General features: G+C 72.4%; 52 protein-coding genes and 2 pseudogenes. 25 read left to right on the top strand and 29 right to left on the bottom strand.

Annotated elements, in window-relative coordinates:
• Window positions 1–771: 771 nt before the first annotated feature.
• The gene (locus VK640_11195; protein HTE73749.1) at window positions 772–1,101 is read right to left on the bottom strand and encodes an STAS domain-containing protein; all 330 of its coding nucleotides are present in this window, start codon (window positions 1,099–1,101) and stop codon (window positions 772–774) included.
• Between the two features lie 258 nt (window positions 1,102–1,359).
• A complete protein-coding gene (locus VK640_11190) occupies window positions 1,360–1,968 on the bottom strand; it encodes a hypothetical protein (GenBank protein ID HTE73748.1) in 609 nt (202 codons plus the stop codon).
• 821 nt (window positions 1,969–2,789) lie between these two features.
• On the opposite strand from VK640_11190, the gene VK640_11185 reads away from it, so the two are divergent.
• Window positions 2,790–3,248, top strand: coding sequence for an ATP-binding protein (locus VK640_11185; GenBank protein HTE73747.1), 459 nt, complete (start codon window positions 2,790–2,792; stop codon window positions 3,246–3,248).
• 42 nt (window positions 3,249–3,290) lie between these two features.
• Here the strand turns inward: VK640_11185 and VK640_11180 are convergent, their stop codons facing one another.
• Window positions 3,291–3,515, bottom strand: a complete 225-nt coding sequence (locus VK640_11180) for a hypothetical protein (protein HTE73746.1) — start codon at window positions 3,513–3,515, stop codon at window positions 3,291–3,293.
• A 69-nt stretch (window positions 3,516–3,584) separates the two neighbouring features.
• The gene (locus tag VK640_11175; GenBank protein ID HTE73745.1) at window positions 3,585–4,109 is read right to left on the bottom strand and encodes a DinB family protein; all 525 of its coding nucleotides are present in this window, start codon (window positions 4,107–4,109) and stop codon (window positions 3,585–3,587) included.
• An 81-nt stretch (window positions 4,110–4,190) separates the two neighbouring features.
• Between VK640_11175 and VK640_11170 the strand changes: the two genes are divergently transcribed.
• From VK640_11170 to VK640_11160, 3 genes are read left to right on the top strand one after another with little or no spacing between them, the layout of a single operon-like run.
• On the top strand, window positions 4,191–5,099 hold the full coding sequence (locus VK640_11170; GenBank protein HTE73744.1) for a pseudouridine-5'-phosphate glycosidase: 909 nt from the start codon (window positions 4,191–4,193) through the stop codon (window positions 5,097–5,099).
• A complete protein-coding gene (locus tag VK640_11165; protein HTE73743.1) occupies window positions 5,096–5,998 on the top strand; it encodes a sugar kinase in 903 nt (300 codons plus the stop codon). Before VK640_11170 ends, VK640_11165 begins: the two co-directional genes overlap by 4 nt.
• The gene (locus VK640_11160) at window positions 5,995–6,477 is read left to right on the top strand and encodes a YbaK/EbsC family protein (protein ID HTE73742.1); all 483 of its coding nucleotides are present in this window, start codon (window positions 5,995–5,997) and stop codon (window positions 6,475–6,477) included. Before VK640_11165 ends, VK640_11160 begins: the two co-directional genes overlap by 4 nt.
• Here VK640_11160 and VK640_11155 read toward each other — a convergent pair.
• Window positions 6,455–7,810, bottom strand: a complete 1,356-nt coding sequence (locus VK640_11155) for a lanthionine synthetase LanC family protein (GenBank protein ID HTE73741.1) — start codon at window positions 7,808–7,810, stop codon at window positions 6,455–6,457. The genes VK640_11160 and VK640_11155 overlap by 23 nt on opposite strands.
• Before the next feature lie 55 nt (window positions 7,811–7,865).
• On the opposite strand from VK640_11155, the gene VK640_11150 reads away from it, so the two are divergent.
• The gene (locus tag VK640_11150; protein ID HTE73740.1) at window positions 7,866–9,569 is read left to right on the top strand and encodes an AMP-binding protein; all 1,704 of its coding nucleotides are present in this window, start codon (window positions 7,866–7,868) and stop codon (window positions 9,567–9,569) included.
• A 403-nt stretch (window positions 9,570–9,972) separates the two neighbouring features.
• On the opposite strand, the gene VK640_11145 is transcribed toward VK640_11150, so the two are convergent.
• Window positions 9,973–10,293, bottom strand: a complete 321-nt coding sequence (locus VK640_11145) for a GYD domain-containing protein (GenBank protein HTE73739.1) — start codon at window positions 10,291–10,293, stop codon at window positions 9,973–9,975.
• Between the two features lie 120 nt (window positions 10,294–10,413).
• Between VK640_11145 and VK640_11140 the strand changes: the two genes are divergently transcribed.
• Window positions 10,414–10,692: a YciI-like protein gene (locus VK640_11140; protein HTE73738.1), complete on the top strand. Its 279-nt coding sequence runs from the start codon at window positions 10,414–10,416 to the stop codon at window positions 10,690–10,692.
• Window positions 10,693–10,696: 4 nt separating this feature from the next.
• On the opposite strand, the gene VK640_11135 is transcribed toward VK640_11140, so the two are convergent.
• A complete protein-coding gene (locus VK640_11135) occupies window positions 10,697–11,038 on the bottom strand; it encodes a hypothetical protein (GenBank protein HTE73737.1) in 342 nt (113 codons plus the stop codon).
• A 259-nt stretch (window positions 11,039–11,297) separates the two neighbouring features.
• On the opposite strand from VK640_11135, the gene VK640_11130 reads away from it, so the two are divergent.
• The gene (locus VK640_11130; GenBank protein HTE73736.1) at window positions 11,298–13,760 is read left to right on the top strand and encodes a DNA topoisomerase IV subunit A; all 2,463 of its coding nucleotides are present in this window, start codon (window positions 11,298–11,300) and stop codon (window positions 13,758–13,760) included.
• A gap of 69 nt (window positions 13,761–13,829) precedes the next feature.
• Here VK640_11130 and VK640_11125 read toward each other — a convergent pair whose 3' ends face one another.
• From VK640_11125 to VK640_11115, 3 genes are all read right to left on the bottom strand, one after another.
• On the bottom strand, window positions 13,830–14,072 hold the full coding sequence (locus VK640_11125; protein ID HTE73735.1) for a hypothetical protein: 243 nt from the start codon (window positions 14,070–14,072) through the stop codon (window positions 13,830–13,832).
• A 148-nt stretch (window positions 14,073–14,220) separates the two neighbouring features.
• Complete coding sequence (locus VK640_11120; GenBank protein ID HTE73734.1) at window positions 14,221–14,880, bottom strand: hypothetical protein; 660 nt, start codon at window positions 14,878–14,880, stop codon at window positions 14,221–14,223.
• A 39-nt stretch (window positions 14,881–14,919) separates the two neighbouring features.
• The gene (locus tag VK640_11115; GenBank protein HTE73733.1) at window positions 14,920–17,016 is read right to left on the bottom strand and encodes a DNA topoisomerase IV subunit B; all 2,097 of its coding nucleotides are present in this window, start codon (window positions 17,014–17,016) and stop codon (window positions 14,920–14,922) included.
• A gap of 354 nt (window positions 17,017–17,370) precedes the next feature.
• On the opposite strand from VK640_11115, the gene VK640_11110 reads away from it, so the two are divergent.
• The 6 genes from VK640_11110 to VK640_11085 all read left to right on the top strand — a co-directional run bounded on the left by VK640_11110 (window position 17,371) and on the right by VK640_11085 (window position 21,226).
• Window positions 17,371–17,601, top strand: coding sequence for a hypothetical protein (locus VK640_11110; GenBank protein ID HTE73732.1), 231 nt, complete (start codon window positions 17,371–17,373; stop codon window positions 17,599–17,601).
• 282 nt (window positions 17,602–17,883) lie between these two features.
• On the top strand, window positions 17,884–18,633 hold the full coding sequence (locus VK640_11105) for a histidine phosphatase family protein (GenBank protein ID HTE73731.1): 750 nt from the start codon (window positions 17,884–17,886) through the stop codon (window positions 18,631–18,633).
• Window positions 18,617–19,504: an NAD(P)H-hydrate dehydratase gene (locus VK640_11100; GenBank protein ID HTE73730.1), complete on the top strand. Its 888-nt coding sequence runs from the start codon at window positions 18,617–18,619 to the stop codon at window positions 19,502–19,504. Before VK640_11105 ends, VK640_11100 begins: the two co-directional genes overlap by 17 nt.
• Window positions 19,505–19,625: 121 nt before the next feature.
• Window positions 19,626–20,060 (top strand): DUF6766 family protein, encoded by a 435-nt coding sequence (locus tag VK640_11095; GenBank protein HTE73729.1) that lies wholly within the window; start codon window positions 19,626–19,628, stop codon window positions 20,058–20,060.
• Between the two features lie 27 nt (window positions 20,061–20,087).
• Complete coding sequence (locus VK640_11090; GenBank protein ID HTE73728.1) at window positions 20,088–20,801, top strand: GAF and ANTAR domain-containing protein; 714 nt, start codon at window positions 20,088–20,090, stop codon at window positions 20,799–20,801.
• Between the two features lie 41 nt (window positions 20,802–20,842).
• The gene (locus VK640_11085; GenBank protein ID HTE73727.1) at window positions 20,843–21,226 is read left to right on the top strand and encodes a CDGSH iron-sulfur domain-containing protein; all 384 of its coding nucleotides are present in this window, start codon (window positions 20,843–20,845) and stop codon (window positions 21,224–21,226) included.
• A 270-nt stretch (window positions 21,227–21,496) separates the two neighbouring features.
• On the opposite strand, the pseudogene VK640_11080 reads toward VK640_11085, so the two are convergent.
• Window positions 21,497–21,958 (bottom strand): annotated as a pseudogene (locus VK640_11080) (glycosyltransferase family 2 protein).
• Between the two features lie 116 nt (window positions 21,959–22,074).
• On the bottom strand, window positions 22,075–23,034 hold the full coding sequence (locus tag VK640_11075) for an iron-containing redox enzyme family protein (protein ID HTE73726.1): 960 nt from the start codon (window positions 23,032–23,034) through the stop codon (window positions 22,075–22,077).
• A 352-nt stretch (window positions 23,035–23,386) separates the two neighbouring features.
• Here VK640_11075 and VK640_11070 point away from each other — a divergent pair, with 352 nt between their 5' ends.
• The gene (locus VK640_11070) at window positions 23,387–23,578 is read left to right on the top strand and encodes a hypothetical protein (GenBank protein ID HTE73725.1); all 192 of its coding nucleotides are present in this window, start codon (window positions 23,387–23,389) and stop codon (window positions 23,576–23,578) included.
• An 11-nt stretch (window positions 23,579–23,589) separates the two neighbouring features.
• On the opposite strand, the gene VK640_11065 is transcribed toward VK640_11070, so the two are convergent.
• The 6 genes from VK640_11065 to VK640_11040 all read right to left on the bottom strand — a co-directional run bounded on the left by VK640_11065 (window position 23,590) and on the right by VK640_11040 (window position 30,089).
• On the bottom strand, window positions 23,590–26,004 hold the full coding sequence (locus VK640_11065) for a phosphoketolase family protein (GenBank protein ID HTE73724.1): 2,415 nt from the start codon (window positions 26,002–26,004) through the stop codon (window positions 23,590–23,592).
• Between the two features lie 130 nt (window positions 26,005–26,134).
• Complete coding sequence (locus VK640_11060) at window positions 26,135–27,145, bottom strand: zinc-dependent alcohol dehydrogenase (GenBank protein ID HTE73723.1); 1,011 nt, start codon at window positions 27,143–27,145, stop codon at window positions 26,135–26,137.
• A gap of 128 nt (window positions 27,146–27,273) precedes the next feature.
• Window positions 27,274–28,287: a lysylphosphatidylglycerol synthase transmembrane domain-containing protein gene (locus VK640_11055; protein HTE73722.1), complete on the bottom strand. Its 1,014-nt coding sequence runs from the start codon at window positions 28,285–28,287 to the stop codon at window positions 27,274–27,276.
• 4 nt (window positions 28,288–28,291) lie between these two features.
• A complete protein-coding gene (locus VK640_11050; GenBank protein HTE73721.1) occupies window positions 28,292–29,419 on the bottom strand; it encodes an AI-2E family transporter in 1,128 nt (375 codons plus the stop codon).
• Complete coding sequence (locus VK640_11045) at window positions 29,416–29,595, bottom strand: SHOCT domain-containing protein (protein ID HTE73720.1); 180 nt, start codon at window positions 29,593–29,595, stop codon at window positions 29,416–29,418. The genes VK640_11050 and VK640_11045 overlap by 4 nt, the downstream gene beginning before the upstream one ends.
• 8 nt (window positions 29,596–29,603) lie before the next feature.
• Window positions 29,604–30,089: a DUF1269 domain-containing protein gene (locus VK640_11040; protein HTE73719.1), complete on the bottom strand. Its 486-nt coding sequence runs from the start codon at window positions 30,087–30,089 to the stop codon at window positions 29,604–29,606.
• Window positions 30,090–30,302: 213 nt separating this feature from the next.
• On the opposite strand from VK640_11040, the gene VK640_11035 reads away from it, so the two are divergent.
• The gene (locus tag VK640_11035; protein HTE73718.1) at window positions 30,303–30,551 is read left to right on the top strand and encodes a hypothetical protein; all 249 of its coding nucleotides are present in this window, start codon (window positions 30,303–30,305) and stop codon (window positions 30,549–30,551) included.
• A 60-nt stretch (window positions 30,552–30,611) separates the two neighbouring features.
• Here VK640_11035 and VK640_11030 read toward each other — a convergent pair whose 3' ends face one another.
• Window positions 30,612–33,305, bottom strand: coding sequence for a LuxR C-terminal-related transcriptional regulator (locus tag VK640_11030; protein HTE73717.1), 2,694 nt, complete (start codon window positions 33,303–33,305; stop codon window positions 30,612–30,614).
• A gap of 294 nt (window positions 33,306–33,599) precedes the next feature.
• Between VK640_11030 and VK640_11025 the strand changes: the two are divergent.
• From VK640_11025 to VK640_11005, 5 genes and pseudogenes are all read left to right on the top strand, one after another.
• Window positions 33,600–34,141, top strand: a pseudogene (locus VK640_11025) (GAP family protein).
• An 82-nt stretch (window positions 34,142–34,223) separates the two neighbouring features.
• Window positions 34,224–34,622 (top strand): SHOCT domain-containing protein, encoded by a 399-nt coding sequence (locus VK640_11020; GenBank protein HTE73716.1) that lies wholly within the window; start codon window positions 34,224–34,226, stop codon window positions 34,620–34,622.
• 1 nt (window position 34,623) lies between these two features.
• Window positions 34,624–35,475 (top strand): MBL fold metallo-hydrolase, encoded by an 852-nt coding sequence (locus VK640_11015; GenBank protein ID HTE73715.1) that lies wholly within the window; start codon window positions 34,624–34,626, stop codon window positions 35,473–35,475.
• Complete coding sequence (locus VK640_11010) at window positions 35,472–37,601, top strand: phage holin family protein (protein ID HTE73714.1); 2,130 nt, start codon at window positions 35,472–35,474, stop codon at window positions 37,599–37,601. The genes VK640_11015 and VK640_11010 overlap by 4 nt, the downstream gene beginning before the upstream one ends.
• Before the next feature lie 35 nt (window positions 37,602–37,636).
• Window positions 37,637–38,053, top strand: coding sequence for a hypothetical protein (locus tag VK640_11005; GenBank protein HTE73713.1), 417 nt, complete (start codon window positions 37,637–37,639; stop codon window positions 38,051–38,053).
• 21 nt (window positions 38,054–38,074) lie between these two features.
• Here VK640_11005 and VK640_11000 read toward each other — a convergent pair whose 3' ends face one another.
• Window positions 38,075–39,046 carry a formylglycine-generating enzyme family protein gene (locus VK640_11000; protein ID HTE73712.1) on the bottom strand — a complete coding sequence of 324 codons (972 nt, stop codon included), beginning with the start codon at window positions 39,044–39,046 and terminating at the stop codon, window positions 38,075–38,077.
• A gap of 14 nt (window positions 39,047–39,060) precedes the next feature.
• Between VK640_11000 and VK640_10995 the strand changes: the two genes are divergently transcribed.
• Entirely contained in the window at window positions 39,061–40,191 is a 1,131-nt protein-coding gene (locus VK640_10995; protein HTE73711.1) for a YbhN family protein, read from the top strand.
• Window positions 40,188–40,748 (top strand): hypothetical protein, encoded by a 561-nt coding sequence (locus tag VK640_10990; protein HTE73710.1) that lies wholly within the window; start codon window positions 40,188–40,190, stop codon window positions 40,746–40,748. Before VK640_10995 ends, VK640_10990 begins: the two co-directional genes overlap by 4 nt.
• A 255-nt stretch (window positions 40,749–41,003) precedes the next feature.
• Here VK640_10990 and VK640_10985 read toward each other — a convergent pair whose 3' ends face one another.
• Window positions 41,004–41,456 (bottom strand): hypothetical protein, encoded by a 453-nt coding sequence (locus VK640_10985; GenBank protein HTE73709.1) that lies wholly within the window; start codon window positions 41,454–41,456, stop codon window positions 41,004–41,006.
• 197 nt (window positions 41,457–41,653) lie between these two features.
• On the opposite strand from VK640_10985, the gene VK640_10980 reads away from it, so the two are divergent.
• Together VK640_10980 and VK640_10975 are read left to right on the top strand one after the other, a co-directional pair.
• A complete protein-coding gene (locus tag VK640_10980; GenBank protein ID HTE73708.1) occupies window positions 41,654–42,097 on the top strand; it encodes a DUF6325 family protein in 444 nt (147 codons plus the stop codon).
• Window positions 42,098–42,120: 23 nt separating this feature from the next.
• Window positions 42,121–42,414, top strand: a complete 294-nt coding sequence (locus VK640_10975) for an SHOCT domain-containing protein (GenBank protein HTE73707.1) — start codon at window positions 42,121–42,123, stop codon at window positions 42,412–42,414.
• A 21-nt stretch (window positions 42,415–42,435) separates the two neighbouring features.
• Here the strand turns inward: VK640_10975 and VK640_10970 are convergent, their stop codons facing one another.
• The 4 genes from VK640_10970 to VK640_10955 all read right to left on the bottom strand — a co-directional run bounded on the left by VK640_10970 (window position 42,436) and on the right by VK640_10955 (window position 44,886).
• Complete coding sequence (locus VK640_10970; protein ID HTE73706.1) at window positions 42,436–42,813, bottom strand: glyoxalase superfamily protein; 378 nt, start codon at window positions 42,811–42,813, stop codon at window positions 42,436–42,438.
• Between the two features lie 67 nt (window positions 42,814–42,880).
• Window positions 42,881–43,417, bottom strand: coding sequence for a hypothetical protein (locus VK640_10965; protein HTE73705.1), 537 nt, complete (start codon window positions 43,415–43,417; stop codon window positions 42,881–42,883).
• A 47-nt stretch (window positions 43,418–43,464) separates the two neighbouring features.
• Window positions 43,465–44,436: a non-homologous end-joining DNA ligase gene (gene ligD, locus VK640_10960; protein HTE73704.1), complete on the bottom strand. Its 972-nt coding sequence runs from the start codon at window positions 44,434–44,436 to the stop codon at window positions 43,465–43,467.
• 45 nt (window positions 44,437–44,481) lie between these two features.
• Complete coding sequence (locus VK640_10955; protein HTE73703.1) at window positions 44,482–44,886, bottom strand: hypothetical protein; 405 nt, start codon at window positions 44,884–44,886, stop codon at window positions 44,482–44,484.
• Between the two features lie 215 nt (window positions 44,887–45,101).
• Between VK640_10955 and VK640_10950 the strand changes: the two genes are divergently transcribed.
• Window positions 45,102–46,706, top strand: coding sequence for an MFS transporter (locus VK640_10950; protein ID HTE73702.1), 1,605 nt, complete (start codon window positions 45,102–45,104; stop codon window positions 46,704–46,706).
• Here the strand turns inward: VK640_10950 and VK640_10945 are convergent.
• The 4 genes from VK640_10945 to VK640_10930 form a co-directional block, all read right to left on the bottom strand.
• The gene (locus VK640_10945) at window positions 46,675–47,724 is read right to left on the bottom strand and encodes a cytochrome d ubiquinol oxidase subunit II (GenBank protein HTE73701.1); all 1,050 of its coding nucleotides are present in this window, start codon (window positions 47,722–47,724) and stop codon (window positions 46,675–46,677) included. The two genes, VK640_10950 and VK640_10945, sit on opposite strands and share 32 nt — an antisense overlap.
• A complete protein-coding gene (locus VK640_10940) occupies window positions 47,721–49,163 on the bottom strand; it encodes a cytochrome ubiquinol oxidase subunit I (GenBank protein HTE73700.1) in 1,443 nt (480 codons plus the stop codon). The genes VK640_10945 and VK640_10940 overlap by 4 nt, the downstream gene beginning before the upstream one ends.
• The gene (locus tag VK640_10935; protein HTE73699.1) at window positions 49,160–50,533 is read right to left on the bottom strand and encodes an NAD(P)/FAD-dependent oxidoreductase; all 1,374 of its coding nucleotides are present in this window, start codon (window positions 50,531–50,533) and stop codon (window positions 49,160–49,162) included. Before VK640_10935 ends, VK640_10940 begins: the two co-directional genes overlap by 4 nt.
• The coding region (locus VK640_10930; protein HTE73698.1) for a GMC family oxidoreductase at window positions 50,530–51,993 on the bottom strand (1,464 nt) is incomplete at its 5' end. The genes VK640_10935 and VK640_10930, both read right to left, overlap by 4 nt.

Genomic DNA, 51,993 nt, shown 5'->3' with positions numbered 1-51,993 from the left:
GCCGGATCCCGGCCTCCACCGGGCAGCGGCTGGCCTGCGACGGGGAGCTGACCACCGTCCTGCTCGACGACCAGGGCGCGGTGCGCGGCCTGCGCACCGAGCGCCGCTACTTCACCGTCCCGCAGCGCCGGGCGATGATCGTCGCGACGGGGACCGCTGCCCCTGGCCGTGGTGCGACCGCCCCGCGACCTGGTCCGACGGCCATCACCTGGTGTGGGCCAGCCGCGGCGGCCCGACCACCGTCGCCAACGGCGCCCTGCCGTGCCCGGCCCACCACACGATGTGCCACGAAGGCGGCTGGACCCTGCACCGGCTCCCCGACGGCCGCTACAGCGCCACCCACCGCGACGGCCGCACCCTCGGACCCGAAGCCCACCCACCCGGCCGCAACCGCCACGGCAGACCATCCCCACGACGCCGACAGGACGAGTGACCCCACCACTCTCTGCCAGAGTGTTCTAACGGCGTGCTGGCGCGACTGGGCGACGCCTCAGCGGGAGGCGATGACTCTTGCGTCCGTGAGCCGTAGGCAGTGGCTACAGCTCACCGGGTCGGCCGGAGATGGCGTCAGCCGCCTGGTCAGGCCGCACACCGTTCGCTGGAGGCCGTCGGTCATCGGGCCGGCCACCTGGTGCACGGTGCGGCTACCGAGGATCCGGGCCGTTGTGAACGCCGAGGCCGTCACCGTCACCACGTCCCCGGGCTGCCTATCGCCGCCCTGTGCCCTTCCTGGGACGCCATCACCCAGCGGCCGCCCGTCGTGGTCCACGGTCACGCGCCCGCGACTGTCACGTTCGGCTCGACAGCGAAGGTCGACTCCAGGCCCATGAGATCAAGTAGTCGGTTCACCCGAGGAGAGCTTCGGGCCAGGACCAGATCGCTGCGTCGCAGGCGGGCGCGCCGCTTAGCCGCCAGCATGGCGTACACCCCAGCACTGTCCATGAAGGTCACGCCGGACAAGTCCAGATGCATGCTGGTCGGCGAGCCGTGGCCGAGATGGTCGGTCATGGCGTCGCGGAACTGCGGCGCGGTCGCCATGTCGATCTCCCCGTTGACGATCATGGTGATGCGCTCAGGCGTGACGAGGCTGATGATCTGCAAAGGTCTTGAAGCGAAGGCCATGCTGCCCCCAGCAAGTGGTCGACCCCAGGGCCGACGTCGCGGCTGACTACTCGCCGCATGGTCGGCGGCCGTGCTCTCGGCCGCTGACGTGACAGTCAATCGTCTGCTCTGCTCGGCAGATCCGCAAGTTGGTCGCTTCCCTCCTATGTCGATCACGGCGGCGGCTTGGCTGGCTCGGCGGCCGGGGACCCAAGCGCGCCCATCGGAAGGCGCCCCTCGCGGTCGGGAGCACGCCCGTCAGGCATCCGGAGCAGCCTGACCATGTGATGGGTCACTCCCAGTCGGTGACGACACGAGGTACGGCCGGGGATCCGCATCGGGCTTCTGCAGCAGGAGCAGCGCTAAGGCCTGGAACTGACCGGGCACCCGGCGGTGAAACTCGTCCAGACACAGCCCGCGAAGCGTCATGAGCCGCTGCAGCTCCATCGGCGACAGCGGCTGGTCCAGCGCCTGCGTCGCACGCCAGAAGTGGCACAGGACATCGGCCGACTGGGTTGACAGCCACTGCCGCAGTTCCGCCTGCGTCTCCGTCCAGCTTGCTCCGGCCAGATCCGGCAGCCCCGACAGTGTCTTGGGTGCCTGCCGTCGACCGTCGAGCAGGCGCGCCACGGGGAAGCCAGCCACCACCAGTCCGGCCAGTCCAACGGTCAGACCGCTGCCCAGGAGCAGGGCGGCGCCATGTCCCGCGAGCACCAGGCCGCCGACGTCGCGTCCCCGCCGGATCGCGGGCCACCAGCGGAACGGCCGGTCACCCCCCGCCAGGTGGCAGCAGTGGAGGGCAATGGCTGCCCCGCCAACCACCACAGCACCCAGTGCGAGCCTTGCGGTGATGGTGGCCAGTGCCACGGCTAGACCGGGGGCCGCCACCCACACCACCAGGCGGCGCCACCGGCTCATCCACGTTGTCCTTGTCACGGCATCACTCCGGAAGATGGGTCAGCACCAACCGATGTTCTCCAGCCGGACCGAGCCCGAGGTCTGTCCGTCATGACGGCGGCCAAACGTCTCCAGGGCTCGCATCGGTGACCCCTGCGCACGATGCTTTCCGTGTCCGGCGTCAGAGGGCGGCCTACTGGTGCCGGCGCCTATGTGGGCGTGTGACGTTTGCCGATGCTCAATCGGGTATCTAGCGGGTCAAGCGTCCAGACGGTCGGCGCAGTCCATATCCGGGCACTGTTCGCCATTCCTCGCATCGGTCGTGTCGACGACCGGGTCCTCAATCTCTCGGCAAGGTGACGCGTGTTCGGTTGGCTCATCCGCAGCTACCTGCTCAACCGCCTCCTTCGGGGTCTGACTGGAACAGGTCGGTCGGCTTACCGGCGCCCGGCCCACTCCGTCCCGCCACGTGCCTTCGCAGGGCGCGGCACAGCCTCACGGCTCGGTCGCGGTGGCTTGGCCGGGCCCATTCCGTACTATTCGACGACGACCCGCCGCGGTACACGGGTCTCGGTGGGCGGCTGCTGCCTTCCGATTCCCCTGGGCTTCCTGGTCGGCGTCTCAGCGGTCACGGTGAGGGTCCTGCACGGGCGCCATCGCGTGTGAACGACTGGTCCGCCGGGAGTCCGTTCCGGAGGTTGTGACCCGCCTTCCGCGTCGGCTGGCGACAGCGATCGCCTGGCTGGCGTAGGTCTCCGGTACCCGGGCACAACCAGCAGGTGATCTCGGACATGAGAGAGGCCCCGCGTGACGAACCCGGTGCGCAAGAGCACTACACGCTTCCTGACGACGTCAGCGCCGCGGGAATCGCCCGAGACAAGGCCCGGCGGTTCGCGCGCAGACTTCGCATGGACTCCGTGGTCGAGCCCCTGACGCTGATCGTTTCCGAGCTGGTCAGCAATGCCGTGCGCCACGGAAAGCCCCCTGTCCAGCTGCTGCTGCGACGTGTCGGCCGTGGGGTGCGGGTGGACGTCCACGACGAGGCGCCGGCGACTGGACCTGCGCACCACGTCGGCGGGCCGACTCGGCTGCCTGGCCCGGACGACGAAGGCGGCCGCGGCCGGTTCCTGGTCGACGCCCTCAGCGCCAGACACGGCGTGGACGAGGTCCCCGACGACGGCAAGGAGGTCTGGGCGGTCATCGAGACCCACCGGCCGGAGGACGACCCTTCGGGTGGACGTCCCGGGTAACCGCGTGCCGACGTGGGCAGCTGCGGAGCCGGCTCATGTCCGTCAGAGCACCGCGCCGCGCGGCGACACCTCCAGGGCGGCGACCCCTCGCCCGTACAGCACGACCAGCCGGTCCCCGTGCCTGGTGCGCAGCACGCCCGAGTCCGACATCAGCGTGGACACGACGTGCTCGGTCAGCTCCTCCTCGGCGGCGGTGCCGGCTTCCTCGTAGGTGACGTCCATGTGGTCGCCCCCGACCAGCCGGACCCGGATCACGAGTGTCGCCATGGACACACCTAACCAGTCGGACCGGTCGGCGACGAGCAGCCGAGCCGCGCCATCACACACACGAAATTGCTAGTCGCCGGTCGACCCGTCGACCAGCTCCCGGACGATGTCGATGTGTCCGTTGTGCCGCGCGTTCTCCTCGACCAGGTGGTGCACGATCCAGCGCAGCGTCAGCGGCTTGCCCTCCCGCATGGTGTGCACGCCGGTCTTGTCGAGGTCCAGACCGGCGATCAGCTCGTCGTGCTCGCGGGCCATCGCCCGGTAGTCCTCGACCACGTCGGCCAGCGGCCAGTCCAGCCGGAAGTGGAACTCGCGGTCCGGGTCGTTCTCGTCGTCCGTCCACGGCCCGACGTCGTCGACGCCGAGGAAGCGGCGCTGGATCCACGACCACTCCACCCACCGCAGGTGGCTGACGATCCCCGAGACCGTCATCAGGGGCGACGTCGCGACCGGCGCCCGGCGGGCGTCCTCGTCGGAGATGCCCTCGCACTTCATCCATGCCGTTCTGCGGGTGTAGTCGAGCATCGTGAGCAACGTGCTGCGGTCGGAGAGGTCACCGTCGGCCGGGTAGTCCGTGCGGGTGTCGTCGGGCATGCGCGTGATCCTTTCCGACCCCGCCGCGGGGTGTCGACCGCATTGGCCGGCGAGCTGGGTCCGGCCCGGTAGCGTTCCCGCGTGCTCACCGTCCTGCCTGAAGTGGCCGACGCGCTCGCGGCCGGCCGCCCCGTCGTCGCCCTCGAGTCGACCATCATCAGCCACGGTCTACCGCGACCGGACAACCTGCGGGTCGCGCGCGAGATCGAGCAGGCCGTACGCAGCGCAGGTGCTGTGCCCGCGACGATCGCCGTGGTGGCCGGGCACGCCCGGGTAGGGCTCGACGACGAGGCCCTCGAGGCGATCGCCACCAGCGACGACGTCGTCAAGGTCAGCACCCGCGACCTGGCCACCCTCGTCGCTCGCGGCGGCAGCGGTGCGACGACGGTCGCGGCGACCTCTCACGTCGCCGCCCGAGCCGGCATCCGGGTCTTCGCCACGGGCGGTTTGGGCGGAGTGCACCGCGACGCACGGAGCACCTGGGACGAGTCCGCCGACCTGCAGTCGCTCGCGACCACGCCGGTCGCCGTCGTCTGCGCCGGGGTGAAGTCGATCCTCGACGTGCCCGCCACGCTCGAGCGCCTCGAGACCCTCGGCGTGCCCGTGCTGGGATTCGGCACCGACTCCTTCCCCGGCTTCTACCTCACCGACTCCGGCCATCCGGTCGACTGGCGGGTCGACAGCCCCGAGGAGGTCGCCGCGGTGATCCGCGCCGCCGACGGCCTCGGCACGGCGGACCGGGGACTGGTCGTCGCCAACCCGGTGCGCGCCGCCGAGCAGGTGGACCCGGACCTGCACGACCGGCTGCTGCACTCGGGGCTGACCGCTGCCGAGCGGGCCGGCGTCACGGGCAAGGACGTCACCCCGTTTCTGCTCGACTGGTTCCACCGCGAGAGCGAGGGCGTCACCCTGACCTCCAACGTGCGCATCGTGCTCCGCAACGCCGACCTCGCGGCGCGAATCGCTGCAGCCCTGGGCCGGATGCCGTGACGGTCCCGGCCGGCACCGAGACGCTGGACGTCGTGGTCGTCGGCGACCTCATGGTCGACGTCCTCGCCGTCATGAGCGGCCCGCTCGCGCGCGGCAGTGACACCCCGTCCCGCATCACGACGGCAGGCGGCGGGTCCGCGGCCAACGTCGCGTCGTGGCTCGCCGAGCTCGGGGTCCGGACGTCGTACGTCGGCAAGGTCGGTGACGACGCGCTGGGACGCGAGTCGGTCGCCGGCCTCACCCTGCGCGGCGTGGACGCGTGGGTGAGCACCGCCGGCGGCCTGACCACCGGCACCTGCGTGGTGCTGGTCGAGCAGGGCGGCGAGCGGTCGATGCTGCCCGACACCGGCGCCAACGCCGCGCTGGTGGCCGATGACCTGCCGCAGCGGCTGTTCCGGCCCGGCGCGCACTTGCACCTGTCCGGCTACACCCTGCTGCACGAGGGGTCGCGGGACGCCGGGCTCACCGCGCTCGCCCTCGCGCAGGCGGCGGACATGACCGTGTCGGTCGACCCGTCCTCGGCCGCGCTGGTCGAGGCTGCGGGGGTCGCGCGGTTCCTCGAGTGGACACGCGGCGTGGACCTGATCCTCGCCAACCAGGAGGAAGCCGCTCTGCTGGCCGGCACCGACGACGTACGGTCGGCGGCGTCGACGCTCGGCGACACCTACCGTGAGGTCGTGGTCAAGCTCGGCCGTGACGGCGCCCAGTGGCAGCAGGGGTTCATCGCGGCCAGCGCCCCCGCCGAGCGGGTGGACATGGTCGACAGCACCGGCGCGGGCGACTCGTTCGCCGCCGGCTTCCTGGCGTCCTGGCTGCTCCACCCGGAGCCCGAGACCGCGCTGGCCGCCGGCAACCGGGTCGCGGCGAGCGCTGTGACCCGGGTCGGAGCCCGGCCGTGACCGGCGGGGCGGGTGCGCAGCGGGCGCTCGCGGCAGCGGAGGCGACCGGTCTGGAGCACCGGGTGGTGCGCCACGGGCCGGTGCGCAGCCTGGCCGAGGCCGCGGCCGCCAGAGGCATGCGGCCCGAACAGGTGGTGAAGTCGCTGGTGGTCCGGCGCGGCGACGACGACTACCTCTTCGTGCTGGTGCCAGGCGACCGCGCGATCTCCTGGCCCAAGCTGCGCGAGCTCCTCGAGGTCAGCCGGCTGTCCATGCCGGACGCGGCGACCGCGCTGGCGGCCACCGGCTACGAGCGCGGCACCATCACGCCCTTCGGCTCGACGACAGCCTGGCCGGTGGTCGCCGACGAGCGCCTGGTCGGCACCGAGATCTCGGTCGGCGGCGGTGCGTCCGGCGTCACGATCGTGGCGGCCGGCGCCGACGTAGTGCGGGTCCTGGACGCGACCGTGGCCGACGTCACCGATCCGGAGCCGGCCTGACGCCGGAGGCGCGCAGCCGCTCCGGCAGCGCCCACCAGCTGTCCGGCCGGTCGACGACGGGAGCATCCATGCCCTCCTCCATGACCCGCGCCAGCCGGAACAGGAAGGCGGCGATGCCCATCGCCCCCTGCATCCAGCCCGGTGACGGGTCCAGCAACGGCTCCTCGTTGCGGTGCTCCAGGAACCGCCACCGCGCACCGTCGTCGTCACGGACGACCCGCTCGAGCAGCGCGTCGCCCAGCCGCCCCGCGAAGTCGAGGTAAGCCCGCTCGGCGCCGCCGACCCGTTGCGCCGCGTCGAGGAACACGTCGCCCACGCCCGCGGTGCCGCAGCACCGCCCGTCGTTGTCCCAGAAGCCCGGTCTCAGCCGCTCCGGTATCCCCGACGTCATGATCGACCGGAGGCAGCGCTGCCACCACTCCTCCACCACGACACCGGCCACTCGTTCGACACCTGCCCGCTGGAGCGCCGGCCAGAGGTAGGAGGTCCCGGCCGGGCCGTGGCACCAGGTGAACGTGACGAGCTCGACGTCGGGGTTCGTGTGCGGGTCCATGGTCGGCAGCAGGAACCCGTCCTCGGCGAGGTCCGCGAGGGCGACCAGGTGCTCGGCGCCGCGCACCGCCGCGTCGCGGAGGTCCGTACGTCCGAGCTGCTCGGCGGCGATCGCCAAGGCAGCGGCGACACCGGCGGTGCCGTGCGAGTAGTTGGGCATCCGGGCCCGCTCGGACCGTGGGACACCCACCTGCATCGGCCAGTCGAGACCGGTCGACCGCTCGTCGGCAGCGTCCAGCATGGCCTGCCCGCCGGCAGCGACCACCGCCGACGCGTCCGCACCGCCGGCCCAACGGGCGGCCATCGTGATGCCCGCCGACCCCAGGACCAGGTCGGTGACGGGCACCGGCTCCCCGCCCGCGGTCAATGGCGCGGACCAGCCGGCCGGCGTCGCGCGAGCGGCCAGCAACGACAGCGGCGCGTCCACGTCTCCGGCGTCCCCGAGCAGCCGCAGAGCCGTCACATCGCCGGCCAGCCCGAAGTACAGCGACGGGTCGGTGTGCTGCGGTGCGTGGTCGAGCAGGCGGCGACGTACCGCCTCGGCGAGGTCCTCCTCCCCCGCGGTCAACGGCCGGGTCAGCCGGATCTCGGCGAACAGCAGGGCGAAGGCGCCCACCCCCTGGTAGAGGCTGTCCCGGTCGTCGGAGAGCTGCGGCTCCGGCGGCGAGCCGTCGGACGGCACCCGGTCCGGGAACCACGGCCCCTCGTCGCCGCAGACCTGGCCTAGCACCCACGACACCGCCGCCTCGGCGGTGTCGCGGTAGTCCGCGGCATGGGCCATGCCGAGCACCCTAGGACCGTTGACCTGCCTACATGGGAGGTGCAGGGTCGGGCGCATGACTGCCAGCCGAGCGACCGACACCTTCCGCGCCGCGCGCGACCTGCTGCAGACGCACCGCGCCGACCACGAGCGGGCGGTGTCGGAGTTCCGGTGGCCGCAGCTCGAGCACTTCAACTTCGGCTTCGACTGGTTCGACGTGGTCGCCGCCGAGCAGCCCGAGACCCTGGCGCTCTGGATCGTCAACCCGGACGGCACCGAGGACCTGCTGACCTACGCCGACCTCTCCGCCCGGTCGGCGCAGCTCGCGTCCTGGCTGCGGGCCCGGGGTGTCGACCGCGGCGACCGGCTGCTCCTCGTGCTCGGCAACGTCGCGCCTCTGTGGGAGGTGATGCTCGCCTGCATCAAGCTCGGTGTCGTCCTCATCCCCGCCACCACCCTGCTCGGTCCGCGGGACCTGGCCGACCGGGTCCAGCGCGGCGACGTCAAGCACGTCGTCACCGCGTCCGAGGACACCGGGAAGTTCGCCGACGTACCGGGCGACTGGACCCGGATCGCGCTCGAGGAGCCGGTGCCTGGCTGGCTGCGCTACGACGACTCCTACGAGCACCTCGACTCCTTCGAGCCCGAGGTCGAGACCCGGTCGGACGAGACACTGCTGCTGTACTTCACCAGCGGCACGACCGCCCGGCCCAAGCTGGTCGAGCACACCCACACGTCCTACCCGGTCGGGCACCTGACGACGGCGTACTGGATCGGCCTGCAGCCCGGTGACCTGCACCTCAACGTGTCGTCCCCGGGGTGGGCGAAGCACGCGTGGAGCAACGTGTTCGCCCCGTGGATCGCCGGCGCGACGGCGTTCGTCGTCAACCAGGCCCGATTCGACGCCGCCGACCTGCTCGACACGATGGCCCGCTGCGGCGTCACGACCTTCTGCGCGCCACCCACGGTCTGGCGGATGCTCGTGCAGGAGGACCTGGCCGCCCACCCGGTGCCGACGCTGCGCGAGGTGGTCGGCGCCGGCGAGCCGCTGAACCCCGAGGTGATCGAGCAGGTGCAGCGCGCCTGGGGCCACACCGTGCGCGACGGCTACGGGCAGACCGAGACGGCGGCACAGGTCGGGAACCCACCGGGCGCCAGGCTCAAGCCGGGGTCGATGGGGCGGCCGCTGCCCGGCTACGACATCGCCCTGCTCGACCCGGTCACCTCCGAGCCGGGCACCGAGGGCGAGATCTGCATCGACCTGTCAGCCCGTCCGACAGCACTGATGGTGGGCTACCACGACGACTCGACCCTCACCGACGAGGTGATGCGCGGCGGGTTCTACCACACCGGCGACGTCGCGAGCATCGACGACGACGGCTACATCACCTACGTGGGCCGGAGCGACGACGTCTTCAAGGCCAGCGACTACCGGATCTCGCCGTTCGAGCTGGAGAGCGTCCTGATCGAGCACCCTGCCGTCGCGGAGGCGGCGGTGGTGCCGGCCCCCGACCCGGTGCGGCTCGCCGTCCCCAAGGCGTACGTCGTCCTGGCCGTCGGTCACGCCGCAGACGCCGACACGGCCGAGTCGATCCTGCGGCACGCCCGCGAGAACCTGGCGCCGTACAAGCGGGTCCGCCGGCTGGAGTTCGCGCAGCTGCCCAAGACGATCAGCGGGAAGATCCGCCGCGTGGAGCTGCGACTGACCGAGCGGGAGCGCGGCGACGTGCGGCCCGACGGCGAGTACCGCGACGAGGACTTCCCCGGCCTCAAGGGCTGACCACACGCCGGGCCCTCTGGCGTTGACCCGCGGCACGCAGCCGCACCAGCTGCGTGCCGTGATCCGGCTCCTCGACGACATGCCGCCCGGTGTCCTCGGGCTCGAGGCGGCCAACGCCGAGCACGGCAAGGTCCGACGCGTGTACGTCCTCGGGCCGGCGTTCGACGACTACGAGGGCGAAGCGGTCTCGGAGGACCTCAAGCTCGGCGCCCGCCACCCGGCAGCCGTCGAGCGGATCGCGGTCGTGACCGACGCCCGGTGGGCGGGTCCGGCGATCAAGGTGTTCAGCGTCCTGTGGCCGGGCCAGGCACGCGCGTTCCCGCTGGCCGAGCTCGAGTCCGCGAAGCGCTGGGCCGCCGACGACGCTCGCTGCACCACCCCCGATGGGCGATCCGAGCAGTCCTCAGGAGCCGGGCGGCTGGTAGTCGACCGTCCGCCGCAGCGCCTCGTCGACCTGCTCCACCGTGAGCAGCTTCGTCGTGCGGGTGCGCACCGCGCCGCTGCCGTTGATCGCGATGGACACTGCGGCCGCAGCCTCGTCGTCGGGTGCGTCGACGATCACGAAGACATCGGTGTCGCCGAAGGCGAAGTGGAAGGAGTCGAGCCGGCCGCCCATGGCTTCGATCATGGTGGTGACGGCATCGACCCGGGACTTCGCGCCGGCGGCCCGGACCCCAGCCATCCCCTCGGCTGTGTAGTTCGCACTGATCAGGTACTTGGGCATGAGGCGCCTTCCGGTCGGGGACCCCGCACCTGCACGCTAGTCCCGTCACCTATCGTCCCGAACGCCACCAAAATGGGCCGGGAGCGCTCCGCCGCGGCGGCCTACGGCAGGGTGGGATGCATGTACCTGGTACTCGAGTACGACCTCGTCGGCGACTACCTGGAGCGGCGAGCGCAGTTCCGCGAGGAGCATCTCGGCCTCGCGCGGGCGGCGCACGAGCGGGGTGAGCTCGCCCTGGCCGGCGCGCTGACCGACCCCGCCGACCGGGCGCTGCTGGTCTGGGCGACCGAGGACCCGGCGGTGGTCGAGTCGTTCGCCGTGAGCGACCCCTACGTCCGCAACGGGCTGGTCCGCGAGTGGCGGGTCCGGTCGTGGAACGTCGTGGTCGGCGCCGGCTGAGCGGTCAGGCCTGTCGCTCGCGCTTCATCCGCGCCTCGCCGACGTGGCGCCGCCCGCCGGTGAGCGTGTCGCGCACCTCGGCCTCGACGTCGCGGAAGACCGACCAGTAGCCGTCGTCGTACTCCTCGACGACCTGGAAGGTCCACCGGTCCGGCAGCACGTCGCGCCCGACCAGGCGCTGCTGCACGAGGTCGGCGAGGTCGGACGCACCGGCCGCGCGCAGCGCCTCCATCGCGTCGTCGAGCTTCCCGTCGGCCTTCCCGGTGAGGCGGTGGAAACGGTAGAGCGCCCCTCGGGCCTCCTCGACGACCTCGAGAGCCTCCGAGAGAGCGGCAGCCGCCGTCACGACCGCGGCCGACAGGTCGGGCGCGGTGCGGCCCGGATCGGTTCCACCGGTTCCACCGGTTCCACCGGTTCCACTCCTGGGATCGCTCACCTGCCCCTAGTGCCCGGAGGGACGCCGCTGACACGTCCGGGCGTCCGGGCTCGGGGCCGGGCGGCGGGTCGGTCCCTGCCAACGTCCGGGGCGGCGGGCAGGATGTGGACGCAGCCCTTCCGGGCGTACGTCCGAACGCAACCGCCTCACCGCACCAGGAGCACCCTCCGTGGCCCGCAGGACCAAGACACCGCCACCTCCGGACGGCGACTACACCGAGAAGATCACCGACATCGACGTCTCGGACGAGATGCAGGGGTCCTTCCTCGAGTACGCCTACTCCGTGATCTACTCCCGCGCCCTGCCCGACGCGCGCGACGGTCTGAAGCCGGTGCACCGGCGCATCCTCTACCGGATGGCCGAGATGGGCCTGCGACCCGACCGCGGCCACGTGAAGTGCGCCCGTGTCGTGGGCGACGTGATGGCCACGCTGCACCCCCACGGCGACACCGCCATCTACGACACGCTGGTCCGGATGGCGCAGCCGTGGTCGCTCCGGCTGCCACTGGTCGACGGGCACGGCAACTTCGGCACCCTGGGCAACGACGACCCTCCCGCGGCCTACCGCTACACCGAGTGCCGCCTCACCCCGGCGGCGATGACGATGACCGCCGGCATCGACGAGCAGGTCGTCGACCTGCGGCCCAACTACGACGACCGCGAGCTCGAGCCGGAGGTCCTGCCGGCCGCGTTCCCCAACCTGCTCGTCAACGGCGCCTCCGGCATCGCGGTCGGGATGGCGACCAACATGCCGCCGCACAACCTGGTCGAGGTCGTCTCCGCCGCCCGCCACCTGCTCCAGCAGCCGGACGCCGACCTCGACGCGCTGATGCGGTTCGTCCCCGGGCCCGACCTCCCCACCGGTGGCAAGGTCGTGGGCCTCGACGGCATCCGCGACGCCTACGAGTCGGGCCGAGGCACCTTCCGCACCCGGGCGACCGCCCGGGTCGAGAGCGTCACGCCGCGGCGCAAGGGCATCGTCGTCACCGAGCTGCCCTGGGGCGTCGGACCGGAGAGGGTCAAGGAAAAGATCGCCGAGCTGGTCCGCAGCAAGAAGCTGCAGGGCATCACCGCCGTCGACGACTACACCGACCGCAACGTCGGTCTCCGGCTCGTCATCGAGGTGAAGAACGGCTTCAACGCAGAGGCGATCCTCGACCAGCTCTACCGGCTGACCCCGCTCGAGGAGACGTTCGGCATCAACAACGTGGCCCTGGTCGACGGCCAGCCACGGACGATGGGCCTCAAGGACCTGCTCGAGGTCTACGTCGAGCACCGTCTCGACGTCGTGCGCCGCCGCTCACTGCACCGGCGCGCCAAGGCAGAGGAGCGCCTGCACCTGGTCGACGGCCTGCTGGTCGCGATCCTCGACATCGACGAGGTCATCCAGGTCATCCGCACCAGTGACGACGCCGCGGGAGCCCGCCAGCGGCTGATGTCGGTCTTCGACCTCACCGAGACCCAGACCAACTACATCCTGGACATGCCGCTGCGCCGGCTGACCAGGTTCTCCCGCATCGAGCTCGAGGCGGAGCAGGAGACGCTGCGCAGAACGATCGCCGAGCTGACCCGGATCATCGAGTCCGACCAGCTGCTGCGCACGGTCGTGTCCGACGAGCTGGCCGAGATCGCCAAGAAGTACGGCACGCCGCGGCGCACCGTCCTGCTGGAGTCGGCGGGCGTGCCGGCGAGCACCGCGGTGCCGCTCGAGGTGACCGACGACCCGTGCTGGGTGCTGCTGTCCTCGACCGGGCTGCTGGCCCGCACCCTCACCGCCGACCCGCTCCCCACCGACGGTTCTCGTGCCAAGCACGACGTCGTCGTCTCCGTGGTGCGCGCGACCGCGCGGGGCGAGGTCGCCGCCGTGACGTCCGCAGGCCGCATGGTGCGGCTCGGGGTGCTCGACGTCCCTGCGGTCCCGGCGACGGCCAGCGCCCCTCACCTGTCCGGCGGTGCCCCGGTGTCCGAGTTCCTGTCCCTGGAGCGTGACGAGCGGGTGCTGGCCCTCTGCTCGCTGGCCACCGACGGACCCGGGCTCGCGCTGGGCACCGCGCAGGGCGTCGTCAAGCGGGTCGTGCCCGACCATCCGCAGAACAAAGACGCGTGGGAGGTCGTGGGCCTCAAGGACGGCGACCGGGTCGTCGGCGCGGTCGAGCTCGACACGGACGACGACGAGCTGGTGTTCATCACCTCGGACGCGCAGCTGCTGCACTTCCCGGCCTCGGTGGTCCGCCCGCAGGGCAGGTCGGCCGGGGGCATGGCCGGGGTCCGGCTCGCCGGCGGGGCGCGCGCGGTGTTCTTCGGCGCCGTGGCGCCGGGGCGGGACGCGGCGGTGGTGACCGTGTCGGGGTCGTCCGCGGCGCTGCCGGGCACCGACGCCGGGTCGGTCAAGGTCACCCCGTTCGCCGACTACCCCGGCAAGGGACGAGGGACCGGCGGGGTGCGGTGCCACCGGTTCCTGCGCGGCGAGGACGTGCTGACCGTCGCCTGGGCCGGTGCGGCCCCGGCCCGGGCAGCCGCGGCCACCGGTGTGGCCCTGGAGCTGCCGGGCGCGACCGGGCGACGCGACGGATCGGGCACGCCGGCGAGCCAGCCGATCGCCGCGGTGAGCGGACCGGCCACCGGCCGCTGACCCCGTCGGCGACCTCCCGGCCGGCTACCGCAGGCTCGGGCGGCGTGGTCCTCGCCGGCAACCGCGGGCTCAGGCGGCGTGGCCCTCGGACAGCCACGCGTCCATGGCGGCGAACCCGTCGTCGACGTACGACGCGAAGCTGCTGCCGCCGGGGGGCCAGCCGACAGCGGTCGGCGGGGGCTGGTCCTCGACCGGCAGGTCGGCGACGGGCGGCTCCGCACCCACGCCGGCCTCGACGCGCCGCCTGGAGCGTCGCACCCAGACCACCGCGGCGAAGTACGCCGCGGTGAGCAGGGCCAACGGGAACAGCACGTCTTCACCATCGGCCGGACCGCGCCGGACCTTCACCCTCGGATCGAACCTGACCGGAGTCTGGACGCCCCGGTGGACGACTCCCGCCCGATCCGTCCGAGCGGCCGCGTCGCGGCCGCGCGTCGCCTCGCGGGGCAGCAGGCGGTCGTCAGCGCGCCCAGGGGGCGTCCGGCAGGTGCTCGTCCAGGGGCATCCCTGGAGCGCACTCGGCCGACCAGTAGGCGTCGGGCATCTGCGGGTAGACCTCGAGCCAGTAGGCCCGTGCCAGCGCAGCTGCCTGCCCCGGCGTCGCCCCCAGCAGCCTCGCGGTGAGCGCGTCGCGCTGCACCGCGGCGCACTCAGCCTCTGACTCGACCGTCTGACCGGCCATGTGGCGGGCCTCGTGGCCGAGCACGTGCACGGCGACCACCTGCTCGCGCGACGGCGAGTCCTTGCCCGACCCGAGGTAGTCGCGCAGGGCCGAGCAGGGCCGCCGCTTGATCAGGGTGTGCGGCTGCGGACGGCCGGCCTCGTCGTAGGGCACCCAGCCGAGCTCGTGACCGAGGTCGGTCATCTCCTGGCCGCGACTCTGGCAGTCGACCGTGACCGGGGAGCCGGCCAGGGTGCTCGCCACGGCGCTGAGCCGGTGCTCGAGGCGGGCCGCCCGGACGACCGGCACGGTGGCCGTCACGGCGACCAGCCCGAGCAGGGCCACCGACCAGACCGGGAAGCCCCGGGGCCGCCCGATGGCGTCGGTGCGGCGCAGCAGCCAGCCGCCGGCCAGGAGCAGGGCTCCCGCGGCGGCGCCGATCGCGACCCAGGCCAGCACCTGCGAGGTATCGGCCGGCGCGGCCGGTGACCTGACGGGTCAGGCGTCGATGCTGTCGCGGTCGACCCGCGACGCGCTGGCGACGAGGAACTCGCGACGCGGCCCGACCTCGTTGCCCATCAGCAGGTCGAACACCTGCTCGGCCGCCTCGAGGTCGCCGATGGTGACCCGGCGGAGCATGCGGTGCCGCGGCTCCATCGTGGTCTCCGCCAGCTGGTCGGCGTCCATCTCGCCGAGTCCCTTGTAGCGCTGGATCGGCTCCTTGTAGCGCTTGCCCTTGCGCTGCAGGTCGGCCACCGTCTTGCGCATCTGCTGCTCGGAGTAGGTGTAGAGCACCTCGTTCTTCTTGCCGCCCCCCGAGACGACCTCGATCCGGTGCAGCGGCGGCACCGCCGCGAAGACCCGGCCCTCCTCCACCATCGGGCGCATGTAGCGGTAGAAGAGCGTCAGCAGCAGGCAGCGGATGTGCGCCCCGTCGACGTCGGCGTCTGCCATCAGCACCACGCGGCCGTACCTGGCCGACGCGCTGTCGAACGTACGTCCCGAGCCGGCACCGATCACCTGGATGATCGCGGCGCACTCGGTGTTCTTGAGCATGTCGGAGGCCGAGGCCTTCTGCACGTTGAGGATCTTGCCGCGGATCGGCAGCAGCGCCTGGAACTCGCTGCTGCGGGCCAGCTTGGCCGTCCCCAGCGCGGAGTCTCCCTCGACGATGAACAGCTCGCTGCGCTCGACGTCGTCGCTGCGGCAGTCGACCAGCTTGGCCGGCAGCGACGAGGTCTCCAGCGCGTTCTTGCGGCGCTGCAGCTCCTTGTGCGCGCGTGCGGCGACCCGGGTGCGGGCGGCCGCGGCCACCTTGTCGAGGATCGCCTTGGCCTGGGCCTTGCCGCCGCGCTTGGGGTTGGTGAGCGCGGCCTTGAGCTCCGTGCCGACGACCGACGCGACGATGCGCGTGGCCGCCGACGTGCCCAGGACCTCCTTCGTCTGGCCCTCGAACTGCGGCTCGGCGAGCCGCACGGTCACCACCGCCGTCATGCCCTCGAGCACGTCGTCCTTGACGACGTCGTCCTCCGCCGCCCGCAGGACCCGCTGGGCACGCAGCGCGTCGTTCAGCGTCCTGGTCAGGGCTCGTTCGAAGCCCTGGACGTGGGTGCCGCCCTTGGGGGTGGCGATGATGTTGACGAAGGAGCGGACCGTCGTGTCGTAGCCGGTGCCCCACCGCAGGGCGACGTCGACCGTGAGCTCGCGCTGCAGCTCCTGCGGGGTCATGTGCCCCTGCTCGTCGAGGACCGGCACGGTCTCCGAGAACTGCCCGAAACCCTGCAGCCGCAGCACGTCGCTGACGCCCTGGTCGGGGGCGAGGAACTCGCAGAACTCGCTGATGCCGCCGTCGTAGTGGAACGTCTGCTCCGTCGGCGCCGACCCGCGCGCGTCGCGGACCACGATGGTGAGGCCCGGCACGAGGAACGCTGTCTGCCGGGCCCGGTTGTGCAGCTCGTCGAGGGAGATCGCCGCGTCCTTGAGGAAGGTCTGGCTGTCCGCCCAGTAGCGGATGCGGGTGCCGGTGCGCTTCTTGGTGACCTTGCCCACGACGCGCAGGCCGGACTTCTCGACGAACGGGGAGTCCGGCGTGCCGTTGCCGAACGTGCCGGGCGTCCCGCGGCGGAAGCTCATCGCGTGGGTCTTGCCGTCGCGGTCGACCTCGACGTCGAGCCGCGCGGCCAGGGCGTTGACCACCGAGGCGCCGACGCCGTGCAGGCCGCCGGTCGCGGCGTAGGACCCGCCGCCGAACTTGCCGCCCGCGTGCAGCCGGGTCATGACGACCTCGACGCCGGTCAGCCCGGTGCGCGGCTCCACGTCGACCGGGATGCCGCGCCCGTCGTCGCGCACCTCCACCGAGCCGTCGGGGTGCAGCTCGACGTCGATCCGCGAGCAGTGGCCGCCGAGCGCCTCGTCGACCGCGTTGTCGATGATCTCCCAGAGGCAGTGCATGAGCCCGCGCGAGTCGGTGGACCCGATGTACATGCCGGGGCGCTTGCGGACCGCCTCCAGACCCTCCAGCACGAGCAGGTTGCGGGCCGAGTAGGCATCCGGCTCGAACTCGCCGTCGCTGCGGGCGTGGAGCGTCTGGGTCACGTGACGAGAGGCTACCGGCGTTGCTGGACACGGCCTCGGCACCGCGCCGGTCCCCCGCAGGTCGTCCGGCGCGGCGGCCGTCCCGCATGGCCCGGGTCAGCCCCGTCGATGGGCCGGACGGGTGGTCCGACACGCCGTGACCGCTCCGTGACGACCCGAAACGTTCGTCCGTGCGCTGAGATGGGCACCAGCAGGGTCTCCGGTTCGGGCACTCTTTCACCGACAGCGAAACCAAGCCGCCCGGTCGGGGGGAACGAATTCGCAGTGGTTGACTGTTGGAACGCATACGAACCGCCCACACCAGAAGCAGCACTGGAACAAGCACCACCGACAGATCGAGACAGAGAGGGTGTCGTGACCTCAGCACTCGCCTCGCACCCGGCGCTCACGGCGAACGACCGCTGTGACCGCTGTGGCGCCCAGGCCTACATCCGGGTGACCCTGGCCTCCGGCGGCGAGCTCCTGTTCTGCGCCCACCACGGGCGCGCGAACGAGAGCAAGCTGCGCGAGGTCTCGGTCGAGTACCAGGACGACACCGCGCTGCTCGCCGAGACACCGGCGACGGCCCCCGACACGGAGCGCTGAGCGCCAGCCCTCCCCCGACCTCCCGAGGACCCCGAGCCCATCCGGCCCGGGGTCCTCGGCGTTCCCGGGCTGACTCTGCGGACCTCCGGCCGTTGACGGCCGGCCCGGCGAGGTCTACCACGGAGGCATGAAGCATGTCCCCGAGCAGCACCAGTCGATCGCCCCCACGCCGTCCGTCTGGCTGGCCCTCGCGGCCGTGGCCTTCGTGATGGCCGTGGTCTGGGTGGTCGTCAGCCTGGCCTCCTGACGTTTGCCGCGACGCAGCCGGGTCACGAAGGTCCCATGCGTGGGACACCTCCGGCGCCGGCTGCGCTGTGGCTGGTGCGGCACGCGGAGAGCGAGGGCAACGTCGCGGACGCGTCGGCCAACCGGGACGGCGCCGAGCGCCTCGACCTGCCCGCCCGCGACCCCGACGTCCGGCTCTCCGCGACCGGCTGCGAGCAGGCCGACGCGCTCGGCCGCTCATGGCAGGACCTGGCCCGTGACCGGCGGCCGGACGTCGTCCTCAGCTCGCCGTACGAGCGGGCCTACCGGACCGCTCAGCGCGCCGTGGCAGCGGCGGGCTGGCACGACCTCGAGATCCGGCGCGACGAGCGGCTCCGGGAGCGCGACCTCGGCATGCTCGACGGCTTCACCAGGACCGGCATCGAGCGACGGTTCCCGGACGAGGCGGAGCGCCGGGCCTGGCTCGGCAAGTTCTACTACCGGCCTCCGGGCGGCGAGAGCTGGGCCGACGTGGCCGCGCGCGTGCGCGCGGTGCTCGAGACCGTCAACCTCCTGCACGCCGGTCGCCGGGTCGTCGTCGTGAGCCACCAGGCGGTGCTCATGCTGTTCCGGTACGTCGTCGAGGAGCTCGACGAGGAAGCCGTCCTGGCGCTGGACGCCTCCCAGCGGCTGGCCAACACCGGGGTCGTCCGCTACCGCTTCGACGGCGCGACGGCCGCGCTCGAGACGGCCGACGACACCGGCCACCTGCACGGTCTCGACGTGCCGGTCACCGAGGAGCCGGCAGCCGATGCCCTCCCCCGCTGAACCGATGCTCGTGACGCCGGCCCTGCTGCGCGAGTGGCCGCTGCCGTCGCCCGACGGCGGCAAGGAGGCACGGGGGCGCACCCTGGTCGTCGGCGGCTCGCGCGAGACCCCCGGCGCCGTGGTGCTGGCCGCGGAGGCCGCCCTGCGCAGCGGCGCCGGCAAGCTCCAGGTCGCCACCGCCGCCTCCGTAGCCACCGCCGTCGCCCTGGCGCTGCCGGAGGCACTGGTCATCGGCCTGCCGGAGACCCGGTCGGGGGCCTTGGCCGCGCACTCGGTCGAGGCGGCGCTCACCCTGGCCGAGGACGCGTCCAGCGTGCTGGTGGGACCGGGGCTCTCCGACACCGACGAGAGCGCCGGCCTGCTGCGAGCGATCCTCCCCGCGGTCCACGGCGCGCTGGCGGTCGACGCACTGGCGCTCGCCGCGCTGACCGCCGAGCCGGACTGCCTGAAGGCGCACCCGGCTCCCGTCGTCCTGAGCCCGAACACCGCCGAGGCGGCGCACGTGATGCACTGCGACGAGACCGAGGTCGAGGACGACCCGGCGAGGGCCGCCACCGCCATGGCGACGGAGACCGGCTGCGTCGTGTCGATGGGTGGCCCGGTGGGCTGGACCGCGGCACCCGACGGGCGCCTGTGGCGGGACGACAGCGGCGCCGCCGGGCTCGGCGTGTCCGGCTCGGGCGACGTCCGCGCCGGCGTGGTCGCCGGGCTGCTGGCGCGCGGGTCGGACGGCCCGCAGGCGGCCGTATGGGCCGCTCACCTGCACGGACGCGCCGGCGAGCGGCTGGCCTCGACGGTCGGTCGGATCGGCTTCCTCGCGCGGGACCTGCCCGGCCAGGTGCCGACGATCCTGGCCGAGATCGAGCAGTGAGCCCGGTTCCTGACCGCTGTTTTCCGCATGTCGACCCGGCATTCGGGTACCTGCACCACGAGCGCGGGTCCCCCGGGACGTGTGGGGAGCCGCGTCCAGCTCCCACAGGAGGAGGCACCTGATGGCCACCAAGAGCCAGACGTCGTCCCGGGCCGGCCGTGCTCATGGGGGAGACCTGCACAACAACGACCTGGGCAAGCCGCGCTTCTCGAAGGCCTACGGCTTCGGGATCGTCACCGCGGCGCTCTTCCTGCTGTCGTGGTCCGGGCAGTTCGTCTTCCAGCTGATGACCGAGCGCAACGAGGCACAGCAGCACGGCGAGCCCTTCGCGTGGGCCGACTTCTGGCCGCAGTTCCTGTCGTCGACGTTCGAGAACTGGCAGTCCGAGTTCCTGCAGCTCGTCTGGCAGGCGGTGGGTCTCGCCCTGCTCTTCCTGTGGGGCTCCTCGCAGTCCAAGGAGAGCGACGAGCGGCTCGAGGCCAAGGTCGACAGGCTGCTCGAGGAGCGCGGCATCGATCCCGACGAGGTGACCCGAGAGGTGAACGAGTCACTCTGACGTCGGACAGGCACAGGGAGGCTGCTCATGGACGATGCCCTCAGGGCTCTCGCCGGCGTCATCCTTCGCGACCGTGACCTGCCCGACATCCTGGCCGAGATCACCGGGATCGCCACCAAGGCCATCCCGGGCGCGGAAGCGACCTCGATCACGCTGGTCCGTGACGACCGCGGCTTCACCGCCGCCCACGACGGGCAGCTGGCCCTCGACGCCGACGAGCTCCAGTACGCCCGCGGTTACGGCCCCTGCCTGGACGCCGGCCGCACCGGGCTGCTGATGCACGTCCGCGACATGACCACGGAGGAGCGCTGGCCGGACTACGCCGCGGCCGTGGTCTCGAAGGGGGTCATCAGCTCGCTGTCCGTGCCGCTCCCGTTCCAGGGCGCCACGATCGGTGCCCTCAACGTCTACGCGAAGCACCGGGATGCGTTCGACGAGACGTCGGAGCAGATCGGGACCGAGGTGGCGTCGTTCGTCGCGGTCGCCGTCGCCAACGCGGAGTCGTACGCCACCACGGCCGACCTGGCCCACCAGATGCAGGAGGCGATGGCCTCGCGGTCCGTCATCGACATGGCCAAGGGCATCCTGATGGCCCAGAACCGTTGCACGCCGGACGAGGCGTTCACCATGCTCAGCCACGCGTCGCAGCGCAGCAACCGCAAGCTGCGTGACATCGCGGCGGCCATCGTCCAGACCCAGTCCGGCGGACCGGACCAGCGATCGAGGCCGGCACGCGGCTGACCAGGCGTTTGTCAGCGACCCCGCCGGGCAGCGGCCCCGACGTGACCAGCCAGCCCACCAGCGAGCCCGCCGGTCAGCACCGTGGCGACCCACCCGGTCGCGACGACCCGGCGGAGCTGACGCCGTACGCCGACGGCCCGCTCGTTCTGCGTGGCTCCTTCCGGATCACCGACGTCGACGGGCGCGAGATCCCCGCCGGTCGACGCACCGTGGCGCTGTGCCGCTGCGGCCGGTCGTCGCTCAAGCCCTTCTGCGACGGCTCGCACCGCGGCCGGTTCCGCGCCTCCGGCCACGACCAGCGCCCGCTCCAGGGCCGCCTGGCGCAGCCGGCGGACGCTGTGGGCGGCGACTCCGAGCCTGCGGTCGCCGTAGCGGACACCGCCCAGGAGCGCCGCCTGCCCGACGGCGAGCCAGGAGCACACTGACCGCTCGAGCACCCAGGCCGGTGCCAGCAGCGGGACCCGTGCCGGGAAGTGCGCCGCTCCGCCCGCCCGGCGACGCCCGGCCTCGGCCACGCCGACGGACGCGCCCAGGGCCGCCGCCACCAGCCGGCGTCCGGCCCGGCCGCCGAGCAGGGCGGTCGGCAGCATCGGGAGGAACATGGCCAGCCGCCAGGGCTGCGCGATGTCGTCATAGGCCTGGCGGACCCGCTGGCCCCAGAAGTGGTCGGCCGTCGGCGGACGACGTACGACGTAGACGCCGAGCGGACGGACGACGCGGCCACCGTGGGCGCGGACGGTGCGCATCAGCTCGAGGTTCTCGAACAGCACGTCCCCGTCGTAGCCTCCCATCTCCCGGAAGGTCGAGCGCCGGATCCCGAACGTCCCCGGGTAGTCGGCGACGACGGCCCGGTTGAGCAGCGAGCGGGCGGAGTCCCAGGCCGCGTGCCACGGAAGGGGCCGGAAGACGTTCTGCGGCCCGACCAGGTCCGCCTCGTCCAGCAGGGAGACCACCTGGCGCAAGGAGTCCTTGTCGTAGCGGACGTCGTCGTCGGCGAGCACCACGCGCTCCGATCGTGCCAGGCGCAGCCCGGTGTGGACGCCCGCGACCTTGCCGTTGCGGGCCGGCCACGGGTCGGGCCGGACATGGGTGACGACCGAGCTCAACCGCCTGTGGTGCCGCTCGAAGACCTCGCGCGGGGAGCCGTCGACGACCACGACCCGGGCGTGGTGCGACAGCCACCCCAGGTAGGCCGCGAGCTCGGTCTCGTCGTCGGGACGCGCCGTCAGCCACCTCAGCGGCAGCACGTAGTCCACGTCGGCCGGCAGGGCGGTCACGCCACCTCCCCGACCGGGTCGGCGGTCGTCCCGCGGCTCCAGGCCGAGAGGAGGGCGGCCCCGGCGAGGCGATCGACCATCAGGCAGCAGTCGGCGCCCCACAGCACGTCCCCGGCGAGCGCCGGCTCAGCCCGCGCGAAGGAGCCGCACAGGTCGACCGATGCCACCTGCTCGTGCACGGCGTCCGCCTCGACGTGCTCGTCGAAGTACGCCGTCGCGGTGACGTCGTGCCCCAGGCGGCGCAAGCCGTTGCCGTAGCGCCGGTTCGGCAGCGTCGACGTCATCTCGAGCGCGGCCAGGTGCCCGAGGGCTGCACCGCGCAGCCGGCGGTGCAGCCCGAAGAGCGTCATCACGTTGACCGAGGCGAACGTCTCGGCGGTCGCGTCGGCCCAGTAGGCGCCGTAGCTGTCGTCGAGACCCAGTGCTCGCATCGTGGCGGCGAAGAGGCTCGCATGCATTGCGGCCGGCCGGCCCCCGCCGTACTCGTCCGCCTGGATCTCGACGAGGGCCGCCTTGGCCCGGCCTCGCAGGCGGGGGATCACCCAGGTGTGCGGATCGGCCTCCTTGAGGTGGTAGACGGAGCGCTGCGCCAGGAACTCCCGGAAGTGCCGGTCCTCGGCGTCGCGGAGCAGGAACGCCGACAGGGAGGGTCCTGCATCGGCTTCGGCGTCCTGGTCGACCAGGCTGCGCAGCCGGGCCGGCACCTCGGCCGGCTCGACCCCTGCGATCCCTTCGTGGCCGACCGCTGCGCGCAGGCCCGCCTCCAGGGCCCGCTCGAGCAGTCCGGCCAGCGCCAGCGTCGTCGGGTCCCACTCGAGGTCGTCGGCCACGTCGTCGAAGCCGCCGTAGTGCAGCTCGTAGCAGCAGGCCAGCGCGAGCTGGAGGTCGCGGTCGTGCAACGGGTCGCCCGCCTGGTCGACGAGCCGGCGCAGCTGGGCGACCCCCCGGCTCGTCACGGTCGCGCCGTGACCCGCGCGGAGGTGGCTGACCACCAGCCGGCTCAGGGGGCCGCACGGTTCGGGTGTCTGCACGAGGCCACTCCGCTCACCCGGTGGGGCGTCCGCCCCGTTCCGCTCCCGGCCGGCGTGAGCGCGACCGGGCCGCCCAGTTGCTCGAGCGCGTCTGCCCGGCGCATGCCCGCAGGACCGGCTCTCAACCCTCGCCGTTTGCGGCGGCCCAGGCCGGGCACAGCGACACCATGATCTATCGGTGGCTGTGGCGGACGATCGGGCTCTTCATCGGGCGCCGCCTGTGGGTGGCCTGGCAGCGCCGGCGGGCGCGCCCCACGGCCTCCGCGAGGGCCGCCCGATGAGCGACGCCTCCGGCGACGACCACGAGCTCGGCGACGACGACGAGCTGGCGCTGCTCGGGGTCCTGGCCACCGGGCTCGAGTTCCGCCAGCAGCAGACCAACGGCCTGCACATCGGCGAGGCCGCCGGCCGTCAGGCCCACGAGGAGCTGCTGGAGCTCCAGCGTGGGGCCGGCGGCCCGGAGGACTGACGGAACGCCGGTCAGGCCGGCGTCGCCCAGTCCCCCAGCACCCAGTCCCGCACCTCCGGCATGTCCTCGAGGTGCTCCACCACGTAGGACTCGTGGCGGGCCAGCTGCTGCTCGCACCACTCCTTGAGCGCGCTCGCCCCGGGAGGAGTGCGCCGGGCGTTGTTGAGCGCGTCCATCACCAGGTGGTAGCGCGAGGCCCGGTTGCGGACGACCATGTCGAACGGCGTGGTGGTCGTGCCCTCCTCGATGAAGCCGCGGACCCGGAACCGGTCGGCGTCGGGCCGCCCGTGCACCAACTGGTGGATCGCGCCCGGGTAGCCGTGGAACGCGAAGACGACGTCGACGTGGTCGGTGAAGAGCTCGTTGAAGAGGGTCTCGTCCATGCCGTGCGGGTGGTCCTTGCGCCGCGGCAGCGCCATCAGGTCGACGACGTTGACCACGCGGGTCCGGAAGTGCGGCAGCCGCTCGCGCAGGATCGCCGCTGCCGCGACCGTCTCCATCGTCACGACGTCGCCGGCGCAGGCGAGCACGATGTCGGGGTCCGCGGACCCGTCGTCGGTGCCGGCCCACGACCACACCCCCGCGCCGCGCGCGCAGTGCTCGATCGCCTGGTCCATGGTCAGCCACTGCAGCTGCGGCTGCTTGTCGATGACGACCAGGTTGACATAGCTGCGTGAGCGGAAGCAGTGGTCGGCCACGGACATCAGGCAGTTCGCGTCCGGCGGCAGGTAGACCCGGCCGATGTTGCCCCGGGTGGTGATGACGTTCTGGATCAGGCCCGGCCCCTGGTGGCTGAACCCGTTGTGGTCGTTGCGCCACGCGGTCGACGTGAGCAGCACGTTGAGGCTCGGGACGTCGGCCCGCCACGGCAGGTTGTCCGCCTCCTGCAGCCACTTGCTGTGCTGGATCGTCTGCGACGCGCTCACCATCGCGAAGGCCTCGTAGGTGGCGAACCACCCGTGCCGGCCGGTCAGCGTGTAGCCCTCGAGCCAGCCGTGGCAGTTGTGCTCCGAGAGCACCTCCATGACGCGGCCGTCGCGCGACAGCGAGACGTCCGCGTCGGTGACCCGCTCGGCGAACCCGCGGTCGGTCGCCTCGAACACCGCACCGAGCCGGTTGCTGTTGGTCTCGTCGGGACAGAACAGCCGGAAGAGGGTGGGGTTGGCGCGGTAGACATCGCGCATCATCTCCCCGAGCTTGCGGGTCGACTCCGCCCGCACCGAGGCCGGCGACGGCACGTCGGTCGCGTAGTCGCGGAAGTCCGGCAGGTCGAGGTCCCGCGTGAGCAGGCCGCCGTTGGCGTGCGGCGTCGCACTCATCCGCAGGTCGCCGCCCGGGTTGGCCCGGCGCACCAGCTCGGTCGGCGACCCGTCGGCGTCGAAGAGCTCCTCGGGGCCGTACGACCGCAGCCACTCCTCCAGCAGCCGCAGGTGGTCGGCGTCGTCCTTCACGCCGGCCAGCGGCACCTGGTGCGCCCGCCAGGTGCCCTGCACCTGCACGCCGTCGACGACGTCCGGCCCGGTCCAGCCCTTGGGGGTGCGCAGCACGATCAGCGGCCACCGCGGCCGGGCCCCGTCCCAGTCGCCGCCCCGGGCGCTGGCTTGGATCGCCTTGATGGTGCCCCACGCGCCGGCGAGCGCCTCGGCGAACCGGTGGTGCATGCCCGGCAGGTCGTCCCCCTCGACCTCGATCACGTCGTAGCCGTGGCCCTCGAGGATGGACCGGACCTCGGCCGGGTCCTTGCGGCCGAGGACCGACGGCCCGGCGATCTTGGCCCCGTTGAGGTGGAGCACGGGCAGCACGGCGCCGTCGCGCTCCGGGTTGAGGAAGGACACGCCCTTCCACGACCCCTCGAGCGGACCGGTCTCGGCCTCGCCGTCGCCGACGACGGCCAGGGCGACCAGGTCGGGGTTGTCCATGACCGCGCCGAAGGCGTGCACGAGCACGTAGCCGAGCTCGCCCCCCTCGTGGATCGACCCCGGCGTGGTGACCGAGACGTGGCTCGGGATGCCGCCGGGGGCGGAGAACTGCCGGAACAGCCGGCGGATGCCGTCCTCGTCCTGGCTGACGGCCGGGTAGATCTCGCTGTAGGTGCCCTCGAGGTAGCCGGCGGCCACCAGGGCCGGCCCGCCGTGGCCCGGCCCGGCCAGGTAGATCATCTCCTGGCCGGTCTGCTGGATCAGCCGGGACGCGTGGGTGTAGACGAAGGACAGCCCGGGGCTGGTGCCCCAGTGACCGAGCAGGCGAGGCTTGACGTGGTCGGCCGACAGCGGCTCGCGCAGCAGCGGGTTGGCCATCAGGTAGATCTGCCCGACCGTCAGGTAGTTGTTCGCGCGCCACCAGGCGTCCATCGCGGCGACCTCCTCATCACCGGGATGTGCGAGCCGGTCCACCAGCTCGCTCGTCGGCGCGTCGGTGCGGGGCATGGTGCTGGTCACCGTGAGGTCCTTCCGGTCGGGAGTGGCGGCCCGGACTGCTTCGGACGTCCGGCAACGCTACGCCAGACGACCGCCCCGCAGAGGGGCACGGGGCGGTCGTCTCGGCGGCGGCCGGGAGCTACATGCGGATCACCAGCCGCGCCGGCGTCCTGCCGGACAGCACCTCGTCGAAGGACTCGTTGACGTCCTCGAGCCGGCGCTCCTCGGCGATGACCCGGGTCCGGCCCTGGGCGTGGAGGTCGAAGACCTCGGCCAGGTCCTGCCGGGTGCCGACGATCGAGCCGATGACACTGATGCCCTTGAGCACAGTGTCGAAGACGGGGAGCTTGAGCTCGCCCTCCTTCGGCAAGGAGACCAGCACGAGGCGACCGCCGCGGCGCAGGGATGCGAACGCCTTGTCGATCGAGTCCGGCTGCACGGCCAGCGCGATCGCCACGTCGGCGCCGCCGAGGGCCTGGATGGCCTCCGCCGGGTCCTCCTTGCTGGCGTCAACGGTGTACGTCGCCCCGAGCAGCTTCGCGAGATCGAGCTTCTCCTGGCTCACGTCGACCGCGACGACCGTCGCACCGGAGATGGCGGCGTACTGCACCGCGAGGTGGCCGAGGCCGCCGATGCCGACGACGCTGACCAGGTCACCGCTGCGCGCACCGGACACCTTGACCGCCTTGTACGTCGTCACGCCGGCGCAGGTGAGCGGCGCGGCGTCGAACGACGTCACGGCGTCGGGCACCGAGACGGCGAAGCGGGCGTCGGCCACCGCGTACTCGGCGTAGCCGCCGTCGATGCCGTAGCCGGTGTTCTTCTGCTCGAGGCAGAGGGTCTCCCAACCGGAGACGCAGTAGCGGCAGCGGCCGCAGGCGGTGCCCAGCCAGGGCAGCGCGACCCGGTCGCCGACGGCGTGCTCCTTGACCTGGTCACCGATCGCCGTGACGACGCCGACACCCTCGTGCCCGGGCACGAAGGGGGCGGTCGGCTTGACCGGCCAGTCGCCCTTGGCGGCATGGATGTCCGTGTGGCAGATCCCGGAAGCCTCGATCTTGACCTGCACCTGTCCGGGACCGGGGGCGGGAATCGCCCGCTCCTGGATCTCCATCGGCGCTCCGAGGGTGGGGACGACGGCGGCACGCATGGCTTGCTCCTTCGCGGCCGGGGCGGGGCCGCGGATCTCGCAGGCTGCCGGCTCCTGACCGGCTCAAGGGTCCCGCGGAGGCGCGCCCCCCGGCAGGGACGGAGGGCCCTGATCAGGCGGGACCTCCGTCAGGACGCGGCCACCGCGCGACGGAACCCGAAGCGCCGCACCCGCCACCAGGCCCAGGCGAGGGCGCCGAGCGGGATCGGGACCCAGAACGACGCGAGCCGGTAGAGCAGCGTGCCGACCACCGCCTGGTCGGTCGAGATGCCCGCCAGGACGAGCAGGGTGGTGAGACCCGCCTCGACGAAGCCGAGGCCACCGGGCGTGATGGGGATCATCGCCAGGGCCAGGGAGACGACGTAGGCCAGCAGCACCAGCGACGGCCGGGCGGTCGCGCCCACGGCGTGCAGGGCCGCGACGAGGGCGGCGTAGTCGATCATGCGGTTGCCGGCGGCGCTGGCCAGCGAACGCAGCCACCGGCCGGCGAAGGCGGCGGCGACCTTGTCGCGCTCCCCCACGAACGCGGCCGCCACGGTCGCCGGGTCGCTCTTCCGCCGGACCAGGTGCACCGCGCGGCCGATCACCCGGGCCACGGCGCGCACCAGGCCGTCCCAGTGCAGCAGGGCCAGGCCGAGGGCGACGATCGCCACGGAGAGCACGAGCGAGAGGACCAGCCCGAGCTGGAGCTGGCGGGCCGGCGGCGGTCCGAACAGGACGGCCGGGACGACGAGCAACGGCAGGGAGAGCAGCACCCCGGTGCTCAGCAGCCCGGTGGCGCTCAGGACGGCGCCCACCTGCCGGGGCGGGTAGCCGGACCGGATCAGCATGCCGCCCTGCACCACTCCGCCGGTGGCCGGTCCGCCGGGCACCACCTTGCCCGCAGCACCCCCGGCCAGCTGGGAGGCCGCGATGTCGAAGAGGTGGCCACCACCGAAGGCGATCCGCAGCAGCAGCCAGAGGCAGGCGAAGCTGGCGAGCTGCAGCACCGCCACGACGGCGAACCACCACGGTTTGACGTCGCCGAGGCTGGGCCATGCGTCCAGCACGCTCAGCACGCTGGGCGCGACGACGTACAGCCCGATGCCGGTGACGAGCAGCCCGACACCGCGGGTCGTCCACCGACGCACCGACCTGGCCACCGGGTCAGTCTGCCGTGCCGCGTTCAGGCTCCGGTTCGGCCGGCTCGGGAGCCGGTGGGTCGTCCTTCGGCGACGGCGTCGAGCCGATGAAGGCCCGGGCCCAGCCTGCTGACGGGTCCGCGTCGACGAGGACCGCCCTCGCGAGCAGCGTCATCGGCACCGCGAGCAGGGCGCCGAGCGAGCCGAGCACGAAGGTCCACAGGGTCAGCGACAGGAACGTCACGGTGGGACTGAGCCCGACCGCGTCGCCGACGTAGCGGGGCTGGATGAAGGTCTGGATCACCACGTTGAGGACGCAGTAGACCGCGACCACCGCGAGCATCGAGCTCCAGCCGCCGTCCAGGAGCGCGAGGATCGCAGGCGGCACCAGCCCGATGACGAAGCCGATGTTGGGGATGAAGTTCGTGACGAACGCGAGGAGTCCCCATAGCGCCGGCAGGGGCACCCCGAGCAGCCACAGCGCGCCGGTGTCGAGCACGGCGACGATGCCGCCGAAGATCGCCGACATGATCAAGTAGTGCTGGGTGGCGTGGACGAACCCGTGCATCGAGGTCGCGAGGCCCGGCTTGGACTCCCGCAGCAGCGCGTCGCGGAGGGGAACCCCCGAGACGTCAGCGACGGTGAAGAACAGCACGGTCACCAGGAACAGGAAGCTGCCCAGCACGTCGAGCAGGCTGCCGAGGATGCCGGCCAGCAGGTCGGCAACCTTGCCGAGGTCGAGGTTGCTCAGGGCTTTCTGCACCGAAGCCTCGTTGAGTCCCTGGGCGCTCAGCCAGTTCTGTGCGTCCGCGACGAGGGCGTCGGCCTGATCCGCATACTGCGGGACGGTGGCGGCCAGCTGGATAGCTGAGACCGCCAGGCTGAGCGTCAGTACCAGCACGATGGCGTACGCGGTCACCAGCATCACCAGCGTGGCCGCCCACGAAGGCCACCGGTGCCGGAGGGCCACTTGACGGACCGGCGCGCAGGCGATCGTGAGGACCAGCGCGAAGAAGATCGGGGCGACGAAGCCACTGGCAGCCCGCATGCCGCCAGCGATGATCACGGCCGCCGCCGCGCCGAGCAGCACGATGACGCCGCGGGGCAGAAGCCGATGACTGGTGTCGTCGGCCTCGGTCGGCGCCGCCGTCATCGCGCCGGCTGTGAGGCCGCCGCGGCGTCGTGCCAGGCGACCGCCATGGCGCGCGCCCGCTGGAACTCGGCCTCGGTGAGGAGCCCCGTGTCGCGCATCGATGCGAGGTCGCGCAGCATGTCGACCAGGTCATGATGCTGGTCGGTGCACGCGGCCCCGACTGGTTCGACGGTCACGGGGGCTCCTAGCCGGTGAAGACCTCGCGCAGCTTGGCCTCCTGCTCGGTACTCAGGTTGGTGCGCACCAGCTCGGCGTGCGAACCCTCGAACGCCCCCTTGACCTTGTCGGTGACGGTGTCGGAGGTCATCAGGAACAACGCCGACGTGCCGGGGGTCACCTCGTCGCGCACCGACTTGATGAAGTCGTCGTCGATGCCGACGTCCGACATCGCGCCGCCCAGCGCGCCCATGGCGGCGCCCATCGCCATGCCGAGCAGCGGCACGAAGAAGATCAGCCCGAACAGCAGTCCCCAGAAGCTGCCGCCCAGAGCGCCGGCACCGGCCAGGTTGTTGAGCTGCCTGGTCTTGGGCTTCTTCTCGCCCTCGGGCCAGGACACCGTCGCGGCGTCGTGGATGGCGATGAGCTCTTCCTTCTGCAGGCGCTCCAGGATGGACTCGGTGCGCTCTGCGCCATAGGCGTCGGGGAACTTCCACACGGTCAGAGTGGCCACGGATCCTCCTTGCACTGTGCTGCCACGCCGTCCGGAGGGACGGCGGCCTGTGGCGGACGGTAGGAGGCCGGACCGCTGCGCCGCCTCCCCCTCACCGGGTGAGTCGGGGCAGTGGGCGGTCGGGACCCCACGCATTCCCCCACGCCGGGTGAGGCGACGCGACCGGACAGGACGCACCGTTGTCGCAGGTGGCGCGGGGCGAAGGGCGGTGTGATGGCGCAGTACGTCGTGCGGGTCGGCGGGGCGCTCTCGGACGACCTCCTCACGGCCTTCCCTCTCCTCGCGGCCAGCGTGCAGCCCGTCACCACCGTCCTCCAGGGCGAGCTCCCGGATCAGGTGGCCCTCACCAGCGTCCTAGACCGGCTCGACGAGCTCGGGGTCGAGATCCTCGAGGTCACCAAGCTGCCGGCCCGGCCCCAGCCGGCGCAGCCCAGCGGTGCTGCCCGACCGGCGCGGCCGTGACCACGCACCGCGGGTATCGACGACCGGGTCACACGTCCCCCCGAGGGACGGCGGCGGGGCTTAGATGAGACCGATCTCGCGGGCTCGTCGCAACGCGTCCGCGCGACGCTCGACCCCGAGCTTGCGATAGACGGCGGACACGTGGGTCTTGACCGTGTTCTCGGTGACGTAGAGCACCCGCGCCACGTCCTGGTAGGAGCCGCCGAGCGCGAGCTCCCGCAGCACCTCCGCCTCGCGGCCGGTCAGGGCCTGCGCCGGCATCGCGATTCCGGAGGGCGGGCCAAGGGTTTTCTCCGGCGGCGCTGCCTCGGCGCGGATCTTCCCCGCCGACGGCGCGATGGTCGCGGCCCGGCTCGAGAGGTCGGGGTACGGCCGCCGGTACCGCTCCAGGCCGGCGACCACGTAGGCGGCGAAGGGGTGCGCGTCCCGCCCGCGGGACAGCCGGCGCAGCAGGTCGTCGTACCCGCCGCCGGGTGACGCCCCGGCCAGGAGCGGGTGCAGCAGCTTCTGCGGGGCGGCCCGGGTGAGAGCGTCGCGCAACGAGTCCCGGGCGGCACCCAGCCGGCCGGCGGCGAGCTGCAGCCGGGCGCGGTAGGCCGCGGCGAACGCCGCGCAGACCAGCTGCTCCCCCGACGCGGGCACCGCGAGCGCCTCCGCCAACCGGTCGAGCGCCTCCGCCGGTCGTCCGTCGAGGTCGGCGAGCACGCCCTCGAACGCCGAGGTGCTGACCTGCCAGCCGAGCCACCGCATCACCGGGAGCTGCGCCTCTGTGTCGCCGACGTCGCCGTCGACCAGGGCCCAGTGGGCCCGTACCACCGCGTAGATGCCGTCCAGGAACGCCGGGGCCGGCTCCGGGCGGGCGGGCGCCGAGCTGAGCAGGCGTCTGGCCCCAGCCACGTCACCGGTCTCCGCGAGCAGGCGGGCCTCGAGCACGTGGCAGAGGGCGTCGACCAGCGGCTCGAACGCCTGACCGTCGAGCCGCCGGACCTCGGCGAGCTCGGCGGCCGCGTCCGCGAGCCGCAGGTCGTAGAACGCCGCCCAGCCCAGGGCGACGTGCGGGTAACCGAGATAGCCGTCGGCCGCCCGGCCGGCAGCCCTCGACTCGCCGAGGCATTCACGTGCAGTGGCCGCGGCGGTCTGGAACTGGCCCTCCAGGAGCTGGAGGACGGCTCGGTCGGCCAGCGCGGCGGCCGCCAGCCGGTGGTTGTCCACGGCACGGGCGGTCACCAGTGCCTCGTCGGAGTGCCGAGTGGCGAGCTCGAGCTCCCCGGACCAGCTCTCCACGACTGCCAGCTCGTGCAGCAGCCAGGAGAGCCGTGCCGGGTCGAGCTCGCCGGACCCGGCCCCGGCCGGGGACGCGTAGGCGGCGACCTCGCGGGCACCCACCACCGCATCGTTTAGGTCGTGCCAGCCCAGCCGAGCCAGCCAGGCGTTCAGGATGGCGACGTCGGCCAGCAGGGCAGCCTCCGTCACGGTGGGCGGCCGCCGTCGGCCCCCGCGGCTGAGCAGCCCGTCCCGGGTCCGGCGTGCTGCGCGTGCGGCCAGGGCGGCCACCCGGACCGCCTGCTCTCGGTCGCCGGTGCAGCGCAGCAGCAGAGCCGTCACACCGAGCAGCGCCGGCAGCTCCTCCGTCATGCCGTCCGGCAGCGCGCGCAGCGCCTCGGCGACCAGGTCTTCGTGGCCGGTAGTCGTCAGGGTGAGGCCGCGCTCGACCAGCAGGGTCGCGAGCAGGTCGTGCTCCCCGGCCAGCATCGCGTGCCGGACGGCCTCGTCGAGCGGACCGTGCATAGCGTGGTGGTGGGCGGCACGCGCGTGCGCCGCGAGACCCAGGGCACGGTCCGGCCCGGCCAGCTGTCGCCGCAGCAGCTCGCGCAGCAGCGGGTGGTAGGACCACGCCTCCATCGGACCCGAGCCGTAGGCGGTGACCAGCATCCCCTCGGCGGCGAGCGCGGCGAGGTGCTCCGGCGCCTGGGGGTCACCGGACAGGAGGACGGCCGCCTCGGCGGTCACGACCGGCTCGTCGGTGGTGCACTGGAGCACGTGCCGGCAGGCCGCGGGCATGGTCGCGAAGACCTCGCCGAGCAGGTAGTCGAGGACCGGCTGCTCGGTGTGCGCCAGCGCGGTCCGGGCGGCTGCCCGGTCGGGTGCCGCGGCCAGGCTGCGGGCGCCGAGGACGAGCGCCGCCGCCCAGCCGTCCGCCCGGGCCTGGATCGCGTGGACGTCCTCGTCGGACGCGTCCGGCGCGTGAGCCATCACGAGCTGAGCCGCCTCGTCGTCGTCGAACTTCAGGACCTCGGACCGCAGCACGGTCAGGGCGTCCCCGAGCTCGAGCGCCACCGTCGGCAGCGGGGTGTCCCGCCGGGTCGCGAGCACCACCCGCAGGTGGCCGGGCGCGGCGGTGACGACCTCGTCCAGCACGGCCCAGCTCTCCGGCGCCAGGTGGTGCGCGTCGTCGATCACGAGTGGTCGCGGGTCGGGGGTGGCGGATCGCAGCAGCTCGAGCACGGCCTTCGGCACGTCGTCGACGACCCAGTCGGCGTCCGGGTCGGGCCTGCCGGCGGCGGCCAGCAGCGCCCGGGCCAGGACCTCGGGACGGTCACCCTTGCGGGCGACCAGCCAGCGGGCCGTCGGGAGCGTCGCCGCGGCCCACCGTGCAAGGCCGGAGGTCTTGCCCGCACCGGCCGGTGCCACCACGACCGTGAGCGGGCGCCGCGTCGCGCGGTCCAGCTCGGCCTCGAGCCGCTGCCGGGGCACGTGGACCCTCGGCTCCGCCGGCAGGACGCCGAACGCGTCCGCGGCTCCGCGCGGTGCCGCGACCCCGAGTCGCCTGCCCACAGTGCCCTCCCGTCCTGGAGGCACCCGTGGCGCCCGACCCACCGTCACTCGGGGTGAGTGTCCGGCGCAAGGGCTGGCAGGCGGTGTCCCACGGTTCTTTGCCCGTCTGCTACCCGAAAGAGTGACGGAACGGGTGGTTCCGGGCGCACGTCGTCACCCCGGAAGGGGGAGGCCGCCGGCTGATCGGGCCTTCTAGCGTCCAGCCATGGGCCCGTGGCCGGCGACCTCCTCCCCCGGGCCGTGGGCGTCGCCGTCTCCCCGGTGCCGGTCATCGCGGTCATCCTCATGCTGCTGGCCCCGGGCGGGTCCCTCCGTGACCAAGCTGGTGCTCGGCCTCCTGCTGCTGCTCCTGGCTGCCCGGCAGTGGCGGTCCCGCCTGCACCGGCGACGAGCCGGCCACCCTGCCGTCGTGGATGACCGCCATCGACCAGATGACGCCGGTCAAGGCGGCGGGGATGGGCGTGCTGCTCTCCGCCGTCAACCCCAAGAACCTGTTGTTGTGCGTCTCGGCAGGGGTGACGGTGGCCGCGGCGTCACTCGACACCGCGGAGCAGGTCGCCTCGGTGGCGGTCTTCACGGTGGCGGTCTCGACGGTCGTGGTGCCGGCCGTCGCGTACGCCGTGGCCGGCGCCCGGCTGCGGCACCCGCTCGACGAGCAGGGCTGGCTGCAGGCCAACATCGCGACGGTCATGGCTGTGCTGCTCCTCGTCCTCGGGGTGTCGGTGCTCGGCAAGGGTCTGGGCGGCCTGCTCTGATCACCCGCTCCGGGTGAGGGAAGAGCTCGCCGAAAGGGCCACGGTGGGCGTGAGGCCCGATACGGGTCCGAGGAGGCGTTCCATGTCGTGGTTCTGGCAGGGCCTGCTGCTGGCGATCTTCGTCGTCCCGTTCATCGTGCTGTTCGGCTACGCGGCCTGGGACGTCATCCGTCGCCACGACGCCAAGCTGGTCGTCCGCGCGCTGTGGCTGATCGCGTTCTGCGTGCTGCCGATCATCGGTCCGCTGATCTACCTGGTCATCCGGCCGCCCGGCACGACCGCCGACCAGCACCGGGTCGAGCACGGCGAGGCGGCCAGCATGACGACCGCCGCCGAGCTCGGCGCGCTGGCCGACCTGCACGACCGCGGCAAGCTGACCGACCGCGAGTTCGAGGTCGCGAAGTCGAAGCACGTCGGTGTCGACACCTCCGACGTGTCCTCGGGATCGGTCCGCGAGCAGCGCGGCAGCCAGATGCTCTGACGTGCCGGCCGAGGACCGCCGGGGGCCGCTCCCCCGGTCCGCGGTGTCGAAGGCCTGCACGGTGACCTGGTGGGGCCATGCCACCGTCGAGATCCAGGTGGACGGGGTCCGCCTGGTCACCGACCCGCTGCTGCGCGCCCGGGTCGGACCGCTGCACTCGCGCGGTCACCGCCCGCGGCGGACGACCTCGCCGGGGACCGAGCCGGCCCTGGCCGGCGTCGACGCCGTCCTGCTCTCCCACCTGCACCGTGACCACACCGACCTGCCGTCGCTGCGCCGCTTCCCCCGCAGCACTCGCGTCCTGGCGCCGGCCGGCGCCGGCCGTGTGGTGCGCCGGTCCGTGCGGGGCGCGGTCGAGGAGCTGCCGTCGGGAAGCACGACGGGGGTCGGCCAGGTGCGGGTCACCGCGACGCCCGCCGTGCACGACGGCCGCCGGGACCGCCGCGGTCCGTGGGCCGAAGCCGTCGGCTACCTCGTGGAGGGCTCGAGGACCGTCTACTTCGCCGGCGATACCGACCTCTTCGTCGGCATGGCCGACCTGCCGGGTGACGCCGGCATCGACGTGGCGCTGCTGCCGGTGTCGGGCTGGGGACTGACCCTCGGCGACGGGCACATGGGCGCGGTCGAGGCCGCCGAGGCCGTCGCGCTGCTGCGGCCGCGGCTGGCCGTCCCGGTCCACTGGGGGACCCTGCGGATCCCGGTCGCCTGGCGGGCCCGCCGCAGCCACCTGCTCGGGGTCGCCGACCGGTTCGCCGAGCTGGTGGCCGAGCGTTCGCCCGGCACGACGGTCGTCGTGCCCGTCCCCGGCCGGCCGATCGCCGAGCCGGCGCCGACCGCAGGTGAGGCGTCGTGAGCCGTCGGAAGGGCGGCCCGGGACCGGGACTGCGCCCGCTGTGGCGCCTGCTCGTCGTCTGGGTGGTCGCAGCGCTGACGCTGCTGCTCGTCAGCGCCCTGCTGCCCGGCTTCGACGTGGGTGGCCTGGGACCCGCTTTCGTGGCGTCCGCCCTGCTCGGCCTGCTCAACGCCCTGGTCTGGCCGGTGCTGGTCCGGCTGGCGCTCCCCCTCACGGTGCTGACGCTGGGCCTCGCGCCACTGGCGCTCAACGCCGGCATGGTGGCCTTCGTCGCCTGGGCGCTGGACGACGTCACGGTGGACGGGTTCTGGTGGGCGCTGGCCGTCGCTGTGGCCGTCACGGTCGTCTCGATGACGCTCACCGCAGCACTGGCCCTGGACGACGACGACGTGGTGCTCCGCCACCTGCTGCGGAGGAGCCGCACACCGGCAGCGACGGAGGGCGACAGGCAGGTGCCGGGCGTCCTCTTCGTGCAGATCGACGGGCTCGCCCACCCGGTGCTGCAACGCGCCGTCCGCGACGGCAACGCGCCGACGATCGCGCACTGGCTGGCGTCCGGGAGCCACCGGCTGACCGCGTGGACCACCGGCTGGTCGTCGCAGACCGGGGCCTCGCAGGCCGGGATCCTGATGGGCTCGCACTACGACATGCCGGCCTTCCGGTGGTTCGAGAAGGACACCGGGAAGACGTACGTGTCCAACCGGCCGCGGCACGCCGCCGAGCTCGAGCGGCGCCTGTCGACCGGTCACGGCCTGCTGCACGCCGACGGCGCGAGCCGCGGCAACATCTTCACCGGTGACGCCGAGGACTCGGTGCTGACCATGTCCAGCGCCGGGCGCAAGCGCGGGCGGATCGGCGCCGGCTACTACGCCTACTTCTCCCAGCCCTACACCGCGATGCGCACCCTGCTCGGCTTCCTGGCCGAGGCTGTGCGCGAGAGGCACCAGGGCCGGGTGCAGCGCCGCCGTGACGTGCTCCCCCGGGTGCACCGCGGTGGTGTCTACCCGCTGCTGCGGGCCTTCACGACGGTCCTCTCGAGGGACGTGATCGTCGCGACCCTGGTCGGAGACATGCGCGACGGGCGGTCGGTCGTCTACGCCGACTTCGTCGGCTACGACGAGGTGGCCCACCACTCCGGCGTCGAGCGCTACGACGCGCTGGAGGTGCTGCGCCGCCTCGACCACGAGCTGGGTCGGCTGGCGCGGGCCGCGGACGAGGTGTCACGGCCGTACCGGATCGTCGTGCTCTCCGACCACGGCCAGAGCCAGGGCGCGACCTTCCGGACCCGCTACGGACGCACGTTGTCCGACCTGGTCAGCGAGGCTTGCGGTCGCACGGTCGCCGACGCCGGCGAGCAGGACGCGGGCAGCGCCGGCGAGGAGTCGTGGGGCTACGCCGGCGGGGCGCTCACCGAGGTGGCCGCCGGACCGGGGCTGGGCGGCCGGGCCGCCGACCGGGCGACCCGGGGCCGCCGCCGCGAGGACGGGGACGTGGTGCTCGGCCCCGAGAGCGCGGCGCCCCTCGACGCCGACCACCCGGGCGAGCTGATGGTTCTGGCGTCGGGCAACCTCGGTCTGGTCTACCTGACCGGCGAGCCGGGCCGGGTCACCCGGGAGCGGATCGACGCGCTCCACCCGGAGCTGCTGCCGGCGCTGTGCGCGCATCCGGGCATCGGCTTCCTGCTCGTCGCGTCCGCGGACCGCGGCCCGCTCGTGCTGTCGCGCGACGGCGAGCTTCAGCTGGCCACCGGCGCGGTCCGCGGCCGTGACCCGCTGGCCGACTTCGGCCCGCACGCGCGGACCCAGGTCGCGCTCACCGACTCCTACCCGCACTGCGCCGACATCATGGTCAACTCGCTGTGGGACACCCAGACCGACGAGGTCGCGGCGTTCGAGGAGCTGGTGGGCTCGCACGGCGGCATGGGCGGCGCGCAGACCCGGCCGTTCCTCCTCTACCCCGCCGACCTGCCCGACCCCGGGGGCGAGGTCGTCGGGGCGGAGCAGGTGCACCAGCAGCTGCGCCGGTGGCTGGCCCACCTGGGGCACCACACGTACCGCGACGACGAACGGCCTGTGGAGATCTACTCACCCGAGCCGGGTGACGCCGCGCCGCACGGCCGCGCCTAACGTCGGTGCGCCGTCGCCCCCACGAGGAGGACCCGATGACCACTACACACTCGACCCGACCACCGGCCGGCGGATCGCCATGGGCGGCGGGGCTGAGCGTCTTCGCCGCGTCGATCCTCATGGTGGTCGGCCTGTTCCAGTTCTTCGAGGGCCTGGTCGCCGTGATCGACGGGGACGACTTCCTGGTCCGGACCTCCGACTACGTGTTCAAGTTCGACTCGAGCGTCTGGGGCTGGACCCACCTGATCCTCGGAATCGTGCTCTTCCTCGCCGGCCTGGGGATCTTTGCCGGCAACCTGTTCGCGCGCAGCGTCGGGATCCTGGCCGCCGGGCTGTCCGCCGTGGCGAACTTCCTGTGGATCCCCTATTACCCGGTCTGGGCGATCGTCGTCCTCACCCTGGACGTCTTCGTCATCTGGGCGCTGTCCACCAGCGACCTCGGCAAGGCCTGACCGGGGTCGGTCGCCCTGTCGTCAGCCGAGTCCTGCGCACCGGAAGCCGACGTTGCCGGTCGGCGTATCCGGGGTGCTCCCCATCCGGGCCGAAGTGCGGTAGCGCCAGCAGTAGGACGAGTGGCACAGGTACGACCCGCCGCGCAGCGCCCGCCGGTCACCGACCGGCGGACCTGCCGGGTCTATGAGCGGTTCCCCCTGCTCGCGGTGCCAGGTGGTGGACCAGCAGTCGGCCGTCCACTCCCACACGTTGCCGGTCATGTTGTGCAGCCCGTAGCCGTTGGGCGGGAAGGCGCCGACCGGAGCCGTCCCGGCGTAACCGTCCCGCTCGGCGTTGCGCTCCGGGAACGTGCCCTGGAAGACGTTCATCCGGTGCTCGCCGCCCGGTGTCAGCGAGCCTCCCCAGGGGAAGCGCTGCTGCTCGAGGCCGCCGCGCGCCGCGAACTCCCACTCCGCCTCGGTGGGCAGCCGGCGACCGGCCCAGGCGCAGTAGGCCTGCGCGTCGTCCCAGGAGACCTGGACGACGGGGTGGTCCGCGCGGTCCGCGACCTCGCTCTGCGGGCCCTCGGGGTGAGCCCAGTCGGCGCCTTCCACCTCGCGCCACCACGGCGCCTCGACGACTCCCCGGGTCGGCGGGAAGTCGTCGGGCAGAAAGCCCCCGAACACGAACGCCGTGCCCACCCGCTCGGCGTCCGTGACGTGCCCGGTCGCCGCGACGAACTCGGCGAACTGCGCGTTCGTGACCGTGTGACGGTCCAGCCGGAACGGGCTCAGCGAGACCTCGCGCACCGGTCCCTCGCCGTCCTCGGCGTAGGCGCCCGGGTCCTCGCTGCCCATGAGGAAGGTGCCGCCGGCGAGCTCCACCAGACCGTCATCGTCGTCGTCAGCGTCGCGGCGCACCGTGCCCGCACCGGTGACGGGCGAGTCAGTGGCTCGCGGGGCAGCCTCGCTCATGCGCCGCGGCGCGCAGCACAGCGGGTGTTCCTCGGGCACGTCAGGAGGATGCCATGAGTCGCAAGGCCGAGCCCGCAGACAGCTCACCCGTCTCCCCACTTCCCGCCGAGGCGCTGGGCGCGCCGCCCGGGCCGCGGTCGGTCTTCCTCAAGGTCCTCAGTGCCGCGGTCTCGGGCGGCCTGATCGTCGTCCTGTTCCTCGCCATCATCCCGAAGGTCGCGGACTTCGACGAGGTGTGGGAGTCGCTGGCCCAGCTGCGACCCCGTGCGATCGTGCTCATGCTGGTCCTCGCGCTGCTGATCCGGGTGCTGCTGGCGCTGGCCTACACGGTCATCACGCCCGGACTGCCGCTCGGGCGCTCCTTGATCGCGCGGGAGGCGTCGTCGGCGGTGTCCAACGTGATCCCCGGCCCGTCCGGCACCGCCTCGCAGTTCGTCATCCTGCGGTCCTGGGGGGTCTCGGTCGAGCGGTTCACCCGCGCCACCATCGGCGTCAGCGTCTCCACCGACGTCCTCGTGTTCGCCGGGCCGGGCCTCGCCTTCGTCGTCTGGACGCTGGCCGGGATGCCGGCCGCCGACGACGCCACCCACGCCTGGGCCTTCGGCATCGGTGCCCTCGTCTTGTCCGTCGTGGCGGTGGCGGTCGTCGGGGCGGTCGGGCGCAGCGAGCGGCTCGCGGCCGGGGTCGGCAGGATCGGCCAGGTGTGCGTGAACCCGCTGCGCCGGATGGTCGGCAAGGCGCCGGTCAGCACCTGGCCGGAAAGCTGCGTCGCCCTGCGGGCCGACACGGTGGACGTCCTGCGCAACCACGGTTGGGGACTGATGGGGTGCATCGTGGGCGGCTACCTCATCAACGGTGTGCTCCTGGTCACGTGCCTGTGGGCGTGCGGCATCACCGGCGCCGAGATGCCTCTGACGCTGGGCTTCCTGCTCTACACGGTCGGGCGGATCTTCACCATCGTGAACCTCACGCCGGGTGGCGTCGGCGTGGTGGAGATCGCCTACACGGCCGTATACGTCTCGGTCCTCGGCGAGTCCACGCACGACGCCGTCGTCGCCGGGGTGCTGGTCTACCGGGCCCTGACCTACCTGCTCCCGATCGTGACCGGTGCCATCTCCTACCTCGTCTGGCGGCTGATGCGCCGTCACGAGCTGCACGCCGGCGCGGAGCAGCCCGCCACGTGAAGCCAGCGGACCGGCCGCCCCCCGACGCTGCGCCGAAGCGCCGGCTCCCACGTCTGCTGCGCCCGCACCTGGTGCCGCACCACGGCCGCAGCGACGGCCACCTCGCGGCCCGTGGGGTCTACGGGGCCGTCGTGGTCCTCGCGCTGCTGCTGGCCATGCAGGACCACCCGCCTGGACCGTGGGTCTCCGCGATCACGGTCGCCGGGTCCGTCCTCACTGTCCTCGCGGCCGAGCTCTACGCCGAGCTGCTCGGCCTCGAGCTCGACCTGGGCCGGGCATCGACCCGGGACGAGCGGAGGGCCAAGCTGCACGAGCTCGGGCCGATCACCCTCTCGGCCGAGGCACCGGTCCTGGTCCTGGTCCTGGCCGGGATCGGCGTGCTTCAGATTGACCGCGCATTCAACATCGCCATCGGCATCACCATCGCGCTGATCACCGTCGACGGGTTCCTGGCCCGCCGGCTGGGCGGGCGGACCGTGCTGGAGTCGGTGCGCAGCGCTGCCCTCCTGGGCTCGCTCGGCCTGGCCCTCGCACTGCTCAAGCAGCTCGCACACTGAACCCGCAGCGGTGCCGCCGCAGGTCACCGCATTCGGCTGAGGACCACTCGGTGGACATGGGAGGCATCACCGAGATCACGACCTCGGCACCGGGCGCGTGACCGGGAACGGCTCGATGGGGTCGGTGCACCGGGAGCGCGACCAGATGTCGGGTCGCAGGGTCCTCGGGCCAGCGCTGGGGCCGGAGCTCCTCACCTTGCGCCCTGTTCCGGCCCCGCCGGCCGACGCGAGGGGTCGCCCGGATAGCCGGGCCCTCTAGCGGAGGGCCTTCATCTCGTCGCCGTGCACGGTGACGGCCCAGATCACCAGGACGTCGAGGCCGATCATCAGCGAGGACCATAGAGGGTAGGCGGCGAGGAAGCCGACATTCACGATCGCGCTGAGGAACGCCAGGAACACGGCGGCGACCCGAGCCCACATCTGACCGGCCATCAGAGCCGCACCGGCCAGCGCAACGACGATCCCGAGGATCAGGTGCACCCATCCCCAGGTCGTGAAGTCGACGTTGACCGTCAGACCCTTGGAGCCGACCAGGTAGTACTCGTCCTTGAAGAGGGCGACCAGGCCCTGGAAGGCGTGGAACGTCCCGAGGATGATCATCATCATCCCGGCGAAGACGATCCAGCCCGTCCACCCGGTCGGGGGATTGTCGTAGCCCGCCAGCCGGTCCTGCTCGCTCGACGAGGGGGTGGAGGCGTACTGACTCATGTCGGGCTCCTTCTGCCGTCGTGCGCCTGAGTCTCCATGCTGGGGTGCGACGAGGCGCCTCGGCATCATCCGTTCCGAGTGATCGAAGGCGCCTCATCCCTCGCGGGTGATGCAGAGGGTGAGGGCGGCCGCCAGAGTGGGTGCGACTGCTGAGTCGGCCACCCGGTCGACCTGGACGTAGGGATGGTGGTGCTGTCATGACTGAGGTCATCGCGGAGATCGGCCCGGTCGACTACCTGGTGGTCGAGTTCCCCGGCAACAAGATGACCGGGGACGGGCTCCCGCTCCTGGTGGATCTCCATGACCGCGGCATCATCCGGATCCTGGACCTGGTGTTCGTCCGCAAGGACCTCGACGGCAGCATCTCCGGCTTGGCGATCGCCGATCTCGACGCCGACGGTGAGCTGGACGTCGCGATCTTCGAAGGCGTCCGCTCCGGGCTCATCGGCGAGGACGACGTCGACGAGGCTTCCCATGCCCTCGAGCCCGGAAACTCGGCCGGCATCCTGCTGTACGCGAACACCTGGGCGGCCCCGTTCGCCGCCGCCCTGCTGCGCGGAGGGGCCCAGGTGGTCGCCAGTGGCCGGATCCCGGCGGAAGACCTGGTAGCCGCACTCGACTCGGCCGACCAGTCCGCGTGACCTACTGACGAAGGAGAACAGCCATGCCAGGACTGATCAGGGGCGTCGCCCGGACGGCCGCCATCGCCGGGACCGCGACCGCGGTGTCGAACCGGGTCTCGCGGCGGCAGGCGGGGCGGTGGCAGGCCCAGGAGCAGGAGCAGCAGCAGCAGCAGTACGAACAGCAGCAGCAGTACGCCGCGCCTGCCCCGCCGCCGGCCGCCCCGAGCATGGACGACAAGATCGCTCAGCTCAAGGAGCTCGGCGTGCTCAAGGAGCAGGGTGTCCTGACGGAGATCGAGTTCGAGGTGCAGAAGAACAAGATCCTCAACGGCTGAGGCTCTCGGGCCCGGCGGGAGTCACCCGCCGGGCCGCACGATCTGCTGGTAGGACCAGCTGTTGCCGTCGGGGTCGGCGAAGTAGACGAAGCGGCCCCAGGCCTGCTCGTCCACGTCGCTGGCGTCGACACCCTGGTCCACCAGCTCTGCGCGGGCGGCGTCGGCGTCGGCCACGACACACTGCAGCCCCTTCTGGGTGCCCGGCGCCATGTCGAGGCCCAGCCCGGTGCCGAACGCGATCGAGCACGCCGACCCCGGCGGCGTCAGCTGCACGAAGCGCAGTTCGTCGCTCACCCTCTGGTCGAAGTCGGCGTGGAACCCGACCTTGTCGACGTAGAACGCCTTGGCGCGGTCGACATCGGTGACGGGCACGAACACGAGCTCCAGCTTGATCTCCATGGCGGCCACGCTATGCCCGGCCGCCGACAGTCCCGGAGCTTGCCGCGGGTCGGCCCGGGACGAGTGCTCAGACGACCCTGGACCGAGCCCTGCGACCGCTCTCGCGCAGCGCCTCTGCCTCGATCACGCACGTTGTGTGCAGCAGCGCCAGGTCATCGGCGTCGTGCCCGGCGGCGTCCACCAGACCGTCGACCAGCTCTGCGGCCGCAGTCCGGACGAGTCCCGCCCGCTCGCGCGGGCCGACCACGGCGGGCCCGGCCCGGGCGGAGTCGGGGTGCGCCTCGATGACCCGCAGCTCCCCGTCGACCGACCGGGCGGCGAGCTCGAGCCGCGCCAGCAGCGACCGGGCGTCGCCGGTCGGGGCGCCGACCGAGGTCGCTGCCGTCAGCGCCCGGCGGGCGCCCGCGACGGCCCGGTCCATGTCGCGTCGCAGCCGTGCGGCCTCGGCGGCGGGGCCGGTGCCGTACGCACGCAGCGAGCTGCCGGCCCGGTCCGAGAGGCGTGCTCCGGCACGACGAGCGGCGCGCACGGCCTGACGGATCACGATCAGGATCGCGCACCAGGCGAAGAGGCAGGTGGCGAGCACCACGACAAGGGTGGTCATGACCCGACCCTACGGCCGCGCCGCGGTCCCGGCGAGGGGTTGCCGGATCACCCCTGCGGCTCTTGTGGCACCTCGCGGACGTCTCGCTCGTCGCGGTCGGCCCAGTCCAGCAGATGCTCGAGGTCGAAGACCGCGCCGTCGATGCCGGCATGCAGGTCCCCCTTCTCCGCGAACCGCGCCGGCACCGTCGCGATGGTGAGGTCGTCGGGGAGGACGTCGTCGATCTCGCTCCACTCCACCGGCGCGGACACCGTCGCGAGCGCGTTACCGCGGACGCTGTAGGCGCACGCGATGGTGTGGTCGCGGGCGTTCTGGTTGTAGTCGATGAAGAGGTCCCCCGGGTCCCGGTCGCGCCGCCACCATGCCGTCGTCACCAGGTCGGGTGCCCGCCGCTCCACCTCGCGCGCGAACGCCAGCGCCGCCCGGCGGACGTCATGGAAGCCCCATCGCGGCTCGATCCGGACATAGATGTGCATCCCCTTGCCGCCGCTGGTCTTCGGCCAGCCGGTCGCGCCCAGCTCGTCGAGCACCTCGTGGGCGACGTGGGCGACCCGGCGCACTCCCGCGAAGTCGCACTTCGGCATCGGGTCCAGGTCGATGCGCCACTCGTCGGGCTTCTCCGTGTCTGCCCGACGGCTGTTCCAGGGGTGGAACTCCACCGTCGACATCTGGACCGCCCAGATGACACTGGCCAGCTCGGTCACGCACAGCTCGTCGGCCGTCCGGTTGAACCGCGGGAAGAAGACCCGCACCGTCTCGACCCACGGCGGGGCTCCGGCCGGGAGCCGCTTCTGGTGGACCTTGTCTCCCTCGACCCCGGTGGGGAACCGGTGCAGCATGCAGGGCCGCTCTCGCAGGGCGTTGACGATGCCGTCGCCGACGGCAAGGTAGTAGCGGACCAGGTCGAGCTTGGTCGCGCCCGACGCCGGGAAGTAGACCCGGTCGGGGTTGGTGATCCGCACGTCGCGGTCGCCGACCTCCACCTCGACCGCCGGCGACCTCGCTGCGCCCGCTGGCATGGGACCAACCTAGGGTCAGCGCCGCGCCGGTCCCGGAGCGGACTCCTACTCGCGACCACCGTGCGCCGCGAGGGCGTAGAACGTCAGCACGAACATCGCGACGTACGTCAGCGACCAGATCGGGTAGTAGGGCATCCAGGTCATCGCCGAGAGGGCACCGATGGTCGCGGCCACGAACCCGACCCACCGGGCGAGCTGCGAGCGGTAGAGGAGCAGCCAGCTCGACACGATGAGCAGCACGCCGACGATCAGCCACACCCAGGCGTACGTCGTCAGCTTGTCTCCGAGCAGCCCGTCGCTCAGCTCGTCCGGGAGGGCGCCGTTGTAGCGGAAGGCCCAGATCGAGTCGAGCAGGCGCATGAGGCCGGCCAGCCCCAGGACGGTGCCTGCGAAGAACAGCCAGCCGGAGACCGGCTCGTCGTCGTACCTGCTCAAGCCTGTGGAAGTCATCATGGGGTCCTGGGCGGCTGGATCCGTCGACACGGTCCCTCCTCGGGTCAGGGGTTTGGTCTGGCGCCTCGATCATGCGCCGCGCCGTGCGTCCGCGGACTCGTCCGGTTCGGGTGAGGTCGTGCCTGCGCGCGCCCGGCAGGGTACGAGTCGCAGCCGAGCCGAGGAGGTCGCGGATGGCGGGCCCCGCCACGGGTGCGCACGGGCAGGGAGCGATGGGCGCTCCCGAGGCCTCGACCGCCCCGGCCCGCGCCGGGCTGGTCCTGCTCTCGCTGATCCTGGTGGCGGCGGTGGCCAACCTCAACCTGGCCGTGGCCAACGTGGCGCTGCCGGAGATCGGTCAGGCCTTCGACTCCTCCCAGACGACGCTGAACCTGGTGGCGGTCGGCTATTCCCTCGGCCTGGCGGCCTCGGTGCTCTACCTCGGGGCGGTCGGCGACCGCTACGGGCGCAAGGTCCTCCTGCTGGCCGGCGTGGCCCTCTCGGTCCCCGCGTGCCTGCTGGCCGCCTACGCGCCGAACGACACAGTCCTGGTCGCGGCCCGGGTGCTCGGCGGGCTCTCCGCGGGCATGGCCTACCCGACCACCCTCGCGCTGATCACGGCCCTGTGGGCCGGCCCGGGCCGCACCAGGTCGATCGCCCTGTGGTCGGCGCTGGGAGGCGGCATCTCCGCGCTCGGCCCGGTGGTCGCCGGCGGGATGCTCGAGCACTTCTGGTGGGGGTCGGTCTTCCTGATCACCCTCCCGCTGGCAGTCGTGGCGCTCCTCCTGGCCCTGGCGTTCGTGCCGGCTCACGTGAACGAGGCGACCGACCCCGTGGACAACCTCGGCGGCATCCTGTCGGTCGTGCTCGTCGCCTGCCTGATCTTGTCCATCAACTTCGCACCGGTGCCGGGCAAGACGACGCTCGTGCTCGGCCTGGCCGTGGTCGCGCTCGCGGCAGGCGCGGCCTTCTTCGTTCGGCAGCGCCGGGCGCGCAGCCCGCTGTACGACCTGCACGTCGCCGGCCGGCGGACGTTCTGGGTCGCCGCCTGCGCCGGGATCATCGTGTTCGGCTCCCTGATGGGCGCCATGTTCGTGGGGCAGCAGTTCCTCCAGAACGTGCTGGGCTACTCGACGCTCGACGCCGGCCTGGCGATCCTCCCCGCGGTTGCCGGCATGGTCGTGGTCGCCCCCCGCTCGGCCAAGCTGGTCGAGGCTCGGGGTGCCCGGTTCACCCTTCTCACCGGCTACGTCTTCTGCGTCCTCGGCTTCACCACGATGCTGCTGCTGTGGGAGGACGGCAGCGACTACTGGCAGGTCGGCCTCGGCTACCTGTTCATCGGGATCGGTGTCGGGTTCGCCGGGACACCGGCGTCACACTCGCTGACCGGTTCGGTGCCGGTCACCCGGGCGGGGATGGCCTCGGGAACCGCCGATCTGCAACGTGACCTGGGCGGCGCGATCATGCAGTCGATCTTCGGGGCGCTGCTGACCGCCGGCTACGCGTCGGCCGTCTCGGCGGCCATCGCCGCGTCGCCGGAGAAGGACCAGATCACCGACGGCGTGCACTCCGAGCTGACCAAGTCCTTCGCCAGCGCAGAAGCCACTGCTGGGCAGTACCCGCAGTACTCGGCGCAGATCACCTCGGCGGCGCGGGAGTCCTTCCTTCAGGGCGACGACTGGGCGTACACCGCCGGACTGGTCGCGATCCTCCTCGGCGCGGTCCTGGTGTTCTTGTGCTTCCCGAAGAAGGACGAGGAGGAGGCGCTGCTGGCGAGCTACCGGGCGGAGGACAGCGCGGCGGTCGTCAGCGGCCCGGTGCCCCAGTCGCCTCGATGAGGTCCTCGTCATGGTCGGCCGCCAGCCGGTCGGTCAGGTCCAGCCGGTAGAGCAGCGCGAGCGCCGGTCCGATCAGCGCCACGGCGACGATCGTCACGAAGATCAGCCACCGCATGGTGTTGGGGTCGCCGGCGGCCTCGTCGACCGTCAGCGTCGTGGGCAGGGCGTACGGCCGCTGGGCCATGCCCCACGCGAGCACGAGTGACGCGAGCGCGCCGACGGCCGTCAGCCGGGTCCCCCGGAGCCGGCCGGTGCGGAGCAGCGCCGCCGTCGCGAGCACGAAGAGCCCGGCGGCGATCGCGAACCCGAGTCCTAGACCTGAGGTGAGACCGTCGTAGAGGGGCTTCGCGTCCTCGTGCACGACGAGGAGGCCACCCGCCATGACGAGCAGGAGCAGGCTCCCGGAGACGACAGCACGCGTCCGGAAGTACGCCTCCAGGTCGGGCGCCTCGAACCGGCGGGCGTCCGAGACCAGGAAGGCGGCCGCGATGAACGCAGCGGCCAGCAGGCCGAGGATGCCGAACAGCACCGAGGTCGGGTTGAGCCAGGAGGTCACCGGGTCCCCCTTGCTGTTGCCCGGAGGGATCCGCCCGGACGCGATGCCCCCGAGGGTGGCGGCCAGGAAGAATGGCGTGAGCACAGACGCGAGGCCGAAGACGATGCCGAGATGTCGACGCCGGGCGACCCGATGGGTCGGCTTGCGGATCGCGAACGCGGCGCCCCGCGCCACGATGCCGAGTGCGACCAGGGTGAGCGCGACCCAGGCGGTCGACATGACGGCCTCGAAGACCGGGGGAAAGCCCGTCCAGGTGACGACGAGGATGAAGACCAGCCAGACGTTGTTCGCCTCCCACACCGGAGCCATCGCGTAGTCGACCAGCGAGCGTGGGCGCGCGCCGCGGTCCCTGTCCCCTGCGAGCAGGTCCCACATCCCGGCCCCGAAGTCAGCGCCGCCACCGCAGGTGTACGCCGCCAGCAGGAGCAGGAGCACCAGGGCGACGAGATCGGTCGAGCTCATCGCGCCACCTCGTCCCGTTCGACGGGGACCGCCTGCTGGGGGATGTCCGGCGGGAGCCCGGCCCTAGCCGTCTCGGCGTCGGCGTGGCGCCAGCGCAGCTTCATCTTGAGCAGGACGCTGAGGAAGGCCCAGACGACCAGGCTGTAGATCACCACGACGACGGCGAAGGACGTCCAGATCGGTCCGGCGCCGATGTCGGTCACCGCCTCGGCCACCTTCATCTCGTTGTAGACGACCCACGGCTGCCGGCCGACCTCCGCGGTGATCCAGCCGGCCTCGAGACCGAGCACCGACACGACGCCCGCCACCGCCGCACAGCGGTAGAACCAGCGCGACCGTGGCATGTCTCGTCGGCGCACCCAGGCGAGGCCGAACCAGAACGCGAGCCCGAGCAGCACCGTCCCGACCCCGACCATCGTGTCGAAGGCGAAGTGCGTGATGTTCGCTTCACGGATGCTGGGCCGGTCCGCGGCCGGTGCCTCGGTCAGTCCCTTGACCACCGTGTCCCGGCTGAAGCCCGCGAGGAAGGAGTCCAGCCCGGGGATCCGGATCCCTCCGTCGATGGACCCGTCCGGCTGGAGCCGGCCGAAGAGGTACTCAGGCTGGTCCGGTCCGGTCTCCCACACGATCTCCATCGCCGCGAACTTGACCGGCTGCTCCTGGAAGACCTGGCGTGCGAGGGCGTCCCCGATCATGAACTGGAGAGGGGTCACGATGGCCGCCACGGTGAACGGCACAAGGAAGCCCAGCCGGTGGTAGCGGTCGCGGCGCCCGCGGAGCCAGCCGACGGCGTACACGCTGGCCACGAGGTAGCCGGCCACCATGTAGGCCGCCGCGATCATGTGCAGGTACTGCGGCGCCAGGATCGGCGTGAAGAGCACCTGGGTGATGTCGACGTTGGTGGGGTTGCCGGCCGAGTCCAGCTCGAAGCCCTGCGGGGTGTTCATCCACGCGTTGACGGACAGGATCGAGAACGCGCCGACCAGGGCCACGATCGGAATCGGCAGGCCGACGAGGAAGTGGGCGCGCGGACTCATCCGCTTCCAGCCGTAGATGTAGATCGCGACCAGGATGGCCTCGAGGAAGAAGGCCCAGCCCTCGATGCCGAAGGCGATGCCGAACACGTCTCCCCACTTGCCCATCAGGCCGGGCCAGAGCAGTCCGAACTCCAGGCTCAGCACGGTGCCGGTGACCGCCCCGACGGCGAACTGGATCGCCATCACCGTGGACCAGCGCCGGGCCAGTTGGATGGCGACCGGGTCCTTGCGACGCAGGCCGAGGTAGTTCATCACCAGCGTGATCAACGGCAGGGCCACGCCGAACGGGACGAGGATCACGTGCACCATCAGCGTGAACGCCATCTGCTCCCGTGCCGGCAGCAGCTGGGAGGGCCCGTCGGCGAGCACCGCGCCGTCGGCCAGCACCGACCCGAGCATCATGGCCGGACTCCTTCCGGACGTTGGTCGCGATCCGGCTGCGGCTGGTAGACGTCCTCGCCGGGGACGGTCTGCATCATCGTGAACGCCCGCTCGCGGCGGGACTCCCGGCTGAACGCGATGGCCCACGTGAGCACGGCGGAGATCCGGTTCCGGAAGCTGGTGAGGAACGCGAGGTGGATGCCGAGCCAGGCCAGCCAGCCGATGAACCCGCTGGCGTGGAAGCGCTTGACCGAGACGACGGCCCGCCCTCGGGAGATGTACGCGGCCGAGCCGAGGTCGTGGTAGCGGAACGGCTTCTGGACGCCGTGGCGCTGCTCGAGCTGGTGCTTGATCCGGTGGGCCGCGTAGAAGCCCGTCTGCATGGCCACCTCGGCGACGCCCGGCAGGTGCTCGAGGCTCATCAGGTCGCCTACGACGGAGATCTCCGGGTGCCCGGGGATCGTGAGGTCCGGCTCCACGGCGATCCGGCCGGCCCGGTCCTGCTGCGCGCCGGTCTGCCTGGCGAGCTGCTCCGCCAGCGGCGGCGCCGCGACCCCCGCGGTCCAGAGCACGGTCCCGGCCTCGTGCCGGACGACGGTGCCGTCCGCACCCTTGGCGTCGAGGCCGCGGGCGTCGATGGAGGTGACGATCGAGCTCATGTGCAGCTCGACGCCCATGTCCGTCAGCGACTTCACCGCACGGGCCGACAGCTTCGGGCCGAACGGCGCCAGCGGCATCGTGCCGCCGTCGAAGAGCAGCACCCTGGCCTCGGCCGGGTCGATGTGACGGAACTGGTCCCGCAGCGTGAGCGTGGCCACCTCGTGGATCTGACCGGCCAGCTCGACCCCGGTCGGCCCGGCCCCGACCAGCGCGAACGTCAGCCAACGGCGACGCTCCGCGGGGTCGGTGGCCGTCTGCGCCATCTCGAAGGCACCGAAGACGCGCCGGCGGACGGTGAGGGCGTCGGCCAGCGTCTTCATCCCCGGAGCGAACCGCTGGTACTCGTCGTGGCCGAAGTAGGACTGCTGCACGCCGGCGGCGACGATCAGGTCGTCGTACGGGATCTCCAACGGCGTGCCTGCTGGGCGCAGCGCCAGCACCCGCCGCTCCTCCACGTCGAAGTCGACGACCTCACCGAGCACGCATTCGACGTTCTGGTAGCGGCGCAGGACGCCGCGCAGAGGCACCGCGATCTGGCCTTCGGACAGGACGCCGGTGGCGCACTGGTAGAGCAGCGGCTGGAACAGGTGGTGCGTGGCACGGTCCACGACGGTGACCTCGACCGGGCTGTGCCGGAAGGCACGCGCCGCGAAGAGCCCGGCGAACCCACCGCCGACGATCACCACCCGGCGGGGGGCCACGTGGTCGTCGAGCTGGTGCTTCGAGCTCATCGCAGCCTCTCGAGCAGGTGGTCACCAACCCGGAGGGCGTTGGCGATCGCGGTCAGCGACGGGTTCACCGCTCCGATGCTCGGGAAGAAGCTGGTGTCCACGACGTAGAGGTTGTCCAGGTCGTGCGCCTTGCAGTTGACGTCGAGCGCGCTGGCCGCAGGGTCGGTCCCGAAGCGGACGGTGCCTGCCTGGTGCGCCGTGGCGCCGATGGGCATGCTCTTGTGCAGGTAGAGGCTGTGGTCGAGCAGGTGGTGCTTGCGCATGCCGAGCTCCTCGAGCATGCCGTCGAGCTTGTGCCGCAGCCGCTTGACCCCTTCGACGTTGTTCCCCTCGTCGAGGCTGAGGTGGATTGCCCCGTCGCGGTCGAGAGTGACCCTGTTGTCGGCCGCGGGCAGGTCCTCACCGCACAGCCAGAAGTCGACGGCGTGGTGCGCCAGGACCTCGAACGGGAGGTCCGGCGACAGGCGGCCGGCCCACCGCGGGGCCTGCGCGTGGATCTGCTCGTCGTCCGACTTCCCCAGCATCTGGATCCCGCCGAGCGGGTAGTCCCAGTCGTCCGCTCCCAGGTACCAGTCGTTGAGGGCCAGCGTCTTCTGGAACGTGGTGGGGTTGGGCTCCAGCGAGACCGCCATCAAGGCGAGGTTGTTGTGCCGCATGTAGTGCCGGCCGACGACGCCGGAGCTGTTGCCGAGCCCCTCCGGGTGACGGTCGTTGGCAGACCTGAGCAGCAGCGCCGCTGAGTTGACCGCACCGCACGCGACCGCGACGACGTCGGCGCTGAACGTCGTCACGGACCCGTCGTCGAGCTCGGTGACCACCCCGGTGACCGTGCGCCCCGACGCGTCGGTCTCCAGCCGTCGCACGTTGGCGCCGGTCACCAGCGTGACGTTGTCCTGACCGAGCACCGGGTCGACGCAGATCACCTGCGAGTCGGCCTTGCCGTTCACCAGGCACGGGAAGCCGTCGACCCGGTTGCAGCGGATGCACACGCTGGCCCGCGACGGTACGCCCGGCTCCTCCTCCTCGAGGTGCACCCCGATCGGCAGGTGGAAGGGGTGCAGCCCCTGCTTCTCCAGGTCGTCGCTGAGCTGCTGGATCCGCGGCTCGTGGGAGACCGGCGGGTAGGCGTACTGGGCGCTCGTCGGGCCCTCGGTGGGGTCCTCGCCGTGGCGGCCGTGGACGACGTACAGGTGCTCCGCCTGGGTGTAGTAGGGCTCCAGGTCGTCGTACGAGATCGGCCAGGCAGGCGACATGCCGCCGTGGTGGCGCAGCTCGCCGAAGTCCTCCGGTCGGAGCCGGAACAGCGTGGCGCCGTAGAACTTGGTGTTGCCGCCGACGTAGTAGTTGGTCTCCGGCTGGAACTCCTTGCGGTGCTGGTCGTACCACTTCTCGGGCGCCAGGTACTTGCCCCGCACGAACACCGCGGAGGACTCCCAGTTGTCCCGCTCCCTGGGAAGGAA

This window comes from Actinomycetes bacterium (assembly GCA_035489715.1).
Taxonomy (GTDB): Bacteria; Actinomycetota; Actinomycetes; order JACCUZ01; family JACCUZ01; genus DATHAP01.
Note: the sequence above shows the minus strand (reverse complement) of the source record. Positions and strands in the feature narration are given on the sequence as shown.

Coding starts and splice junctions, on each gene's coding strand:
- VK640_10975 (HTE73707.1), top strand. CDS start 42,121: ATGCCAGGACTGATCAGGGGCGTCGCCCGGACGGCCGCCATCGCCGGG.
- VK640_11100 (HTE73730.1), top strand. CDS start 18,617: ATGCCCTCCCCCGCTGAACCGATGCTCGTGACGCCGGCCCTGCTGCGC.
- VK640_10935 (HTE73699.1), bottom strand. CDS start 50,533: ATGAGCTCGAAGCACCAGCTCGACGACCACGTGGCCCCCCGCCGGGTG.
- VK640_11175 (HTE73745.1), bottom strand. CDS start 4,109: ATGCCCGACGACACCCGCACGGACTACCCGGCCGACGGTGACCTCTCC.
- VK640_10995 (HTE73711.1), top strand. CDS start 39,061: ATGAGTCGCAAGGCCGAGCCCGCAGACAGCTCACCCGTCTCCCCACTT.
- VK640_10980 (HTE73708.1), top strand. CDS start 41,654: ATGACTGAGGTCATCGCGGAGATCGGCCCGGTCGACTACCTGGTGGTC.
- VK640_11065 (HTE73724.1), bottom strand. CDS start 26,004: ATGCCCCGCACCGACGCGCCGACGAGCGAGCTGGTGGACCGGCTCGCA.
- VK640_11150 (HTE73740.1), top strand. CDS start 7,866: ATGACTGCCAGCCGAGCGACCGACACCTTCCGCGCCGCGCGCGACCTG.
- VK640_11095 (HTE73729.1), top strand. CDS start 19,626: ATGGCCACCAAGAGCCAGACGTCGTCCCGGGCCGGCCGTGCTCATGGG.
- VK640_10940 (HTE73700.1), bottom strand. CDS start 49,163: ATGATGCTCGGGTCGGTGCTGGCCGACGGCGCGGTGCTCGCCGACGGG.
- VK640_11050 (HTE73721.1), bottom strand. CDS start 29,419: ATGACGGCGGCGCCGACCGAGGCCGACGACACCAGTCATCGGCTTCTG.
- VK640_11005 (HTE73713.1), top strand. CDS start 37,637: ATGACCACTACACACTCGACCCGACCACCGGCCGGCGGATCGCCATGG.
- VK640_11105 (HTE73731.1), top strand. CDS start 17,884: ATGCGTGGGACACCTCCGGCGCCGGCTGCGCTGTGGCTGGTGCGGCAC.
- VK640_11180 (HTE73746.1), bottom strand. CDS start 3,515: ATGGCGACACTCGTGATCCGGGTCCGGCTGGTCGGGGGCGACCACATG.
- ligD (HTE73704.1), bottom strand. CDS start 44,436: ATGCCAGCGGGCGCAGCGAGGTCGCCGGCGGTCGAGGTGGAGGTCGGC.
- VK640_10970 (HTE73706.1), bottom strand. CDS start 42,813: ATGGAGATCAAGCTGGAGCTCGTGTTCGTGCCCGTCACCGATGTCGAC.
- VK640_11070 (HTE73725.1), top strand. CDS start 23,387: ATGAGCGACGCCTCCGGCGACGACCACGAGCTCGGCGACGACGACGAG.
- VK640_10955 (HTE73703.1), bottom strand. CDS start 44,886: ATGACTTCCACAGGCTTGAGCAGGTACGACGACGAGCCGGTCTCCGGC.
- VK640_11140 (HTE73738.1), top strand. CDS start 10,414: ATGTACCTGGTACTCGAGTACGACCTCGTCGGCGACTACCTGGAGCGG.
- VK640_11090 (HTE73728.1), top strand. CDS start 20,088: ATGGACGATGCCCTCAGGGCTCTCGCCGGCGTCATCCTTCGCGACCGT.
- VK640_10985 (HTE73709.1), bottom strand. CDS start 41,456: ATGAGTCAGTACGCCTCCACCCCCTCGTCGAGCGAGCAGGACCGGCTG.
- VK640_10965 (HTE73705.1), bottom strand. CDS start 43,417: ATGACCACCCTTGTCGTGGTGCTCGCCACCTGCCTCTTCGCCTGGTGC.
- VK640_11155 (HTE73741.1), bottom strand. CDS start 7,810: ATGGCCCATGCCGCGGACTACCGCGACACCGCCGAGGCGGCGGTGTCG.
- VK640_11035 (HTE73718.1), top strand. CDS start 30,303: ATGGCGCAGTACGTCGTGCGGGTCGGCGGGGCGCTCTCGGACGACCTC.
- VK640_11020 (HTE73716.1), top strand. CDS start 34,224: ATGTCGTGGTTCTGGCAGGGCCTGCTGCTGGCGATCTTCGTCGTCCCG.
- VK640_11060 (HTE73723.1), bottom strand. CDS start 27,145: ATGCGTGCCGCCGTCGTCCCCACCCTCGGAGCGCCGATGGAGATCCAG.
- VK640_11145 (HTE73739.1), bottom strand. CDS start 10,293: ATGCCCAAGTACCTGATCAGTGCGAACTACACAGCCGAGGGGATGGCT.
- VK640_11185 (HTE73747.1), top strand. CDS start 2,790: ATGAGAGAGGCCCCGCGTGACGAACCCGGTGCGCAAGAGCACTACACG.
- VK640_10950 (HTE73702.1), top strand. CDS start 45,102: ATGGGCGCTCCCGAGGCCTCGACCGCCCCGGCCCGCGCCGGGCTGGTC.
- VK640_10945 (HTE73701.1), bottom strand. CDS start 47,724: ATGAGCTCGACCGATCTCGTCGCCCTGGTGCTCCTGCTCCTGCTGGCG.